A 47686-nucleotide genomic window follows, 5' to 3' on the forward strand; every position below is an offset into this window, starting at 1 on the left:
CATACCTCAAACTAATAAGAAGTTGTTTGTTTATACGAACCCAGATATATGAACCTGCACCAGTTTCGCTTCGTGCGTGAGGCCGTCCGGCAGAACTACAATCTGACTGAGGCCGCCAAAGCGCTCTACACGTCACAACCCGGCGTGTCCAAGGCCATCATCGAACTGGAAGAAGAGCTGGGCGTGGACATCTTTACCCGCCACGGCAAGCGCATCCGCAGCCTGACCGAGCCGGGCCGCCGCATCCTGAGCTCAGTCGAGAAGATCCTGCAGGAGGTGGAAAGCCTGAAGCGCGTCGGCATGGACTATGCGGCACAGGATCAGGGCAACTTCACCATCGCCACCACCCACACCCAGGCGCGCTACGCGCTGCCGCGGGTGATCAGCGAGTTCACCAAGCGCTACCCCAAGGTGCGGCTGTCGATCCAGCAGGGCAACCCGGTACAGATCACCGACATGCTGCTGCACGACCAGGCCGATATCGGCATCGCCACGGAGGGCATCTCCAGCGACAAGAACCTGGTGTCGCTGCCAGGCTACCAGTGGACCCATATGGTGATTACGCCACCCGAGCATCCGCTGCTCGACAAGAAGCACCTGGCGCTGGAAGACCTGATGGGCTACCCGCTGATCACCTACGATGCCAACTTTGCCGGCCGGACCAAGATCGACAAGGCCTTCGCGCTGCGCCACCTGGAGCCGGACATCGTGCTGGAGGCCATCGACGCGGACGTGATCAAGACGTATGTGGAGATCGGGCTGGGCGTGGGCATCGTCGCCGGCGTCGCCTATGATGCCGAGCGCGACCGCAACCTGCGCGGCATCCCGGCCGGCCACCTGTTCGGCAGCAACGTGACGCACCTGGCCGTCAAGCAGGGGGCCTACCTGCGCAGCTTTGTCTACACCTTCATCGAGCTGTTCTCGCCGACGCTCAACCGCAAGCTGGTTGAGCAGGCCATGTCCGGCGAACACGAAGCCTACGAACTCTGAGGACGGCCCGCCGCCGCCTCTCTATATAAGAAGCAAACCCAACCATGCATCTGCTGCCCATCACGCCCTGCCGGCCGGAGGCCCTGTGAGCGACCTGCCCCGCATTCACTGGACTGAGGACGGCGTCGAGCGCAGCGCCGCCTGGCGCTCTGAAGCCGGCCTGCCGCCGCCGCGCCGCGTGGTCATTGCCGACGACACCACCAGCGCCGACACCGCCTACCGCCTGGCCTGCGAGGGCACCGCGCTGCTGTGGCGCGGCGACTTCCAGAACGCGCGCCAGCTGCTGCACGCGCTGGCCCGCCGCACCGAGCGCAAGCCCAAGAAGGCCAGCCGCCCCGGCCAGAAGGCCAAGGACAAGGGCAAGGGCGGGGCCGCGTCGCCAACCGAGGCCTTCAACCTGCACCGGCTGGCCCAATCGCAGCGCGCCCGCACGCTGGGCATGCTGCTGCTGCCGTTCGAGGCCGGCCACGAGGTGCCGCTGCGCCGCGCGCCGGATGTGCGCGACGCCTGCGAGCAGGTCTACGGCCCGGCCAGCGAGCCCTATGTGGCGTCGATGCGCGAGCTGCTGGGCATGATCGGCGCCTATGAATGGCGCAAGAAGGGCGTGGAGATCCCGGCGCTGGAAGACCGCATCCACCCCTGGTATGGCGTGTTCTCGCCGGTGCGCGGCGAGTATGTCGACCTGGTCGCGGCCGAGCCGCTGCCGGCCAAGACCCTCGCCTTCGATATCGGCACCGGCACTGGCGTGCTGGCCGCGGTGCTGGCCCGCCGCGGCGTGCAGCGCGTGGTCGCCACCGACCAGGACCCGCGCGCGCTGGCCTGCGCGCGCGAGAACATCGCGCAGCTTGGCTACGCCGCGGAGGTCGAGATCATCCAGACCGACCTGTTCCCCGAAGGCCGGGCACCGCTGGTGGTGTGCAACCCGCCCTGGGTGCCGGCCCGCCCCAGCTCGCCGGTCGAGCGCGCGGTCTACGACCCCGACAGCGCCATGCTGCGCGGCTTCCTGCAGGGTCTGGCCGACCATCTGGCGCCGGGCGGCGAAGGCTGGCTGCTGCTGTCGGACCTGGCCGAGCATCTCGGCCTGCGCCCGCGCGAGGAACTGACGGGCTGGATCGACGCCGCCGGGCTGAAGGTGCTCGGCCGCTCCGATATCCGCCCGCGCCACCCGCGCGCGACGGATGCCGCCGACCCGCTGCATGCGGCGCGTTCCGCCGAGGTGACCACGCTCTGGCGCCTGGGCATACGCTGACCAGCACGGCCGCGGCGGGGCGCAGGCGTGCCCCGCCGGCCGAGTTCGGCTATCCTTCCCGTCACATATAAGAACGGAGGAGACGATGCTGACACTACCCCTGCGCCCCCTGCTGCTGGCCGGCGCCCTGCTCTTCACCGGCGCCGCCGCGCATGCCGACATCCGCGTCGGCATCGATGTGTCCACCACCGGTCCGGCGGCCTCGATCGGCATCCCCTCCAAGAACACCGTGCTGATGTGGCCGCAGACGCTGGGCGGCCAGAAGGCGCACTACGTGATCCTGGACGACGGCACCGACCCGGCCGCGGCGGTGCGCAACGTGCGCAAGCTGATCTCCGAGGAAAAGGTCGACGTGATCGTCGGCCCCAACATCACCCCCACCGCCATCGCCGCGCTCGACGCCGTGGCCGAGGGCGAGACCCCGATGGTGGCACTGGCAGCCTCGGCCTCCATTGTCGAGCCGCAGACCGACGCCAAGCGCCGCTGGGCCTTCAAGATGCCGCAGAACGACTCGCACATGGCGACCGTGCTGACCGAGTACATGAGCAACCACGGCGTCAGGACCGTCGGCTTTATCGGCTTTGCCGACGCTTACGGCGAAAGCTGGTGGCGCGAGTTCTCGAAGCTGGCCGAGGTGCGCAAGATCAAGGTGGTCGCCAACGAGCGCTTCTCGCGCAACGATACCTCGGTGACCGGGCAGGTGCTCAAGCTGATGGCGGCCAACCCGGACGCGATCCTGATCGCCGGCGCCGGCACGCCGTCGGTGCTGCCGCAGAAGACGCTGGGCGAGCGCGGCTACAAGGGCAAGGTCTACCAGACCCACGGCATCGCCACCTGGGACTTCCTGCGCATGGGCGGCAAGGATGTGGAAGGCACGCTGTTCCCGACCGGGCCGGTGGTGGTCGCGCGCCAGCTGCCCGAGAACCACCCGGTGCGCAAGGTGGCGCTGGACTTCGTCAACCGCTACGAAAGCAAGTACGGCGCCGACAGCGTCACGCAGTTTGCCGGCGACGCCTGGGGCGCGTGGATGCTGCTGGACGACGCCACCCGCCGCGCGCTGAAAACCGGCGCGCAGCCCGGCACGCGCGAATTCCGCGCCGCCATGCGTGACGCGCTGGAAGCCACCACCAATCTCACCATCCCCAACGGCGTGATGAACCTGAACCCGAAGGACCACCAGGGCTTCGACCAGCGTTCGCGCGTGATGGGGGTGATCCGCAACGGCAAGTTCGCCTACGCGGGCGAAAAGTAAGCCCGCCGCAATACGAAAGGAAGCATCGACATGAGCGTCAGCCACACCCCCATCACCGTCGCTTTCATCGGCCTGGGCGCCATGGGCTCGCACATGGTCCGCCACCTGCTGGCCGCCAGCCACACCGTGCGCGCCTTGGTGCGCCGCCCGGAAGCGGCCGAGGCCGCGCGCGCGCTGGGAGCGGAGCCCTTCTTCACCCCGGCTGAAGCGGCGCGCGGCGCCACCATTGTCTTCACCAACGTGACCTCGTCCGAAGACGTGCGCGAAGTGCTGCTGGGCGAGCAGGGCGCGGTCCACGGCGCTGCGCCGGGCACCATCTGCGTGGACCACAGCACCATCTCGCCGATCGTCACGCGCGAGATTGCCGCGGCGCTGGCCGCGCGCGGCATCGAGGCGCTGGACTGCCCGGTTTCGGGCGGCACCATGGGCGCCGAGGCCGGCACGCTGACCATCATGGCCGGCGGCAAGCCCGAGATGCTGGAGCGCGTGCGCCCGCTGCTGCAACTGCTGGGCAAGACCATCACCCATATCGGCGACCACGGCGCGGGCCAGGTTGCCAAGCTGTGCAACCAGATCGCCCAGGTGGTCAATATCGAAGGCATTGCCGAGGCCATGCGTTTTGCCGCCGCGCAGAATGTCGACACCGGCCGCGTGTTCGAAGCCATGGCGACCGGCATGGCCGGCAGCCGCATGCTGGATCTGATGGGCCCCAAGATGGTGGCACGCAACTTCGCAGCCGGCATCGAGGCGCGGCTGCACGACAAGGACTTCGGGCTGGCGCGCGATATCGCCGAAGAAATCGGCCTGGACCTGCCCGCGATGCAGGCCACCTCGGCGCAACTGCGCACGTTGATGGCCAATGGCTGGGGCAAGGACGACACCTCGTCGCTGCTGCGCGTGCTGGAGGGCTGACGCCCTTGCGCCCGGGCGCGCTCAGCGCTCCATCAGCCGCAGCACCGCGCGCGTCAGGGCACCGTCGGGGCTGGCAAAGCTGTCCAGCACATTGAAGTGATGGCAGTCCGGCAGCACCAGGTCGCTCGCGGCCGGATGCGCCACCTTGGCCGGCCACGCCGCGCGGATCAGCGCGTGCTGGCGGTGGTATTCGGCGGCCTCGAGCTCCCCCACCGCGATCGCCAGCGGGGCATCGCTGGCCGGCGGCATATACGCGGGCGACAGCCGCGCGACATCGTCTTCCGAGAACTGCAGGTCGCGCTGCAGGAAGGCCGCACGCCGCAGCGGCTCCATGTCGTACAGCCCGCTGACCGACAGCCCGCCCTTGACCAGGTCTGCCGGCAGGTCCGCACCCAGTTGCGGCCAGCGTGCGGCCATCAGCATCGCCACCAGGTGGCCGCCGACGGAATGCCCCGCCAGGAAGAGCTTGTCCGGATCATGGCCCAGCCCGTCCGCCTGCCGGTACAGCCAGGCGACGCTGCGCAACACCTGCCGCACGATCTCCGGCACCGTCACCGCAGGCACCAGCGTGTAGTTCACCACCGCCACCGACACCCCCAGCGCCGGCAGCGCGCTGGCGGCAAAGCTGTGGTCATGCTTGTCCAGCGCCCGGTAGTAGCCGCCGTGCACGAACACCAGCAGTGGCGGCAGCGCCCCGTTGGCCCGCTGCGCGGGGAAGTAGTCCAGAGTCTCGCCCTGCGCGTGGCGCGAGTCCTTGCCGGCATAGCTCAGGTCCGCCAGATAAGGGCTGCGTGCGCGCACCCCGGCGGACCACTGCGCCCAGCGCGCCATATGCACTGCGTTGTCCGGCACATTGGCGCGGTTGTTGTATTCCCGGTCATAAAAGCCGGGGTCCTGCGAAGGCAGGCTGGCGAGGCGCGCCAGCGAAGCTTGGTCGGTCATGGCGGTCAGGGGTGGTCGGGACGATGGGCATGTGAGAGGCTGGGCGCCATGCTACCGGATTTGCGCGGCCGCTGATGTGCCCGGCGCCGGTTGTCCGACGACGGGATTTCCGGCATAATTCCCGGCTCAGCACGGCACCGGTTCCGGCGCCATACACCCTGCCCGGGTGGTGAAACAGGTAGACGCAGGGGACTCAAAATCCCCCGCCGCAAGGCGTGTCGGTTCGAGTCCGACCCCGGGCACCATCAGCTTAGGCGCAAAGCCTTATCCCATAAGCCTTTCCGGGCGGTTCGGTCGTGTTTCTGTGGCAACTTCCGTGGTAAGTTGCCCATGTGAATCAAACGCGGCGTCATTTCCATCACCTTGAAATGCTGCTAAGACCAATCTCTGCACTTCCGACCCCGCAACCGTCGCCCGGGCAATCGAGCGGATGAATAGACGGCTTGAAGAGGACTGGGCAATGCTCCGCGCTGACTCGAACGCCTCCCTTAAGGCCACCAAATACCTCCTCCGCAGGAGCGCTGGTCGAGACCGCAGAGGCGGCGCTGTCGCTTCTGTATGACCGGCGACGCCCTCTGCTTCTAAAGCGCGCTGCGCTCAACCCTCTGCCAACTCATTGCCCACCCATACAAGGCAATACACCCAAACACCAGCATCGTAGGCCCGAACACAAACGACAGCAGCGGCATCATCAACAGCGAACAGCTCACCATCAGATAAACGTGCAGCGCCAGCTGCATCGGCACCGCGATCATGACAAACACAAGCGTGAGCAGCGTCAGGAAGATCTTCTTCGGCCATGAGAAGTCAAAGATGTAGTAGACCAGCGCATGCGCCCACGGCAACAGAAACAAAAGGCTGGCGCAGGTCTTCACGCCGTTGTCCACATATCTGCTGGCCGTGTACGGAAAACTCTGCGGCGCCACCGCGAAGAACAGCAATGCCGTGACCTCAATGAACACGGCGAACAGCAGGAAGTACCGCAGCGGCAGGTACAGGTCCCGTATCCGCAACGCCATCAGGCAGACGGCGAGCGTCGCGATCAGCGTCACGAACCAGGTCAGTACGTCTGGCACCGGAGCAACGACGTTGGTGTAGGGCAGGTTGAAGTCGAACCATGCCACCCGCGTCAATTGTTCAATGACGACGCCATCGATGCCGAGCTTGTCGATCCAGAAGCGCAGCACTCCCACCCATATCCCGCTGATATGGTCGCGCAGCATCCATTCGGCCACATTGAACGCCACGGGCACCAGCAGGACCCCCGCGAGTGCGGGGGCGGACAGGGTCAGGTGGTCCAGCGAACGATGCCTGGCCAGGCACAGGATGGTCAGGCCAAGAGCGTCGCTCTGGTCGTGTGTGGCTGCGGTGTGCCCGGCAGGGTGCGTCATGGCTAGAACTCCGCGAAGACCCCCACTTCTGCTTGCTTGCGCGTGTAGGAGGGGTTGTCGTAGTAAATGGCGCGCAGGTTTATCCCATAGCGTTTGGTGAACCATTTGCGCCAGGTCAGCGAGACCTCATGGCTGTTGAAGTCGCTCAGCAGGGCCTGCGCGCCGGTGAGCTGGTAGGCTTCGCTGCCGCCGTCGTATTTCAGGGTAATGTACTGGTCCTTGTCACGGCCGTAGGTGACGGCGACGATGCCGCGATTGGAGCGGATACTGCCGGGATCGCTGCGGTTCAGCCGCGCACCCAGCTGGACGATCCAGGGGGCGTCGAAATAGTAGGTCAGGCCGAGCAGCAAGGTCTTGTCGGTATAGACCTCCTTGGCACGGTAATAAGTGAAGCCGGCGCTCACGACCAGGTTCTTCTTCTCGAGCAGTTTGCGGAACAGCATGCCGTCGGTTCGGAACTGGGGCAGGAAGAAGCCGCCCGCGCTGGTGCCGGCGCTCAGAAAGCCGTACCAGTTCTCGTCAAAGGTGCGCGTGTAGCCCAGGCCGAAGAACGTGCCCTGATCCCCGAAGTGGTTCTGGTGGCTGATTTCGCCGGTCACGTAGTCCTTCGGGGTGAAGTTGACCCCGCCTCGCAGGTACTGGTCGTTCCAGCTGGCATTGTCGCCGGTGAGGTTGGCGTGGCCGAGGCCGCCTTCAATGAAACCGGTGAGCAAGGGAGCGAACGTCCTGGGCGCGGTGGCTTCTGCCTGGGCGCGGACATCGGTGGCGGCAAGCAGTGCCAGCATGCCCAGAAGGGGCAGGGCCCGAGCGCCGTGGGTTCTGGTATCCGAGAGCTTCGCCATGCGTATCCTGTCGATCGTGTCGATGTCGCACGGAGGGTCCCGCGAGGATCCTCCGGCCCGCAAGCTGTTGTTGAACCATACACTGCTTCGAAGTGAGCAGTCGATAATGCTTCGCTCGGTATTGGCGCGTTTCGCATGGACGTGAGGCAAATCAGCGACACCGCATGCCCGGGGAAGGTGGCGCCAGCGCCTGCTCCGGGCTCAGGCGTGCCTCGAACGCCAGGTACAGTGCCTCCTCCAAGACATTCCAGTGCTTGCCATGGCGGAACTGGATGGATCGTATGCGCCAGCACGCGATCGCGTCCTTGTCTCCCATCTTGTCGGCGACCAGGGCCACCAGCCCCCAGGGGAAATCGACTTCGGACATCTGCAGCCAGGCCATGCGGTTCTCCTTCATCCACAAGTCGTAGGCCGCGGCATGGGGCCGGCTGGCGGGCTTGATATCGGCCAGGATGGGGAAGATCTGCGCTACGGCGTCGGGATAGAACGCCGCCTGGTCGCGTGGCTGGGTGCTGACCAGGTAGCCCTGGTTGGGACGCCAGAACACGCGCAGGATGTCCTTGTCGAGCTGTTCGGCCTTGCGCATCCAGCCGGCGGCACCTACGGCATCTCCGTGGCGCTGGCGATAGTCGCTGGCGGCCTTGAAGGCGCTTGAGACTTCCACGTTGTCCATCAGCAGGGCCACCGGTAGCTTGGCCGAGATCAGGTAGACGCCGGAACCGGGGTCGCGCAGTGTGTCCAGGTGCCGGCTGGCCTTGTCGAAACTGGCCTGCCACGCCGGGGGCATGCCCTTGGGCGGCGCGGAGCGGACCAGCAGTTCCATCCAGGCCGCCATCAACGCGTCGTCGGCGTCAGCCTCCTGGCAGGAGACGAAGCGCTGGCCCTTCATGCAGTAGCGGTCGAAGCGGCCGTCGGCGAGCTGGCGCGGAAGCAGCCATGCGATCCAGCGGGTTGCGGCGGTTCTGGTGGTCATGCCGGCGTCCTGTGCGGCCAGCAGTGCCTTGGCCGCAAAGTAAGGATCGATCGAGTCGCCAGCAAAATAGGTCGTGATCGCCCCGTCGGGACGCTGGTAGTCGGTCAGCACAAGCTCGGCAGCGCCGGCCGGCTGGTGGACGTAGGTGGCAATCACGAGAAGCAGCGCGATCAATGATTTCATGGTGTGTAGGGCTGTGCGTCATGGGCTGGCCACATGGCCATCGGACACCACCCTTCCTTCCTCCGGGGCGCATGCCGCGCCATGAACCACGGTACCGGCGCAAACGTGAAGCACCGGCGCCACCAGGGTAGTGCGCTTGTCCGCCGCGCCGATCGTGCAGCGCGCCCCGACATCGATCTCGCGCTCGGCAGCCACCGGGCCGGCGATGACGCATTCACGGGCCACGGAAATGGTGCCCGCCGCAATCAGTGCGCCGTCGATGCGCACCCGCGCGCCCAGCCAGATGCTGCCACTTGCCTTGACGCTGCCGATAATGCGCGCGCCGGTGCCGAGCCACAGGTCGCCACGCACGACAAGGTCGCCGCGATACAGGGTGTTGGCGGGAAACGTCAGATCGTGCGTTACCAGCCAGCGGCCGTCAGCGGCTTCGTCGGGAGCCATGACGGCATATGCCCAGTCTCCCCCTGCCGGGGCGGTGGCGTCCATGTCGGGTGGCGCGGCAAGGTGACGCGGCCCGAACCCGATCACCGCGGCGCTGACCGAGGTGAACTCGCATTCATCTTCGAGGCGGATGGAATACAGGGCTGAAACCGGTCCGAGCAAGCGGCACTGGGGCTCGACGTGGATGCTGCGCGCGTGTGCCCAGCGCTGCAGCTCGCTGGCGCCGCGCATCAGGATCTCGCCTTCGGACAGCAGCACCTGCATGCGATTGAGCCGGCCTGTGGAGATCCCGCGCCGGCCGTAGATGTCGCGGGAGAACGTATAGTTGTCCGGTAGCACCAGCGATCCGCTGGTGACGATGGTGCGCGCGCAGACGCCGATGAACGCCTCCGCCGCCGTCGGCATGAATGTGCCGGTCACGTGAACGACAGGCCGCAAGGCGCTGACCGGGTGCGCCAGGCCATGCAGACCTGACGTCTCGTCCTGCCGCTCGACCATCGCGCGAAAGACCGCGGCCACGGCCGCAACATCCAACGTGTGTTCGCCATCGATCGCCAGCGGACGGATGTCGCGCCGGTGCCGCCATTCAAGCACCGCCGGCAGCAGCGGCAATGCGAAGACCAGCATGGTGAGAGTGCCTAGCAGCAAGGGCCACACGCTCAGCTCCTCTGTCGATAACGCGCTGTCTTGTCCCACCGCAGTTCGCGGCGGAGCAGGTAATCGAAAACGATCTGGCCGATGATGGCGCGCGACACGGTCAGCATGCTGACCAGGAAGCCGAAATAATTCAGCGGCAGCAGGCGGATGCGTTCGCGGGTGCCATCCAGGTGCACGGCGGCAGCGATCTCGAAGAAGGCGGCGAAGTTGCCCAGCGTCCCGTACGACATCAGCGCGAACAGGATCACGGCTTCACCGAACAACGGCAGGCCGCCGGCATAGAAGAGCAGGATCGCCAGCAGCCAGCCGAACAGCATCAGCGGCGCCATCATGTAGATGCCGAGCAGCGCCACGCCGTCGATCTTCTCGAACAGCCCGTGGTGCCGGCACGCTGCCATCTTCCAGCCGTGCCGATAGAGCGCCTGGTTGTGGCCCTTGGTCCAGCGCATGATCTGCCGCACCCGCACGGGCCAGGTCTCGGGCACCTCTTCATAGCACTCCGACCAGTTCTGGTAGACCGTCTTCCAGTTGGCCAGCAGCAGCCGGTAGGTCAGGTCGGTGTCTTCGGCCAGCACATCGTCGTGCCAGCCGCCGGCGCTGCGCAGCGCCCGCATCCTGACGCCGCCGACGGTGCCGCCATACTGGGGCACCAGGTCCAGGTTCATGCGGGCCTGCTGATCCACCTGGTAGCCGCCGGAGCGCTCCAGGTCGAGCAGCCGCGTCAGCAGGTTGCTGCCGAGGTTCATCGGCACCACGCGGCCCATGGTCGCACCGACTTCGGGGTCGAAGAACGGTGCCACCAGTTGCTTGAGCAGGCCCACCGGCGGCAGGTAGTCGGCATCGAACACGACAATGATGTCGCTGGCGACAGCGTCGCTCGCGTCCTTGAGCGCGGCGGCCTTGCCGGGCTTGCCGCCGGTGCGGTGAAACGGGGTGATGCGTCCGGGGTACTGCTGCACGAAGTCGTCGATGATCTCGCGCGTGCGGTCGCAGGAGCGGTCGTTGACCGGCATGATGGTGAGCCGGTCGACGGGATAGTCCGCGTGCAGCAGGCACGTCAGCGAACCGGCGATCACGGCCTCTTCGTTGTGCGCCGCGACCAGCACGGTCAGGGTGGGCCAGTCCGCGATATCGATGTCCAGGTACGGGTGGCGTTGCCTGCCGAACAGCCGGTTCAGCGTGAACAGGTAGTGGCGCACGGCATAGAAGATCACCAGGCCGACGATCAGCAACAGCATGGCCGTCAGCGGCGGCACGATCGCCTGCGCGTCCTCGTGCAACGGCGCTTTCGGCGGCGCGGGCTTGGGCCAGGGGCGCGGGCGCAGCGCCGGCTCCCGCCGGCCATCGTCTTCCAGCGTGTCTGGCCTTGCCATCGCAACTTCCATCGCAGTGCTGCCGGGGTCGGCGTCAGCAAGCTTCATGGATTTTCTTGGCAGTGGTTTGAGGGCGGCTTCGGGGGCTCCGGATCCGCGGGCGAAGGCCTCTCCCCTCACGGGAATTTCCGTGGCCTTCGCGTCGGGCGCGGGCATGGTGAAGACCAGCAACCCGCTCAGTGAGAGGAACAGGCGATACGCCAGGCGCATGCTCAATGACCTCCATCCATGCTTTCATCTTGGAGGCTGGCCGTACTCCCCAGCCAGCCCCTGCGCATTACAGCTTGCCGGCGACGAATGCCAGCGAGGTGCCTCCTTGCGATGTCACGATCCAGTTGGCCGAATCCCATGTCACCGTGGCGAGTCCCTGCGTCACCACCGGCTGGGCATAGCCGGTGCGCGGCAGCACCCACGCCATGTCGGTCAGATCGGTCGGATGGCTGGCCTGGAACGACCATGCGTTGCCGGTATCAGTGGCCTGCCAGGTGGTCTGCTGGCGCCGCTGGCTGAACTGCGCCAGCGTATCCATCGTGTACCAGCTGAACAGTCCGCTTGCCTTCACGTTGTCCGCCTTGTTGAAGATGACGTTGAGCGTCTTCGGGTATTGGATAGCGCCCACCGGGTGCATGTAGATCAGCCGGCTGGTGCGGTTCTTCGCCACGAAATCGATCAGCTGCTTGTACCAGGTGTTGATGTCGGCCACGGGCACGTTGAATTCCTCGAACTCTTCGAACGTCGCGTACTTGCCGAACGGCATCACCGGGAAGGCGCGGATGGTGTTGTTCGTCAGCACGCCATTGCGATAGCTGCGCGTCGGCGCCATCCCGGTATGGCCCAGGAAGTAGTAGCCGGTGTTGCCGTTGGCTTCGAGCCAGTTGAGCGACCACTGCGGCGTATTGCCTTCCGGCGCGGCGTACTCGACCGCGGCGCGTCCGGTCACGCCTTCCACGCTCTGCTTGTTCATCACCAGGTACTGTTCGAAGGTGGACTGGTTGGTCTCGCTGGCGTTGGCACCCCAGTAGTCGTGGATCCATCCGCCATGACTGCCGATCTTGTGCCCCTTCGATTGCAGGGACAGCATCAAATTCTTTGCCGCGGTGTTCTGCGACAGGTTGATGCCCTTGGCGTCGCCGAAGTTGATCTGGTCAGGGCCCGCAGTCACGGCAATGGAGAACGGGCTATTGCTACTGTCGAAGGTGCCCCAGGTATTCATTTCCACCGCGGGCGCGATCTGGTCGCCGGCGCAGAAGTGCCAGTTCAGCACCAGCCCGCCGCGCGCCTTGGGCTGCGCCGAAAGCCGCGCCGTCTTCATCAGGTTGCCGCCGAAGTAGCGCAGGAAGCCGTGCATCAGCATGCCGTCGGTCTGTCCCTTCAGGTAGGCGAGCGGCAGGTTGACGAACAGCACGCTGCCTGAGCCGAAGTTGCGCAGCCCTGCCACCAGCCCGAAGTTGGGCGACGTGATCAGCGCGGAGCCGGTATAGGTGCCCTGCGTGACGAAGCTCGGATAGATCAGGAAGCCATAGACGTAGCCCGAGATGCCTTCGATGGGAGGCGTCGCGCTCGCGTCCCACAACATCGACTTGCCCGGCGGCACCTGCAGCGTCCTGAGCGTGGTGCCCAGCGCGGTGATTGGCCCGACGCCGATCATGTTGCCGAGCAACTGGTCATAGAGCACGTAGTCGACGCCGGCAAGGTTGCTGAGCCGGCTCTTCTGCGGTGCGTAGAAGCCGGTAGAGGTCAGCGCGCCGAAGTCGTAGACCAGCATCAGCTTGCCGCCCTGGTTGGTGTAGGTCTCCAGCGCCGCGATCAGCGCATCGCTGGCCTTCACGTGCACCTGGTCCGGCAGGATCACGCCCGAGAACTGCGCCGGGGTCGTGCCTTGCTGGAACTGGGTGTCCGTGATGACGGTCATCTTCAGGCCTTCTTCCTGGGCCCCGTCGAGCCAGGCCGACACGCGCGGATCGGGAAGGGAGAAGCCGTCCGGCAGCAGCAGTGCGATCTGATTGGTGGCGGCGTGCGAGATTGCCGGCAAAGCGAGCACCAGTGCCAGGCATAGCTGGAGCACCAGGACGCTGCTTCGCCGCAGCAGTGAATAGGATTGGTAGAGCACGGTCTTCTCCCAGCGCGATGACTACAAGTTGCCTCGGCGTGCAAGACGCTGCGGCGCATCGACGTACGCGAGCATGCAGAGTCCGTCAGTCCGGCTCGGCTCCAGGCGCCGGCGCGAGCGTGTATGTGCCCGCCATCACCTTGGCTCCGGCCTTTAGCTTCTTGGGCTTCTTCGCCTTCAGCTCATCCTTGAGGGCCTTGAGGGTTGCCTTGCTCTTGCCCTTCTCCGCCTCGTACACAAAGTCGATCTGGAAGCTGTGGTCATAGCCCAGCAACCCGCCGGGATCCGCCGGACTCGCCGGGAGATAGAGCGGAGTCTCGGCCGCGGCCGCAGCGGCGTCCTCGGTCAGGGCGGCATGAGCGGGTGCCGGTGCCAGGACACCCGCGACAGCAAGCGCGGTTGCCGCTGCTGCAATACGTGAGAGCCTCATTGCCTTTGCTCCTGCTTATAGAGCGGCCAGACAGAAGTTAAACTTTTGCGCTGAACCGCTGGTTAGCTTGCTGCTGCGCTACAGGCTGACGACGCCGGCATCGACCGACGCATCGCCGCACTCCCCATACGTGTCCGGGCGTTCCGCCAGCAAGGCAACGACAATGCGTTCGCTGGCGTGGCCGTCGCCGAACGGGTTGTGGGCGCGCGACATGCATGCGTATTCCTCGGGGTCATTCAGCAACCGCTCCGCGGCGGCGATGAGGCGTCCCGGGTCCGTGCCCACCAGGCGCGCGGTGCCGGCGGCCACCGCTTCGGGCCGCTCGGTGGTTTCCCGCGTCACCAGGACCGGCTTGCCCAGGGCCGGCGCCTCTTCCTGAATGCCGCCGGAATCGGTGACGATCAGGTAGGCGCGCGACATCAGGAACACGAAAGGCAGGTAATCCTGGGGCTCGATCAGGTGGATGTTCGGGTGCCCGCTCAGGATCGCGTGCACGGGCTCCTGCACGTGGGGGTTGAGGTGCACCGGATAGATGATCTGGATATCCGCATTGCGGTCAGCCAGCATGCGCAGCGCCGTGAACAGGCGCTCGAACGGCGGGCCGAAGTTCTCGCGCCGGTGTCCGGTCACCAGCACCAGCCGCCGCGACTCGTCGAGGAAGGGGTACTGGCCGGCCAGCCGGCACCGCATGTCCGCATCGGCGTCCAGCCAGCCCTTGACCTGGAGCAGGGCATCGATGCCGGTATTGCCGGTCAGGCTGATGCGGACCGGATCGACGCCTTCGCGCAGCAGGGTTTCCTGTGCCTGCTGCGTTGGCGCGAAATGCCAGGACGCCATCACGTCGGTCACGCGCCGGTTCATTTCTTCCGGCCAGGGGGCACTGAGATTGCCGGTGCGTAGTCCCGCTTCGACGTGTCCGATGGCCACATTGCGATAGAACGCGGCGAGCGTGGCGGCGAGCGTGGTGGTGGTGTCGCCATGGACCAGCATGGCATCGGGCAGGAAGCGATCCAGCACCGAGTGAACGCCCGAAAGCACGCGCGTCGTAATGTCGGACAGGCTCTGGCCCTGGCTGATGACGTTGAGGTCGAAGTCCGGCGCGATCTCGAAGAGCCGCAGTACCTGGTCTAGCATCTGCCGGTGCTGGCCGGTGACGCAGACCCGCAGGTCGAAACTGCCCGACTCCCTGAGCCGATGAATAAGCGGTGCCATTTTGATGGCCTCAGGGCGGGTCCCGAATACAGCCAGAACTTTCTTCGGCATGTGGGTCTCTCTCGGCTCGCAAGGATCCTTGCCGGTGCGTTGGCTGGCGACTGCTTGCGATCGCCTGGTCCTCACGTTCCCGCAGGAATCGCGCCGTGGCTTGCGTCAGCCAACCTGATCGGCGCTTCGTGATGTCCCGGACGCGCACACCACGACGTAGGAGAGCGATGCCTGTGCCATCGAGCTGTAGCCCATTGAATTCATTGGGAATTCTTCGATGTCGACAAAAGCAAGCGCCGACCTCGGACGCTCTTGCGGTTGCAGAGTTGTTACTTATTGCGCCACGCCCATCGGGATATCGATCTCAATGCGTGGCCAATGCTGCACCGCTCAGGACTTCACCTCCGCGATAAGTGGCATTGGAGGCGGCGGACGCCTTGGACGCTTCGCCATGTCGGGTATGGGGTGCCGCGGCTGGGAGTGCACCACGCTTGTTGCGACCTTGCCGGTGGGATAAATGGGGCAGGATAAGAGCGGTGGGAAGGGGGGGCGACAAATGGAGCGGGTTAATCCGGCGGCCTAGGGCAAAGGGTTGATTGACGCGGGGAAGGCCTTATGCAGTGATGATGAAACTCATTCATTTGGCTGAGCCTGGTAGGAATGAGGCTGGCCGGCTAAGAGGTTTCAAGAATGAAACATCGTGCAGATCAGTATTAAATTAAATTAAATTAATAACAACGATAACAATGTTCATTTGTGCTCTTTTATGCGCATGAGATGTTACTGTCATTTCTGTCAGAAATTAGTGAAATGAAAAAGGGCTGACAGCCCGACGCCCGACGGCCCGGCAGGCCGGCATCAGAGCCGGCGCCGGTCGCGGCCTTGCGGCTTCTCCGCGCAATCCAGCTTGGCCGCTTTGGTGTCAAATCTCACTTGGTCAGCGTCCGGCGTAAGCATCCTGCCGGCTTGGCAGGCCCGGTCTTCATCAGGTGTCATACGCACCACTTTCATGCAACACCTGTCGGACGGCGCCCACTGGCGCGCCCTCGCCCGGCTTCCTATCCTATGGCATTGCCACCCCCGTTCCCGGAGCGACCCATGAAGCGACTCGCCCTTTCCGCCCTCGCCTGTTCCGCGCTGCTGGCCGGCTGTGCCGGCGCCGATATGGAAAGCCTGACGCAGGCCGGCGGCAGCCTCTTTACCGCCGCCACGCTGTCGGACAGCAACGTCAAGACGCTGTCCGACCAGTCCTGCGCGGAAATGGACCAGAAGAACACCATCGCGCCGGCGGACAGCACCTACGCCAGGCGCCTGGCCAATGTGATGAGCGGGCTGGGCAACACCGGGCTGCCACTCAATGCCAAGGTGTATGTGACCAAGGACGTCAATGCCTGGGCCATGGCCAACGGTTGCGTGCGGGTCTACAGCGGCCTGATGGACCTGCTGAGCGACGATGAAGTGCGTGGCGTGGTGGGCCATGAGATCGGCCATGTGGCGCTGGGCCATACCAAGGCCGCGATGCAGGTGGCCTACACTACGGCGGCGGCGCGCGGGCTGCTGGGGTCGACTGGCATGGCTTCGCTGACGGCGCTGTCGTCGTCGCAGATCGGCGCGCTCGCCGAGCAGTTCGTCAATGCGCAGTTCTCGCAACGGCAGGAATCCGCTGCCGACGACTATTCGTTCGACCTGCTGACGAAGAACGGCGCCAACCGCCAGGCCCTGGCATCAGCCTTTCGCAAGATGTCGACCCTCGATGGCGGGCAGTCGAGCATGCTCAGCTCGCACCCGGGATCGCTGGAGCGCGCCAAGCATATCGAAGCCCGCCTGGCCGGCGGGCGCTGACAGCGACGCATTTGCCCTTGCCGCCGCACCCGTTCGGGTGAGGCGGCGCCTCCCTCCCGACTGCCCCGCCTCACTTCCCTCGCGCATCGCTCCCGACACCATTTCCACACTCGCGCCGCCATAGGCGGCGGTGTGTTGACTGCGTTTAATTCGCCGACAAAAGCTTTCACTACGCTGGCCGGAAACCGGCGCGGATAAAACCTCCGCAAGGAGATGATCGGCAACCATCCGTTCATCGGCGATTTCGACCTGTTCGCGGTTGGGGGCGGCACCGCGGCGATGACCTCTGCCGGGCCGCGGCTTCGGCACGCGCCACCCGTCGGGACGGGTGTCGCTGGCCAACCTGAATGAAGCCGACTACGCCAAGATCGGGCGCTCGATCCGCAAGTTGTTCGAAACGTATGTGGAGAAGTCCAACGCGGCGACGGGGAGCAAGGCCGACAAGAATGTCGTGAAGAAATAAGCCTTCGCTGGCGTGCCTCGGGCCCGGCATTGCGCCGGGCCTTTTTTCGCTCTGCCGGTCCTCAGCGGGACTCGACGAACGCCAGCACGGTCGCCAGCATGCCGCGCAGCGCCGGCTGCAGCGCCGTGGCAAGCGCCTCGTCATAGGCGAACGGATACACCTCGCTCATATACGCGCACTGCGACAGCTCCAGCTGCACTGCATGCACGCCGTCGGCCGGATTGCCATATTGCCGGGTGATGTACCCGCCCTTGAAGCGCCCGTTCAGCACCGCGGTATGGCCCGGAACCGCACTGGCCTGCTCCAGCAGCTGGCTGGCCAGCGCGGCATCGCAGCTGTCGCCATTGGCCGTGCCAAGGTTGAAGTCCGGCAGCCTGCCTTCGAAGAAGCGCGGCAGCACCGAGCGGATCGAATGCGCATCCCACAGCGCGACCGTGCCATGCCCGGCCTTCAGGCGCGCCAGCTCGGCAGCCAGCGCTTCATGGTACGGACGCCAGATGGCATCGCGCCGCGCGGCGATCTCTGCCTCATCCGGCCCGTTGCTGCCATCCGCGTACACCGCAGTCTTGTCGAAAGTGTCGACCGGGCACAGGCCGGTGGTGTCCTGGCCGGGATACAGGTTGGCGTTGTCGGGCGGGCGGTTCAGGTCGACCACGTAGCGCGAATGCGTGGCCACCAGCACCGACGCGCCCAGCTCGCGGGCGAAGCTGTAGAGGCGTTCCAGGTGCCAGTCGGTGTCGGGCACGGTGCGCGCTTCGGCCGTCAGGCGCTGCGCGACCGAAGCCGGCAGGTGCATGCCGACGTGCGGCATCGATACCAGCAACGGGCGCGTGCCGCGATGCAGGGTGACGGCGGGGGTATCGGTGGAGAAGGACATTGTCTTTGCGATGCAGTGGGCGTGCGCCCGGTTTCAGTCGGCCAGCAGGCTGGCGCGCGCCGCGATGAACAGGCGTCCCGCGTCCGCCTGCAGCGGATGCGCGCCATGCTGCACGCGGCTGCGTCCGGCGGTACGGACATCCGCTAGTGTCTCATGACCGTGGCAGGCAAACACATGCGTGGCCAGCGCCTGCGGCCCGTCGAGGCCCGCCAGCGTCGGATGCGCGCCATCCAATACCACGAAATCGGCCTGCTGGCCTGGCACCAGCCCCGCCACGGCGCGGCCGCTGGCACGCGTGCCGCCAGCCACGGCTTCGAGATACAGCCGGTCAGCCACCTGTGCATGCGTGTCGGACGCCAGCACGTTGCGCCGCTGCAGGCCGAGCCGCTGGCCGTATTCGAACAAGCGCAGCTCTTCAGCCACGCTGACGCTGGCATGGCTGTCGGAGCCGATGCCCCATGCGCCCTGCTGCGCCAGGTAGGGCGCGGCCTCGAACACGCCGTCGCCCAGGTTGGCCTCGGTGGTCGGGCAGATCCCGGCCACGGCGCCGCTGTGGGCCAGGCGCCGGCGCTCGTCCCAGTCCATATGGGTGGCGTGCACCAGGCACCAGCGCGCGTCGACCTGTACATGGTCGAACAGCCACGTCACCGGGCGCGTGCCCGACCACGCGATGCAGTCGTCGACCTCTTTCTGCTGCTCGGCGATATGGATATGGATGGGTGCCTGCGGGTCGATCGCCTGCAGTCCGGCCAGTGCGTGGGCGAGGCTTGCCTCCGGCACCGCGCGCAGCGAGTGCGGTGCCAGCCCCAGCCGCGCGCCGGACTGTGCGCACGCGGGGGCCAGCCGCTCCAGCAGCCGCAGCATGGCATCGGTGTCGTGCAGGAAGCGGCGCTGCTCGGCCAGCGGCGGCTTGCCGCCAAAGCCGGCGGTCTGGTACAGCACCGGCAGCAGCGTCATGCCGATGCCGGTGCGCTGGGCCGCGCGCAGCAGCCGCAGCGACATCTCGGCGGCATCGGCATAGGGCTTGCCGCCGGCATCGTGATGGACGTAGTGGAACTCGCACACGCTGGTGTAGCCCGCACGCAGCATCTCGATATAAAGCTGGGTGGCAATGGCCTCCAGCGTGTCGGGCGAGAGCCGCTGCGCGAAGCGGTACATCAGCGTGCGCCAGCTCCAGAACGAATCGGCACCGGCCGGATCGTCGCCCTGCGGGCGGCTGCGGAATTCCGTCAGGCCGGCAAAGCCGCGCTGGAACGCATGCGAATGCAGGTTGGGCATGCCCGGCAGCACCGGGCCGGCCGCACGCGGCACGCCTGCGGCCGGCCCGGTGCCGGGCTGCACGGCGGTGAAGCGGCCCTGCTCATCCCAGGCCAGCAGCACATCGCGCGCCCAGCCGGTTGGCAGCAGCGCAAAGGGAGCGAAGAGTTGCGTGCCATTCATGCCGGGGCTCCTTCGGGCGCATGCACACGCCCTTGCCGTACCACCGCCGCGACCGGGTTGCGGCCGAACCAGTACGCCAGCTCTGCGGGCGAATCGATGCGCCACAGCGCGAAGTCGGCCACGCGCCCGGCTTCCAGCCGCCCGTGGCGATCCGATGCGCCCAGCGCACGCGCGGCGTGCACGGTCACGCCGGCGAGCGCTTCCGGCACGGTCAGGCGGAACAGCGTGCAGGCCATATTCATCATCAGCAGCAGCGAAGTGACCGGCGACGTACCCGGATTGTGATCGGTCGAGATTGCCATCGGCACGCCGTACTGGCGCAGCAGCGCGATCGGCGGCAGGTTGGTGTCGCGCAGGAAGTAGTAAGCGCCGGGCAGCAGCACCGCCACCGTGCCGGCCTCTGCCATCGCCGCGACGCCGGCCTCGTCGAGATGCTCGAGGTGATCGGCGGACAAGGCGCGGTGGCGAGCGGCGAGCGCGGCGCCGCCGAGGTTGCTCAGTTGCTCGGCATGCAGCTTGACGCGCACGCCATGGCGCGCCGCCGCCTCGAACACGCGCTCGGTCTGTGCAATTGAAAAACCGATCGATTCGCAGAAGGCATCGACGGCGTCGACCAGTCCTTCGCCGGCCAGTGCCGGCAGCATGGTGTTGCAGACCAGGTCGATATAGTCATCAGCACGGCCCGCGTATTCGGGCGGCAACGCGTGCGCGCCCAGGAAGGTCGTGTAGACCGAAATCCCGAAGTGCTCGCCAAGCCGGCGCGCCACGCGCAGCTGCTTGCGCTCGGTTTCAAGGTTCAGCCCGTAGCCCGACTTGATCTCGATGGCGGTGACGCCCTCGGCCAGCAGCGGCTGCAGGCGCGCGGCGGCCTGGGCAAACAGCGTGTCTTCATCTGCGGCACGCGTGGCGCGCACGGTCGACACGATGCCGCCGCCGGCGCGCGCAATCTCTTCATAGCCGGCGCCGGCCAGCCGCATCGCGAACTCGTCGGCGCGCTGGCCGCCGTAGACCAGGTGCGTATGGCAGTCGACCAGCCCGGGCGTGATCCATGCCCCGTGGGCATCATGGCGCGCCGCGCCGCGATAGGCATCGGGCAGGCCGGCGGCGGCGCCCAGCCAGGCAATGCGCCCATGCTCCACCACCAGCGCGGCGTCGCGGATCGCATGCGCCGGATCGGCATCGGGCAGCAGGTGGCAGTTGTACCAGACGCCGTCCGCGCTGCGCGCGGACGATACAGAGGGCAGCGTCATTGGCCGGGCTCCGTCTCAAGGGTGACGCACAGGCACAGGGCCGCGTCACCCACAGGTTCAAACGATGGCGTGGATGCAGGTTCTGCAGCGCCGTAGAGCGCTCCTTCACCCGCTTGCAGCAGCAGGCCGGCATCCTGCGCCTGCCATGCGCCGCTGACGGCCAGCAGGCAGACGGCATGAGCGCCGGTGCCAGGCGCAAACCCCTGCCGGAACACCTCGACGCGCGCGCGGCAGTGGCCGCGCCGCGTCATCACGTTGAAGTCGCGCGTGACGCCGTCAATCAGCGTCGCCTGCAGGCTGGTATCGCCGGAGAAGGCGAACGGCTCGCCGATATGTTCAAGGCGGTGGCTGAAGCTGGCGTCGTCCGCACGCAGCGTGACGCCGGCGCCGTCCAGCAGCACGATCTGGCGATCGATGCCGGGAAACGCCGAGAACGGCCCGTCCTGCCCGATATCGGCCACGCTCAGGCGCCAGCTGAAGTCATCCATGCCGGCGCCCGGCGGCCACACCGCGATCTCGCGCGTGTTGCCGCCGCCGTTCTTCCAGCGCGTGGGCGCGATGTCGGCCAGCGCGAACCGTTGGAATAGCGTCAGGCTCATGCGCCCTTCACCATCGGCAGGTTCAGGCCCTTCTCGTGCGCGCATTCGATGGCGATATCATAGCCCGCGTCCGCATGGCGCATCACGCCGGTGGCCGGGTCGTTCCACAGCACGCGCTCGATGCGCCTGGCCGCGGCATCGGTGCCGTCGCACACGATCACCACGCCCGAATGCTGCGAGAAGCCCATGCCCACGCCGCCGCCGTGGTGCAGGCTGACCCAGGTGGCGCCGCCCGCGGTGTTCAGCAGCGCGTTGAGCAGCGGCCAGTCCGACACCGCATCCGAGCCGTCGCGCATGGCCTCGGTCTCGCGGTTGGGCGAGGCCACCGAGCCGCAATCCAGGTGATCGCGTCCGATCACCACCGGCGCCTTCAGCTCGCCCGACCTGACCATCTCGTTGAAGGCCAGGCCGGCGCGGTGGCGCTCGTCCAGCCCCACCCAGCAGATACGCGCGGGCAGGCCCTGGAAGGCGATGCGGTCGTGCGCCATGTCGAGCCAGCGGTGCAGGTGCTTGTCCTCGGGGAACAGCTCCTTCATCTTGGCATCGGTCTTGTAGATATCTTCCGGATCGCCCGACAGCGCGACCCAGCGGAACGGGCCCTTGCCGCGGCAGAACAGCGGGCGGATATAGGCCGGCACGAAGCCCGGGAAATCAAAGGCGTTCTTTACGCCCTCGTCGAACGCGACCTGGCGGATATTGTTGCCATAGTCGACTGTCGGCACGCCCATCTTCTGGAAGTCGAGCATGGCCTGCACGTGCTTCACGATGGACGGGCGCGCGGCGGCTTCCACCGACTTGGGATCCTGCGTGCGCGCCGCTTCCCATTGATCGACGGTCCAGCCGGCCGGCAGGTAGCCGTTGACCAGGTCGTGCGCCGAGGTCTGGTCGGTGACGATGTCCGGGCGCATGCCGCCGGCCTGCGCGCGCTTGACCAGTTCCGGCAGGATCTCGGCGGCGTTGCCGAGCAGGCCGACCGAGATCGCCTGCTTCTTCTGCGTGGCCTCGGCGATCATCGCCAGCGCCTCATCGAGCGTGGTGGCCTTCTTGTCGACATAGCGCGTGCGCAGGCGGAAATCGATGCGCGACTCCTGGCACTCGATCGCCAGCACGCAGGCACCGGCCAGCACGCCCGCCAGCGGCTGCGCGCCGCCCATGCCGCCCAGGCCCGCGGTCAGGATCCACTTGCCCGACAGGTCGCCGTTGTAGTGCTGGCGGCCGGCCTCGACAAAGGTCTCATAGGTGCCCTGCACGATGCCCTGCGTGCCGATATAGATCCACGAACCCGCCGTCATCTGGCCGTACATCATCAGGCCCGCGCGGTCCAGCTCGTTGAACTTGTCCCAGTTGGCCCAGTGCGGCACCAGGTTGGAGTTGGCGATCAGCACGCGCGGCGCATCGGCATGGGTGCGGAACACGCCCACCGGCTTGCCCGACTGCACCAGCAGCGACTCGTCCTCACCCAGGCGGCGCAGGCTGTCGAGGATGGCGTCGAAGCACTCCCAGTTGCGCGCCGCCTTGCCAATGCCGCCGTAGACCACCAGGTCCTGCGGGCGCTCGGCCACGTCCGGGTCGAGGTTGTTCTGGATCATGCGGTAGGCGGCTTCGATCAGCCAGTTCTTGCAGTGCAGCTGGCTGCCGCGCGGTGCGCGGATTTCGCGCTGGCCGCGCGGGATGAATTGGTTTTCGTTGGCGTTCATGTCTTGTTCTCCTGCTGCGGGTCTGGTCGGGCAGTGTCGGTGCGGGGCGCGTTACGACAGGTTGGTCGGCAGGGTCGCGCGCACGGCGTCGGGCCAGCCCGCGCCGGCATCGCCCTGCACCACCCATTGCTTCATCGCTTCGATATCCGGCGCCAGGTAGCGATCCTCTTCGACAAAGGCCACGCGCGCACGGATGCGGGCCAGCTCCTGCTCCACCAGCGGCGACGACTTCAGCGGGCGGTGGAACTCGATGCCCTGCGCCGCGGCCATGGCCTCGATGCCGACCACCACCGCGGTGTTGGCGGCCATCTCGCCCAGGCGGCGCGCGCCGTAGGTGGCCATCGACACATGGTCTTCCTGGTTGGCCGAGGTCGGCAGGCTGTCGACGCTGGACGGATGCGCCAGCGACTTGTTCTCAGAGGCCAGCGCGGCGGCGGTCACCTGCGCGATCATGAAGCCCGAATTCAGGCCGCCGTCGCGCACCAGGAACGGCGGCAGGCCCGACAGCCCGGTATCGAGCAGCAGCGCCAGGCGGCGTTCGGAAATCGCGCCGATCTCGGAAATCGCCAGCGCGATGATGTCGGCGGCAAAGGCTACCGGCTCGGCGTGGAAGTTGCCGCCCGAGACCACGTCGCCCTGCGCCGAGAACACCAGCGGGTTGTCCGAAGCGGCATTGGACTCGATCTGCAGGATGCGCGCGGCGTGCTGCAGGTTGTCCAGGCACGCGCCCATCACCTGCGGCTGGCAGCGGATCGAGTACGGGTCCTGCACGCGGCCGCAGGCCTTGTGCGAATCGACGATCTCGCTGCCGTCCAGCATCGCGCGCACGGCGCCGGCCACGGCGATCTGGCCGGCCTGGCCGCGCGCCGCATGGATGCGGGCGTCGAACGGCTTGACCGAGCCCTTGATCGCTTCCAGCGACAGCGCGCCCGCCACCAGCCCGGCGGCAAAGGTGTCTTCAGCGGCGAACAGGCCGGCCAGCGCCAGGGCGGTCGACACCTGGGTGCCGTTGAGCAGCGCCAGGCCTTCCTTGGGGCCCAGCTCGAAGGCCTGCAGGCTGGCGTGCGCCAGGCCCTCGGCGGCAGGCATGCGCTTGCCGCCGACCAGCACGTCGCCCACGCCGATCAGCGTGCACGACATATGCGCCAGCGGCGCCAGGTCGCCCGACGCGCCCACCGACCCCTTGGCCGGGATGCACGGCGTCACGCCGTGGTTGGCCAGCGCCAGCAGCGCCTCGATCAGTTCCGGGCGCACGCCCGAATGGCCGCGCGCCAGGCTGACCGCCTTGATTGCCAGGATCAGGCGCACGGTGTCTTCGGCCAGGTCCGGGCCGGTGCCCACGCTGTGCGACAGCACCAGGTTGCGCTGCAGCTGGGCCAGCTTGTCATGCGGGATGCGGCTTTGCGCCAGCTTGCCGAAGCCGGTGTTGATGCCGTAGACCACGGCGTCGGCGTCGATGATGTCCTGCACCGTGGCCTGCGCGGCGCGCACGCCGGCCCAGGCCGATTCAGCCATGGCCAGGCGCACTTCGCCCCGGTAGATGCGGCGCAGGTCGGCCAGGGTGACTTGGCCCGGCTGCAGGGTCAGCAGCGGGCGGGAAGCTTGGTCGTCGTGTTGGCTGGCGCTCATTTGTATGTTCCTGTCTATACAGCTTAGAGTAAAAGTTGGACCGGGGGGCCGGATCTTGTGGATTCAGCCGAAAGCGGGGTTGCCGTCGGCGCGGAAACGGCTGCCGAGGCGATAGCGGTTGCCCGGATGCAGGCAGCGCACGAACGTCACCGGCACGCCGTTGGTCCAGGTACGGCGCGTCAGCATCAGGCAAGGTTGCGTGGGCGGCATTTCCAGCTGCGCGGCCTGCTCCGGCGTGGCGGCGATGGCATCGACCACGTGCTCTACCTGATCGTAGGGCACATGGCGCAACAGGTACTCACCGGGCTGGGTCTCGCTGAAATCCTGGCTGATGAAATCCGGCGCCACGCGCGGGTTGACATAGCGGTCTTCCAGTTGCACCGGCACGCCGTCCTCGCGATGCACGCACACCGAGTGGAACACCGACTCGCCGGTGCGCAGCTCCAGCGCGGCGGCCACCTCGATCGATGCCGACACGCGCTCCACCAGGATCACGTCGCAGGCATAGTCATGCCCGCGCATGCGGATCTCGTCCTGCAGGTTGACCACGGACAGCAGCGTCGACTGCGGCTTGTGCTCCGCCACGAAGGTGCCCACGCCGGCCACCCGCACCACCCGGCCCTGCTCCTGCAGCTCGCGCAGCGCCCGGTTGACGGTCATGCGCGAGACGCCGAAGCGGTTCACCAGTTCCTGCTCCGACGGCACCCGGTCGCCCGGCTGCCACGCGCCGCTCTGGATCTGGCGGGCGATGTACTCCTTCACCTGCTGGTAGAGCGCGGTGGGAGAGGCAGAAGCGGAAGGTGCGGTGCCGGCGGCGTGGTTCATGGCGTTCGTTGGATGCCTAGTGCTCGGCCGAGGCCATGGCCTCGGCGCGGATCTCCTCGGTCAGCCGCGCCTTGAGCGCGGAGAACTCCGGAGTGGTCTTGACGGTGTAATGGCGCGGATGCGGGAAATCCACCGCGATCTCGCTCTTGATCCGACCCGGCCTGGCAGAAAACACCGCCACCCGGTTGGCCATGAATATGGCCTCGTCGATATCATGGGTCACGAATAATACCGTCTTGCGCGACGCCTCCCATATACCCAGCAGCAACTCCTGCATCAGCACGCGGGTCTGGTTGTCGAGCGCGCCGAAGGGCTCGTCGAGCAGCAGGATCTTGGGATCGTTGGCCAGCGCACGCGCAATCGCGGTGCGCTGCTGCATGCCACCCGAGAGCTGCTTGGGGTAATGGTGCTCGAAGCCGCGCAGCCCCACGCGCTGGATAAAGAAGTCGCTGCGCTCCTTTTGCTCGGCGGCGCTCATGCCGCGCTCACGCAAGCCGAAGCGTACGTTCTGCTCGATCGTCAGCCACGGGAACAGCGTGTATGACTGGAACACCATGCCGCGGTCCGCGCCGGGGGCGGAGACCGGCTGGCCGTCCAGCAGCACGCGGCCGCTGGTGGGCGTATCCAGCCCTGCGACGATGCGCAGCAGCGTGGACTTGCCGCAGCCCGAAGGCCCGAGGATGGTGACGAAGTCATTGTCGCGGACCTCGAAGTCGACCGGCTGCAGCGCCAGGGTCTGGCCGCCGCGCGGGTTGGTGAAGGTGCGCGAGACCTGCTGGATGGACAGTGCGCTCATTGGATCGAACTCCACGGGAACAGGCGCTGGTTGGCGCGCTTGAAGACAAGGTCCGAGACCAGGCCGATGCAGCCGATCACGATGATGCCGAAAATGATCTGCCCGGTGTTGAGCAGCGCCTGGCTGTCGGTGATCATGTGGCCAATGCCCGACGACGAGCCGATCAGCTCGGCCACGATCACGTAGGTCCAGGCCCAGCCCAGCACCAGCCGCAGGATCTCTGCGATCTCCGGCGCGGCGCCGGGGATCAGCACGCGCCGCACGATGCCGGCGCTGTTGGCGCCCAGCGTGTAGGCCGCCTCCACCAGGTCCTTGCGCGCGCCGCCGACGGCCACCGCCACCATCAGCACGATCTGGAAGAACGAGCCGATGAAGATCACCAGCAGCTTCTGCGTCTCGCCGATGCCGGCCCACAGGATCAGCAGCGGGATAAAGGCCGACGCGGGCAGGTAGCGGCAGAACGACACGAAGGGTTCGAAGAACGCCTCGGCCGCCTTGTAGGCGCCCATGAAGATGCCCAGCGGCACCGCGAGCACCGCAGCCAGCACGAAGCCGCCGACTACGCGCCACACGGTCATGCCGATGTCGCCGATGAAGTTGTACTCGGTGAACAGCAGCACGCCTTCCTTGGCCATCGTCATCGGATCGGCCAGGAACGTGCGCGGCACGAAGCCGCCCAGCGTCACCACCGCCCAGATGCCGAAGAACAGCACGAAGAAGGACAGGCCCAGCATCCAGCGCGTGTTGGGCGCCACCGGCACCAGCGGGGCCAGCCACGGATGGCGCCGGCGCACCGGCGCTGCCGCGGCAGAGGCCGCCGCGGCAGCGGCCGGGGCGGGTGTTCCAAGTCTGGCTTGCGTCATGACGTCACGCCTCCTGAAGACTGTCGGTTACTTGAGGAAACGCGCGTCATACAGCGCCGTCACGTCCGGGACCTGGCGGATCACGCCGATGTCCAGCAGTACCGCAGCCGCTTCCTTGCTGAAGCTGGCGAGCTCGCCGGCAAAGAACTTGCGGTTGGCCTCGCGGTCCTGCCAGCGCAGGTAGGCGGAGGACTTGGCGAACTGCTCGCCGGTCTGCTTGACCGCCGCACCCATGATGTCGTTGGCCTTGGCCGGCTCCTTCTGGATCATCTCCAGGGCCTCGAAGTAGCTGTCGACCAGCGCCTGCGCGGCCTTGGGGTTGTCCTTGAGCCACTTGGGCGCGCAGCCCAGCGTATCGGTCACCATCGGGTAGTCGAGCGTGGTCGCCAGGATCTTGCCCTTGTCCGGGTTCTGGCGCACCGTCGACAGGTACGGCTCATAGGTCATGGCGCCGTCGTTCTGGCCGGCCACGAAGGCCTGCGCGGCCGCCTGCGGCGACAGCGTGGTGGTCTTGACGTCCTTGAGCGACATGCCGTTCTTCTTCAGCATCCAGGCCAGGCCGAAGTACGGCGCGGTGCCCGGCGCATCGACGCCAATGGTCTTGCCCTTCAGGTCGGCAAAGCCCTTGACGTCGCTGCGCACGGCCAGGCCGTCGGCGCCATAGGACTTGTCGAGCTGCACGATCTGGGTGATGGGCACGCCGTTGGCGTTCCAGGCCACATGGGTCTCGACCGTGGTGGCCGCGCACTGGATCGCGCCCGAGGCCAGCGCCAGGTGGCGGTCCTTCTGCGGGATCATCTTGATGTCGACGTCCACGCCATGCTTCTTGAAGATGCCGGCCTTGTCGGCCAGCGTCAGCGGCGCGAAACCGGTCCAGCCGCTCATGCCCAGCGTGACCTGGGTGTTCTGCGCCTGGGCCGCACCAGCCCCCAATGCCGCAACCAGCACCGCGGCCTGCACTGCCATCCGACCGCGAATGCTGCTGTGATTCCTCATCATCTGTACGCTCCTTTGGTATATCCGTCGACGGCAGGCCATGCGTGCGGCCGCGCTCGTTTTCGGGCATTAAACAATACCTGTATATACAAGTCAATGTACGGGTTCCACCAAGCAACCAGGCGAACAACCGCCTTGCAAGGCGCTTTATGACGGAGATTCGTTGACCGGTGCGGCACCACGCCGGTTCACAAAGCGCATGTCAGGCACCGCGCCGGGGCAATGGAGGTGATGCTGTATAGACAGGGAACAAACGACGCACTCAGGCAGCAAGCTCCGTGCCAGCGGCACGGGCCCCATCTTGGCCAGGCGGTCAGGTGTCGAAGAAGGAGGTGACGGTTGGATAACGCAGCCGCAGGCGCAGCTCGCGCTTCAGGCGGCGGTTGTCGAGGCGGCGCGATTCGCTCATGAAGCTCAATAGCGTCTTGTCGATCACTTCATGGGCCTGGCCGCGCGTGATGCGCGGCGGGCGCGGCAGGCCGCGACGGTCGGCGACCAGGTCGAAGTAGTCGGCCATGCGCAGCTCGGTGTCGTCGCTGGCATGGACCACGCGCTGCGCGCGGCCGCGGAACAGCGCCGCGACCATGGTGCGCGCCAGGTCGTCGGCGTGGATATGGCTGGTGTAGACATCGTCCTGCGGCACCAGCGCGGGCGTGCCGCGGTGCAGGCGCGCCAGCGGCAGGCGGTCTTCGGCATAAATGCCGGGGATACGCACGATGCTGGCACGCCAGCCGGCACCGCGGCCGAAGGCGCGCACTGCCTGCTCGGCGGCAACGCGGCGGCGTGCGCGTGCGGTCTGGGGCCGCACGGCGTGGAATTCCGAGACCCGCGCGCCCTGCCGGTCGCCATATACACCCGACGTGCTGGCATAGACAAACGCAGCGCGGGGCCTGCCCCGGTCGGGTAGAATGGCGGGCTCGCCGGGAAACATGCCGGCCGACGTCCTGGCCTTGCGCCAGGCCGCCCGGCGCAAGGCGGCGAGCAAGGCACGCGTGCGCGGATCGCCTTCGCCCTGCCCGGGCGGCGGCGCCAGGTCCAGCACCTGCGTGGCCAGCCCGTGCAGCCGTGCCAGCGTGGCCGGCCGGTCCAGGTCCGCCACCAGCGGCACCGCGCCGGCGGCGCGCAGTTCAGCGCGGCGGGCCGGCTGTGAAGTCACGGCAAAGACACGCATGCGCGACGACAGGATTCGCAGGCAGCGCGTCCCCACATCCCCGCAGCCGACGATCAAGAGGCGCGGGCGGCCCAGCCGGCGCGAAGGTGCCGGCAGCCGCGGGACTTGTGGGAGGCGCGAGGGCTGCAGCTTCGACAGAATTTGGCTCATAGACCGATTATGGCTTATCAAGTAACCGTCATGCCCAGCGGCCACAAGTTTGAAGTGGCCGCGGACGAAACCATCCTCGGCGCGGCCCTGCGCCACAGCATCGGGCTGCCCTACGGCTGCAAGAACGGCGCCTGCGGCTCGTGCAAGGGCCGCGTGCTCGAAGGCACCATCGTGCAGGGCGACCACGCCCCGGCGGCACTGACCGCGCAGGAGAAGACCGAGGGCCGCGCCCTGTTCTGCTGCGCCAACGCCGCCTCGGACGTCACCATCGAATGCCGCGAAGTCCACGGCGCCGGTGACATCCCGATCAAGAAGGTGCCGTGCCGCGTGACCGCGATCGAGCGCCTGGCCGACGACGTGATCGCCATCAAGCTGCAGCTGCCGGCGACCGAGCGCATGCAGTACCTGGCCGGTCAGTACGTGGAATTCCTGCTGCGCGACGGCAAGCGCCGCAGCTATTCGATCGCCACGCCGCCGCATGAAGACGGCCCGATCGAGCTGCATATCCGCCACATGCCGGGCGGCGCCTTCACCGACTACGTGTTCGGCGCCAGGGAAGGCCAGCCAGCCATGAAGGAGCGCGACATCCTGCGCTTCGAGGGCCCGCTGGGCAGCTTCTTCCTGCGCGAGGAATCCGAGGCCCCGATGATCCTGCTGGCTTCGGGCACGGGCTTCGCGCCGATCAAGGCCATCGTCGAGCACGCCGCTTACACCGGCATCCAGCGCCCGATGACGCTGTACTGGGGTGGCCGCCGCCCGAAGGACCTGTACATGCACGCGCTGTGCGAGCAGTGGGCGCGCGACCTGCCCAACTTCAAGTACGTGCCGGTCATTTCCGACGCGCTGCCTGAAGACAACTGGCAGGGCCGCACCGGCTTTGTCCACCAGGCCGTGATCGCCGACCATCCCGACCTGTCGGGCCACGAGGTCTATGCCTGCGGCGCCCCGGTGATGATCAATGCCGCGCGCGGCGACTTCACCCGCCAGTGCAAGCTGCACGACGACGCGTTCTTCGCCGACTCGTTCACCTCTGAGGCCGACATGCACCCGGCCGGCTCGGCCCCGGCGGCCTGAGGCGCGAGCCGCCGTCAGCCGTTCCGTCAGCGCAACAATGCCCGGGCCTGCCAAAATTCGTTTTGACACCCGGGCGCATGCGCCTTATATTTGCCCGCATGCACATGACCTTCAACCGACGCCGCAGCTTCCGTACGTCGCTCCCCGCTGGGGTGCCGCGCGGCTGACCGTCGACTGCGTCTGTTCATGTCAACGAGCCACGGGCAACCCCCGTGGCTTTTTGTTTTTGTCCCCGTTGTTACGCCCGTCCGTCCATCGTTTAAAGCCGACCCCTGGAGTCCGCCATGGCATTTGCTGAGTATCCCGTCCAATCCCTGATGTACATCACCAACCGGCCCGAGCTCGTGTTCACCGAGGGCAAGGGCTCCTGGCTGACGGATCACAACGGCAAGCGATACCTGGACTTCGTGCAGGGCTGGGCAGTGAATTGCCTGGGCCATTCCAACCAGGGCATGATCGACGCGCTGGTGGCCCAGTCGCACCGGCTGATCAACCCGAGCCCGGCCTTCTACAACGAGCCGATGCTCAAGCTGGCCCGGCAGCTGACCGACCACAGCTGCTTCGACAAGGTCTTCTTCGCCAACAGCGGCGCCGAGGCCAACGAAGGCGCGATCAAGCTGGCGCGCAAATGGGGCCGCAAGCACAAGGACGGCGCCTTCGAGATCATCACCATGGACCACAGCTTCCATGGCCGCACGCTCGCCACCATGAGCGCGTCGGGCAAGGCCGGCTGGGACACCATCTTCGCGCCGCAGGTGCCGGGCTTCCCGCGCGCCGAGCTCAACGACCTGGACTCGGTGGAGAAGCTGATCACCGACAAGACCGTCGGCATCATGCTGGAACCGGTGCAGGGCGAAGGCGGCGTGATCCCCGCCACGCGCGAGTTCATGCAGGGCCTGCGCGCGCTGGCCGACAAGCACAGGCTGCTGCTGATCGTCGATGAAGTGCAGACCGGCTGCGGGCGCTGCGGCACCCTGTTCGCCTACGAGCTGGCGGGCGTGGAGCCGGACATCATGACGCTGGGCAAGGGCATCGGCGGCGGCGTGCCGCTGTCGGCGCTGCTGTGCAAGGCCGAGGTCGCCAGCTTCGAGGCCGGCGACCAGGGCGGCACCTACAACGGCAACCCGCTGATGACCGCGGTGGGCAGCGCCGTGATCGCGCAGCTGACCGCGCCGGGCTTCCTCGACGACGTCAAGGCCAAGGGCGAATACCTGAGGGAACAGCTGCTGGCGCTGTCCGCCGAGTTCGGCCTGGGCGGCGAACGCGGCGACGGCCTGCTGCGCGCGCTGATACTGGGCAAGGACATCGGCCCGCAACTGGTGGAAGAAGCCCGCGACATGGCGCCGCAAGGCCTGCTGCTGAACGCACCGCGCGCCAACCTGCTGCGCTTCATGCCGGCGCTGAACGTGACGCGCGAAGAGATCGACCAGATGATCGGCATGCTGCGCACGCTGCTGAAGAAGCTGGCCTGAGCCTGGTCTTCGCCAGACGGAAAAAAAGCCTCGCTCGCGCGAGGCTTTTTTCCATTGCGGTGCCGCAGAGGAGTGAGGGAGAGAGCCAGCGCCGCAGAACCCGCGCACGCCAGCCTGAGCAGGCGTTGCGCGGGGCCCCGCGGCAAGGCAGAAGGCCTTGCGCCTGCGTGCGCCTGCCCTCTGCCTCACCCCTCTCGCGGCGGGGCGGGAGAGGCGGCAGCGCGCGCCTTACTCGCCCAGGTAGGCGGCGCGCACCTTGGGATCGTCCAGCATCTGCTTGGCGTCCCCGCTCATGGTGATCAGGCCGGACTCCATCACGTAGCCGCGGTGCGCGGCCTGCAGCGCCAGGCGCGCGTTCTGCTCCACCAGCAGCACGGTCACGCCCTGCGCCGAGATGTCGCGCACGACCTCGAAGATCTTCTCGACCATGATTGGCGACAGCCCCATCGAGGGCTCGTCCAGCAGCAGCACCTTGGGCTGGCTCATCAGCGCGCGCGCCATTGCCAGCATCTGCTGCTCGCCGCCGGACATGGTGCCCGCCAGCTGGTTGGCACGCTCCTTCAGGCGCGGGAAGATGCCGAACATGCGCTCGACGTCGGCCTTGATGCCGGCCTCATCGTTGCGCGTGTAGGCGCCCATCTGCAGGTTCTCGGTGATGGTCATGCGCGCGAACACGCCGCGGCCTTCCGGCACCATCGCCAGGCCCTGCTTGAGCAGCGCGTAGCTGGGCACGCCCTTGATGGACTTGCCCATGTATTCCACGTCGCCGCTGGCCCAGCCCTGCAGGCCGGTGATGGCCTTCATGGTGGTGGTCTTGCCGGCGCCGTTGGCGCCGATCAGCGTCACCAGCTCGCCGTCCTGGATGTCCAGGTCGATGCCCTTGACCGCCTGGATGCCGCCGTATGCGACCTTGAGGCCGGAGATCTTCAGTACTGTCTGTGTCATTGCTTGTCCTCCCGCCATCAGTGCGCCGAAGTGCCGAGGTAGGCCTCGATCACCGCGGGGTTGTTCTGCACCTCGTGCGGCAGGCCCTGGGCAATCACCTTGCCGTAGTCCAGCACCGTCAGGCGGCTGCACAGCCCCATCACCAGCTTCACATCGTGCTCGATCAGCAGGATGGTCCTGCCGTCGTTCTTGATTTTATCGAGCAGCCCGCGCAGCTCGACCTTCTCGGTCGCGTTCATGCCCGCGGCCGGTTCGTCAAGCGCCAGCAGCTTGGGCTCGGTCGCCAGCGCCCGCGCGATCTCGAGCCGGCGCTGGTGGCCGTACGAGAGGTTGCGCGCGGTGAAGTTGGCGTACTTGCCGATGCCGACATAGTCGAGCAGGTCATGCGCCATGTCCTCGACGCCCTCTTCCTCGCGGCGTATCGAAGGGGGGCGGAAGATCGCGCCGAACAGGCCGGCCTTGGTACGCGCGTGGCGCCCGACCATGACGTTCTCGAGCGCGGTCATCTCGCCAAACAGGCGGATGTTCTGGAACGTGCGCGCGATGCCGGCCTTCGCCACTTCGTGCACGGCGGTCGGCTGGTAGGCCTTGCCGCCCAGCACGAACTCGCCCGAATCCGGCGTGTACAGCCCGGTGATCACGTTGAAGAAAGTGGTCTTGCCGGCGCCGTTGGGGCCGATCAGGCCATAGATCTCGCCCGGCTTGATCTGCAGGCCCACCTCGGACAGCGCTTGCAGGCCGCCGAAACGCTTGTTCACCCCCTGTACCGACAGGAGGAAATCGTTGTTGCTCATATTGTCCTCCTGGTCAGAAACGGCCCACGCTGCCCGCACGGCGCACCACCGGGCGGTCTTCCTTGCGCGGCGATGGCCAGATGCCGGCCGGGCGATACAGCATGACGCCAACCAGGGCCAGGCCGAACAGCAGCTGGCGCAGCACTTCGGCATCGACGATCACGTGGCCGAACAGGCCGGTCTGCATCGGCTCGGCGACCACGCGCAGCAGCTCCTGGAAGCCCACCAGCAGAATGCCGCCCAGGATCACGCCCGGGATATGGCCCATGCCGCCGAGCACCACGATGGCCAGCACATAGATCGATTCCCACAGCGTGAACGATTCCGGCGACACGAAGCCCTGGAAGGCGCCGAACGTCGCGCCCGAGGCCCCGCCGAACGACGCGCCCATGGCAAAGGCCAGCAGCTTGATGTTGCGGGTGTTGATGCCCATCGCCTTGGCGGCGATCTCGTCTTCGCGGATGGCCACGAAAGCGCGCCCGATGCGCGAGTTCTGCAGCCGCAGGCTCACGAACACGATCACGATGACCAGGAACACCAGCAGGTAGTAGTACATGAACACCGGCGAGAACTTCAGCCCGAGGATCTCGTGCGTCTTCGAGAAGTCGAAGCCGAAGATATGGACCGGGTCCACCGCGGTGATGCCCTTGGGCCCGTTGGTGATGTTGAGCGGGCGATCCAGGTTGTTCATGAAGATGCGGACGATTTCGCCGAAGCCCAGCGTCACGATGGCGAGGTAGTCACCGCGCAGCTTCAGCGTCGGCGCGCCCAGCAGCACGCCGAACGTGGCCGCCACCAGGATCGCGATTGGCAGCACGAACCACATCGACAGGTGCAGGCCGTTGGGCAGCAGCTGGTGGATCCACTCGAACTGGTTCGCCAGGTGGGGCGAGCCCAGCAGCGCCATCAGGTAGGCGCCCACCGCGTAGAACGCGATATAGCCCAGGTCAAGCAGGCCGGCAAAGCCCACCACGATGTTCAGGCCCAGCGCCAGCATGATGTACAGCAGCGCGAAGTCCAGCACGCGGACCCAGTAGTTGCCGCCCAGGGTCTGGACGAAGAACGGTGCGCACAGGGCGATCACCAGGAAGCCAAGCAGTGCGGCCAGGGTCTTGGCCGGCACCTTGGTGGGCGCCGCAACGGCTGCCGTGGATGGAATCGGAGTATTCATGGATTCGCTCTCCTCAGGCGCGGTCCGCCACGCGTTCGCCCATGATGCCGGACGGACGGAAGACGAGCACGGTGATCAGCACGATAAAGGCAAAGACGTCCTGGTAGTTCGAACCGAAGATGCCGTTGGTCAGGTCGCCGATATAGCCGGCGCCGAGCGCTTCGATCAGGCCCAGCAGCATGCCGCCGACCATGGCGCCCGCCAGGTTGCCGATGCCGCCCAGCACTGCCGCGGTAAACGCTTTCAGGCCGGGGATGAAGCCCATGTAAAAGTGGGCATTGCCGTAGTTGGTGGCCATCATCACGCCGGCCAGGGCGGCCAGCGTGGCGCCGATCATGAAGGTGGCGGAAATGACGAAATTGGGGTTCACGCCCATCAGGCCGGCCACTTTCTGGTTCTCGGCGGTGGCGCGCATGGCGCGGCCGAGCTTGGTGCGGTTGACCAGGGCCAGCAGGCCGGACATGACCATCACGGCCATGCCGATGATGACCATTTCCTTGCCGGTGATGGTGGCGCCGGTCGAGCCGATGTCGATCGGCTCCGAGGGCAGCAGCTGCGGGAAGGTCAGCGGGTTGCGCGACCAGATCAGCATGCCCATCGTCTGGAGGATGATGGAGACGCCGATGGCCGTAATCAGCGGGGCCAGCCGTGGCGCATTGCGCAAGGGCCGGTAGGCCACGCGTTCAATGGTGTAGGCCAGTACTGCGCAGACTGGCATTGCGATCAGCGTGGCAATCACCAGCGTCAGCCATTCGGGCAAGCCGGGGGCAAACTTCTGAAGTCCAAGAATCGCTGACAGGGCGGTCAGCGCGCCGATCATCAGGACATCGCCGTGGGCGAAGTTGATGATCCCCAGAATGCCGTAGACCATGGTGTAGCCCAGTGCGATCAGCGCATAGATGCTGCCGAGCACCAGACCGTTCACGATCTGCTGGATAAAGATATCCATGAAAACTCCTGCTTCAGTCCCGGACCTTGCGGCATGGTGTGGATGCCGGGGGGACCATGGTGTGAAATGGGTAACGTTGCTTTGGTTGCTTTGCTGGTAAGCGGCCTGCCATGCTCCATCCATGGTAAGGATGCTTCTACATTAGGCGAGGCTAAAAAGAACGGCACCGCAAAATACTCACGGTGCCGTTCGGATGGGCCGGTAAGCCCTGATTACATCTTCACGACGTCGAGGACGGACTTCTTCTTGTCCTTGTACTCGTACAGCGTGATGGTGCCTTCCTTCATGTCGCCCTTCTCGTCGAAGGCGATATTGCCGATCACGCCCTTGTAGTTGGTCTTGGGCATTTCGGCCAGGATGGCAGCCGGTTCGGTCGAACCGGCACGCTTCATGGCGTCGACGACGACCATCACGGCGTCATACGTGAACGGTGCATAGATCTGCACCGGGGCGTTGAAGCGAGCCTGGTAGCGCTTGTTGAACTCGGCACCGGTCTCCATCTTCGACAGGGCCAGGCCTGCCTCCGAGCAGATGATGTTCGACACGGCATCGCCGGCCAGTTCAGCCACCTTGTCGGTACAGACGCCGTCGCCGCCGACGATCTTGGCGCCGATGCCAAGTTCCTTGGCCTGCTTGGCGAACGGGCCGCCGGTGGCGTCCATGCCGCCGTACATGATGACGTCAGGCTTCTTGCCCTTGATCTTGGTCAGAATGGCCTTGAAGTCGGTGGCCTTGTCGTTGGTGGCTTCATGCGCCACCACGTTCACGCCAGACGCCTTCGCAGTCTTCTCGAACTCGTCTGCCAGGCCCTTGCCGTAGGCAGTGGCGTCGTCGACGATCGCCACGGTCTTGGCGTGCAGGGTCTTGACGGCATAGTTGGCCAGGGCCGGGCCTTGCTGGGCGTCGGTGGCAACCACGCGGTAGGTGGTCTTGAAGCCCTGCTTGGTGTAGTCCGGGTTGGTCGACGACGGCGAGATCTGCACGATGCCGGCATCGCTGTAGATCTTGGAAGCCGGGATCGACACGCCCGAGTTCAGGTGGCCAACCACGGCCACGACCTTGGCGTCGACCAGCTTCTGCGCCACGGAGGTGCCGGTCTTGGGATCGCCCGCATCGTCTTCGCCGACCAGTTCCAGCTTGACCTTCTTGCCACCGATCTCCAGGCCGGTCTTGTTGACTTCTTCCACGGCCAGGCGGGCGCCGTTTTCGTTGTCCTTGCCAAGGTGCGCGATGCCGCCGGTCAGCGGGGCCGCGTGGCCGATCTTGACGACGACTTCACCGCCGCCCGCTGCAGGAGCGGCTGCCGCCGGCGCCGAAGACGGCGCAGCAGCCGGCTTCTCTTCCTTCTTGCCGCAAGCTGCTACGAGCGCCACCGCGGCCGCGATCGGCAGAATCTTGGCAAACGTGATTTGCATGAGTGATCTCCTAGGATTCACGAAAACAGGGATTTTCAACGCCTCCCGGACGTTTCCCTGGACCGCCTTTGTTTAATTTCAATTTGAAACGCGCGCATTGTATCCCCTTTCTTAGTCGATGCAATACGCGACGCAACATCCTTAACCATTTACCGGTCAAATGAGCTAGGGAATTTCCCCAATGCACAGATTGCGGCAATTCCCGCTCACATGACGCGGTCGCCTCACCTACTTACAAGAATCATGCCTGCGCCGCCCGATGAGGCGAATAAGCATCGCCAGCGCCCCTATAATGCGCCTTTATTAATTAGGTGTTTCATTTAAATTCAGTTGCACCAATCTCTAATGTGCAGAATGTAGCGCCGCACCATAATAGGGAAAACCCCAGACCCGGGGATTACCCTGATTTGTCTGGTCAAGAGGACAGCCATGTATTACCCGCACCATCGCCGTGCATTATTCGCGCCGGCCGGCCGCAAATCGGGCGCACCAAAGACAAAGGGCGCCGTATCAAGCGGCGCCCTCATACAAGGCAAGGCTGGCAGGCGGGCGCGGCCCGCGCAGGTCAGGCGGCAGCGCTGGCCGGCAGCAGCCCGCGCGGCAGCGGGAAGGCCATGTTCTCTTCGATGCCGTCAAGCGGGCGCACCTGGCGCGCGCCAAGCTCACGCAGACGATCGACGATAGACTGGGCCAGCGCCTCGGGTGCCGAAGCGCCGGCGGTCAGGCCGATGCGGCGCTTGCCGGCGATCCATTCGGGACGCACCTGCTCGGGGGCGTCCACCATAAAGGCCGGCACACCCAGGCGCTCGGCCAGTTCGCGCAGGCGGTTGGAATTGGAGCTGTTGGGGCTGCCCACCACGATCACCACCTCCACCTGCGGCGCCATGAACTTCACCGCGTCCTGGCGGTTCTGCGTGGCATAGCAGATGTCCTGCTTCTTGGGCTCGCGGATCTGCGCGAAGCGCGCCTTGAGCGCGGCTACGATCTCGCGGGTCTCATCCACCGACAACGTGGTCTGGGTCACGTAGGCCAGCCGCGACGGGTCGGCAACCTGCAGCGTGGCGACGTCGGCCACCGACTCCACCAGCAGCATGCCGCCGCTGGCCTGGCCCATGGTGCCCTCCACTTCCGGATGGCCGCGATGCCCGATCATCACGATCTCGCAGCCCTCGGCGCGCATCTTGCCCACCTCGACATGCACCTTGGTCACCAGCGGGCAGGTGGCATCGAACACGTGCAGCCCGCGCGCGGCAGCGTCAGCGCGCACTTCGCGCGACACGCCGTGGGCGCTGAAGATAACGGTGGCGCCCGCGGGCACCTCGTCAAGCTCGCGCACGAACACCGCGCCCTTGCGGCGCAGGTCGGCCACCACATAGGCGTTGTGGACGATCTCGTGGCGCACGTAGATGGGCGCGCCGAAGCGCTCGAGCGCACGCTCGACGATCTCGATGGCACGGTCCACGCCGGCACAGAAGCCGCGCGGCTGCGCCATCAGGATTTCTGCGTTGGGTGCGGGGGTCAGGTCAGGCATGCTGCGGTATCAGGATGGTTCGGCACACGGGCGGCGCGCTCAGAGAATGCCGATCAGCTGCACGTCGAACAGGATGGTCTGCCCGGCCAGCGGATGGTTGAAGTCAAAGAGTGCGGCGGTCTCGCCGATCTCCTTGAGCACACCCGCGTACTTGCCGCCGCCGGGCGCGTTGAACTCCACCAGGTCGCCCGCGCTGTAGTCCTCTTCGAACGAACTGTTCTCGCGCAGCGTGGCCAGCGATACCCACTGTAGCAGCTCGGGGTTGCGCGGGCCAAAGGCCTGCTCCGGCGCCAGCCGGTAGGTCATGCGCTCGCCTTCGGGCATGCCAAGCAGCGCCTGCTCCAGCGTCGGCGCGAACTGGCCCTGGCCGAGCAGCAGCGTGGCGGGCTTCTCCTCGAACGTGCTGACAACCTCGGTGCCGTTCTCGAGCGCGATGCTGTAGTGCAGGGTCAGGAAGGAGTCGGCCTGGACAGTCTTGCGGCCAGCCGTGCCGCCGTCGGCTTCCGACGCGAAAGTTTGCAAATTCATGGGTGATCAACCGGGGAACAACCCGTATTGTATTCGACTGGCCCCTCGCCCGCCGCGCCGGGCTCGCAGCACCTTGATCACGGCGTGACTACCCTGGAGTGCTCATGACCATTGCCAACTGGCCCGCATGCGAGCGGCCCCGCGAGAAACTGCTGGAAAGCGGCGCCGCCGCCCTGTCCGACGCCGAGCTGCTGGCCATCTTGCTGCGCGTGGGCACGGCCGGCAAAAGTGCCGTGGACCTCGCACGCGAGCTGCTGCACCGCTTCGGCTCGCTGACAGCCCTGTTCGCTGCCGATGGGCGCGCGCTGACCAACGTCCGCGGCATGGGCGAAACCAAGTATGCCCAGCTGCAAGCCATTCCGGAGCTGGCACGGCGCGCGCTGGCCGAATCGCTGCGGCTGCCCACCGGCTTCGACTCCCCCGCGGCCGTGCGCAACTACCTGCGCCTGACGCTGGCACCGCTGCCGCACGAGGTCTTCCTGTGCCTGTTCCTGGATCCGCGCAACCGCATGGTGGCCAGCGAGGAGCTGTTCCGCGGCACCCTGACGCGCACCGCGGTCTACCCGCGCGAGGTGGCGCGCCAGGCGCTGGTGCATAACGCGGCCGGCATCATCGTGGCGCACAACCACCCGCGTGGCACCACCGCGCCCAGCCAGAGCGACATCCACCTGACCCACGAGCTGGCGCGCATCCTCAACCTGATCGACGTGCGGCTGCTCGACCATTTCATCGTGGCCGGGCAGGAAATCTGCTCGCTGGCCGACTGCTGTGACCGCCTGCCCGGGCTGTGACGCCAACGCCACGACACAGGCAGCGCAGCAACACCGGATAACGTCAAAGCACAGAAGGCATTGATTCGCCGGCGGAATCCGGTCTATAATGCCCGTTTGCTGAAGTCTCAACCGCTGCAGTCCGGGCCCGCGCGCCTTTTGTTGATCTGTTGCGAACATTGTCCACGAATAGAAGATTTAGGAGTGCTTCATGGCACGCGTCTGTCAAGTGACCGGGAAAGCGCCGATGGTCGGCAACAACGTTTCCCACGCAAACAACAAGACCAAGCGCCGTTTTCTGCCCAACCTGCAGAATCGTCGTTTCTTCGTTGAATCCGAAAACCGCTGGGTGAGCCTGCGCGTCTCGAACGCCGGCCTGCGCCTGATCGACAAGAAAGGCATCGACTCCGTGCTCGCCGACCTGCGCGCACGCGGCGAAGTCTAATTAGGAGCACATCATGGCAAGCAAGGGCGGCCGCGACAAGATCAAGCTGGAATCGACCGCAGGTACGGGTCATTTCTACACGACCACCAAGAACAAGCGCACCATGCCGGAAAAGATGGAGATCATGAAGTTCGATCCCGTCGCCCGCAAGCACGTCGCTTACAAGGAAACCAAGATCAAGTAATTGATCCGGTTCCCGCCAGAAAGCCCCGCCATGCCGCGGGGCTTTTTGTTTTGTCCACGCGGTGCTGGTGCGGCAGAGCGGCAGGCGACCACCCCACCCGCGGCACTGATGCACGGCATGGCGCGCAGGTGTAGACTTTGCCGTTTCCCCCATCTGCCAAGCGCCCCCCGGCGCATCTCCGCATCATGAATTTCGACGTCGCCATCGTCGGCAGCGGCCTGGCCGGCCTTACGGTCGCGCTGCAGCTGGCCGACACCCACCGGGTGGCCATCCTCAGCAAGCGCGCCATGACCCAGGGCGCCAGCGACTGGGCGCAAGGCGGAATTGCCGCCGTGCTGGATTCCGGCGACAGCCATGACGAGCATACGCAGGACACGCTTGTGGCCGGCGCGGGGCTGTGCGACGAAGAGGCCACGCGCTTCATCGTGGAGCATGGGCGCGAGGCCATCCAGTGGCTGATCGACCGCGGCGTGCCATTCACGCGCGACGAGCAGGCCGAACTGGGCTTCCACCTGACGCGCGAAGGCGGCCACAGCCGTCGCCGCATCATCCATGCCGCCGATGCCACCGGCCATGCCGTGGTCAGCACGCTGCTGCAGCAGGCCACCCGGCATCCGAACATCACCATCCTGGAAGACCACTTCGCGATCGACCTGATCACCTCGCGCAAGATGGGGCTGCCGGGCAACCGCTGCTACGGCCTGTACGTGCTGGACGACAGCACCGGCGCGGTGCACACCCTCACCGCCACGCACACCGTGCTGGCCGCGGGCGGTGCCGGCAAGGTCTACCTGTACACCACCAACCCGGATACGGCCACCGGCGACGGCATCGCCATGGCCTGGCGCGCGGGCTGCCGGGTGTCGAACATGGAGTTCATCCAGTTCCACCCGACCTGCCTGTACCACCCCTACGCCAAGTCCTTCCTGATCTCTGAAGCGGTGCGCGGCGAAGGCGGCCTGCTCAAGCTGCCCGACGGCACCCGCTTCATGCCCGAACACGATGCGCGCGCCGAACTGGCACCGCGCGACGTGGTGGCGCGCGCGATCGACTTCGAGATGAAGAAGCGCGGCCTGGACTGCGTCTACCTGGACATCAGCCACCAGCCCGAGTCCTTCCTGAAGGAACACTTCCCGACGATCCATGCGCGCTGCCTGGAACTCGGCATCGACATCACGCGCGAGCCGATTCCCGTGGTGCCGGCCGCCCACTACACCTGTGGCGGCGTGGTCACCGACACCTCCGGGCGCACCGATATCGGCAACCTGTACGCCGTGGGCGAAACCGCCTGCACCGGCCTGCACGGCGCCAACCGGCTGGCCTCCAACTCGCTGCTCGAATGCATGGTGATCGGCCGCGCCGCGGCTGACGACATTTCTTCCAAGGACAAGGCCGGCCTGCCGGACATCACGCTGCCGGCCTGGGATGAAAGCCGCGTCTCCGATGCCGACGAGGAAGTCGTGGTGTCGCACAACTGGGACGAACTGCGCCGCATGATGTGGAACTACGTCGGCATCGTGCGCACCAGCAAGCGGCTGGAGCGCGCCCAGCACCGCATTGTCCTGCTGCGCGAAGAGATCGCCGAGTACTACGCCAATTTCCGCGTCACCAGCGACCTGCTGGAGCTGCGCAACCTGGTCGAGGTGGCCTCGCTGATCGTGGACAGCGCCTACTCGCGCCATGAAAGCCGGGGCCTGCACTTCAGCCGGGACTATCCGGATGCACTGCCCAAGGCGCTGCCGACGGTGATGCAGCCGCCAGCCGCAAGGAAGCGCTGAGCGCTGGCCGGACAAAGAAAAACGGGGTGGCGCCGCAAGGCCCCACCCCGTTTTTCTGGTCCCGCGCAATGCGTCAGCCGATGATCCGCAGCGAATAGTCCGTCGCCCGCACATCCTTGGTCAGCGCGCCGACCGAAATCCGGTCCACGCCGGTTTCGGCAAAGGTGCGGATGGTATCGGCATTGACGCCGCCCGACACCTCCAGCAGCGCCCTGCCCCGGTTGAGCCTGACCGCATCCTGCATCATCGGCACGGTGAAGTTGTCGATCAGCACCGACTTCGCGCCGGCCGCAAGCGCTTCTTCCAGCTCGGCCAGCGTTTCCACCTCGATCTGCACCGACGCCCTGGTATCCAGCGCCAGCGCCGCTTGCATGGCCGCGCTGATGCTGCCAGCCGCGGCGATATGGTTTTCCTTGATCAGGATGCCGTCGTACAGCGCCAGCCGCTGGTTCTCGCCGCCGCCGATGCGGACCGCGTACTTCTGTGCCAGGCGCAGGCCCGGCAGCGTCTTGCGCGTATCCAGCACGCGCGCACGGGTGCCGGCGATCAAATCGGCATAGCGGCGCGTGGCAGTGGCCACGCCCGACAGCAGCTGCAGGAAATTCAGCGACGGACGCTCCGCCGTCAGCAGCGAGCGCGCCGGGCCCGTGATCTCGCAGACCACCGAATCGGGCGCCATGCGGGCACCTTCCTGCTGCAGCCAGTGCACTCCCAGCGCCGGGTCGACCGCGCGCATGCAGGCATCGAACCACGGCTGGCCGCACAGCACCGCGGACTCGCGCACGATCACGCGCGCGCGCGCCGCCTTGGCCGCAGGCACCAGCAGGCCGGTCAGGTCGCCGCTGCCGACATCCTCGGCGATGGCGGCCTGCACATTGGTTTGCAGCGCGGCCTGCAGCGCCGGGCCATAGCTGTCGAAAATCGGGTTCACGCTCATGCCGGGCCGATCCCCTGGAACAGCGCCTGTTCCTTGGCCAGGTCGGCCGACGGACGCACATTGCGCTTCTGCGCGGCGGCGAAGTCCAGCATGCGGTTGATGCAGGTCACCGCCTGGCGCCCGGTCACCGGGTCGACATGGATCTCGTTGCGGCCGGTTTCGAGCACCTCGGCCAGGTTGGTGAGCGCGTTCATTGCCATCCACGGGCAGTGCGCGCAGCTCTTGCAGGTGGCGCTGTTGCCGGCCGTGGGTGCTTCAATGAAGTGCTTGCCAGGCGCCGCCATGCGCATCTTGTGCAGGATGCCGTTGTCGGTGGCGACGATGAACTCGGTCGCGTCCAGCTTCTGCGCGGCCTCGATCAGCTGCGAGGTGGAGCCGACCACGTCGGCCTGCGCCACCACGTTTTCCGGCGATTCCGGGTGCACCAGGATCTTGGCGTTGGGGAATTCGCGGCGCAGCAGGTCCAGCTCGATGCCCTTGAACTCATCGTGCACCAGGCACGAGCCCTGCCACAGCAGCATGTCGGCGCCGGTTTGCTTCTGGATATAGCTGCCCAGGTGCTTGTCCGGCGCCCACAGGATCTTCTTGCCCTGCGCATGCAGGTGCTCGACGATCTTCAGGCCGATGCTGGAGGTCACCATCCAGTCCGCGCGCGCCTTCACGGCGGCGCTGGTGTTGGCGTAGACCACCACGGTGCGGTCCGGGTGCGCATCGCAGAAGGCGGCGAACTCGTCGGCCGGGCAACCCAGGTCGAGCGAGCAGGTCGCGTCCAGGTCCGGCATCAGCACGGTCTTCTCGGGGCTCAGGATCTTGGCGGTCTCGCCCATGAAGCGCACGCCCGCCACCACCAGGGTCTGGGCCTCGTGGTCGCGGCCGAAGCGGGCCATCTCCAGGGAATCGGAGACGCAGCCGCCGGTTTCCTCGGCCAGGTCCTGCAGGTCGGCGTCGACGTAATAGTGCGCCACCAGCACCGCATTGCGCTCCTTGAGCAGGCGGCGAATACGCGCCTTCAGGGACTGGCGCTCGTCGGGCGTCAGCACCGGTGGCACCTTGGCCCAGGCATGGGCCACGCAGCTACCGCCAGTGGCGTTTTCGGCATCCGCCAGGTTCGGCTTTTCGAACTCGACGGTCTTGATCGATTGTGGGGTCATCTCCGGTACTCCTCTAGACCTCCGCCAGCAAAGGTGCGGCCCGGCCAGAATATTGGGGAGTTTATCTAAAACAAAAGCCCCGCCATGGGCGGGGCTTTGTCAAACCATACGGCGCGGCCGGATTGTATCAGGCGTAGCGGCGCAGGCGCAGCGAGAAATCTTGCAGCGCCTGGATGCCACTGGCCTCGGCACGATGGCACCAGGCCTGCAGCTGCTGCAGCAGCTGCTCGCGCGTCAGGTTGGAACGGCCCCAGATGGCGGCCAGTTCACGGCGCATTTCGACGAAAGTCTGCAGCGCCTTGTTCTGTTCCACGATGCTGGCCAGCTGTTCGCGCTGCGGCGCGGCCAGCTTGGTTTCCTCGCGGTGGAACCACTTGCTGGCGGGCTTGAAGCTGCGGTACTCGGCCACGCGGCCTTCCTTGAGCTTTTCCAGCTCCTGGCGGAACGCGCCCTTGACGGCCTTGGCGTAGCGCGCCATCACGTCATAGCGGTTGGCGATGATCGCTTCCAGCGTGTTGTGGTCGACCGGGCGGGCTTCCACCAGGCGCGCCTTGGGCGGGGTCTTCTTGACCTTGGCCAGGCCGACTGCCTGCATCGCGCGGATATAGCCCCAGCCCACATCGAACTCATACCACTTGATCGAGAACTTGGCCGAGGTCGGATAGGTGTGGTGGTTGTTGTGCAGCTCTTCGCCGCCAATGATCAGGCCCCACGGCGACACGTTGGTCGAGGCGTCCTCGCAATCGTAGTTGCGATAGCCCCACCAGTGACCCAGGCCATTGATGATGCCGGCGGCATGGATCGGGATCCACAGCATCTGCACGGCCCACACGGTCATGCCGATCACGCCGAACAGCGCCAGGTCGATGATCAGCATCAGGCCGACACCCTGCCAGCCGAAACGCGAGTACACATTGCGTTCGACCCAGTCATTGGGGCAGCCATGGCCAAACTTGGCGATGGTTTCCTTGTTCTTGGATTCGGCCCGGTACAACTCCGCGCCCTCCAGCAGCACCTTGCGGATGCCGCGGGTCTGCGGGCTGTGCGGATCTTCTTCGGTTTCGCACTTGGCGTGGTGCTTGCGGTGGATGGCGGTCCACTCGCGCGTGACCATGCCGGTGGTCAGCCACAGCCAGAAGCGGAAAAAGTGCTGTGCAATGGGGTGCAGATCCAGCGACCGGTGCGCCATGCAGCGGTGCAGGAAGATGGTGACGCCGGCGATCGTGATATGCGTCATCACGAGCGTGTAGATGACGATCTCCCACCAGGTCCAGTTGGCAAGGCCGTTGGCGGCCCAGTCAAGAATAGTGTCGAACAAACTGTTCTCCGTCGGTTAAACAGGGACTTTCCCGTGCAGCCCGGCGGGGCCGGTGCACGCAACGCGCAGAAAAAAGGCTGCGAATCCAAGTGATTGCGATAGCTTTCTGGCGCCTGCCACGGGACCCGAAGTCATTCCGGGCTCCCAGGCACACGAGTCTCGCGCCGGCACTGGGATGACCCTCGGCTGGCGGGACAAGGTACGAGCCGCTGCAATCTGGCGGCTGTCTGATGTGGGAGCGTGCGCTGCAACCTTAGCTGCAACCCGCGACAACCCGGCATTCTACCGGATCGCGGGACGCGCAAGCATAGGCTATTTCCCGGATTTTGATGGGGTGCAACGGTTTTCGTTCCGTGGGTGGCGCATGCTGCGCCCGTCTGGCGGCCTATGCGGCACTTGCCGCATTCGCTGTATCCGCTACGGTCTTAGATGGGGGCGGATCAGTGGCGGACAAGGGTGCTTCCCCCAGCACGCGGAGTTCGCGCTGCGGATAGGGGATGGAAATCCCATGCGCGCGCAGCGTGCGCCAGATCGCGCGGTTCATCGCGGACTGCACGCCCAGCTTGCCGTTCTGCGGATCGGCCACGAAGACCGCAACCTCGTACTCGATGCCGCTGTCGGCAAACAGCACCAGGAAAGCAGCGGGCTCCGGGTCGGACAGCACGCGCGGCAGGTCGCGCACGCACGCGGTCAGCAGCGCGATCACCGTTTCCGGATCGGCGCTGTAGTCTGCCTGCACCCGGGTTGCCACGCGCACATTGGTGTTGGAAAACGAATGGTTCTGCACCGGCTGCGCCACCAGCTGCTCGTTCGGCACCAGGGTTTCGCCATCGCCGTTGCGCACCACCGTGTAGCGGGTGCGGATCTGCGACACGATGCCGGTGTACTTGTCCACGGTGATCTGGTCGCCCAGCTTGACCGAGCGGTCCAGCAGGATGATGAAGCCGGAGATGTAGTTGCTGGCGATCTTCTGCAAACCCAGCCCCAGGCCAACGCCCAGCGCGCCGCCGAACACCGACAGCACGGTCAGGTCGATCCCCACCAGCGACAGGCTCAGCAGCAGCGACACCAGCAGCAGCAAGGCCTTGGAGATGCGCGTCAGCACCACCTTGAGGTTGCCGTCGAGGTTGGCCGAGCGCATCAGCCGCTCTTCCAGCCAGGAACCGAACCAAAGCGCCACCAGCACCGTCAGCAGGATCCAGACCACCGCCATCAGGGTGTCGGCCAGGTTGATCTTCTCTTTGCCGCCGATCGAGAAGCGCACGCCCTCCATCCACGCCACCACGTCCGCCAGCACGCCCAGCACGTACAGCGCCATGCCGGCCCACACCAGCGTGGTCAGCACCTTCTCCACCAGCAGCAGCATGCCGTGCAGCTGCCCGCTGCCCGACATCACCCGGCGCAGCACATAGAAGGTGAAGTTCAGGAAGGTAATGCCGAACAGCGGCACCAGCGCCAGGCGCAGCACGCTGACTGGGATTAGGAACGAGTGAGAAATAACTTCCCGAAGTGGACCTGGCGTGCGCAAAGCGACGCGGGTAAGATGTGATGCCTCTGGAGGACAAACGATGCAGGCTGGTTACCGGGCTGAGGTTGAAACGCGGATGAAGCGGCTGTACGCGCGCTTGTCGGAGAAGGACCGACGGCGGTATGCGGCTGTGGAGGCGGACAAGCTGGG

41 protein-coding genes, 1 tRNA gene and 2 pseudogenes are annotated in these 47686 nt (G+C 66.2%); 13 read left to right on the forward strand and 31 right to left on the reverse strand.

What is annotated here, in order from left to right:
• The first annotated feature begins 48 nt into the window (after window positions 1-48).
• From A3A5_RS0114805 to A3A5_RS0114820, 4 genes are all read left to right on the forward strand, one after another.
• The gene (locus tag A3A5_RS0114805; RefSeq protein ID WP_018311345.1) at window positions 49-990 is read left to right on the forward strand and encodes a CysB family HTH-type transcriptional regulator; all 942 of its coding nucleotides are present in this window, start codon (window positions 49-51) and stop codon (window positions 988-990) included.
• An 85-nt stretch (window positions 991-1075) separates the two neighbouring features.
• On the forward strand, window positions 1076-2239 hold the full coding sequence (locus tag A3A5_RS0114810) for a class I SAM-dependent methyltransferase (protein WP_018311346.1): 1164 nt from the start codon (window positions 1076-1078) through the stop codon (window positions 2237-2239).
• A gap of 85 nt (window positions 2240-2324) precedes the next feature.
• The gene (locus A3A5_RS0114815) at window positions 2325-3491 is read left to right on the forward strand and encodes an ABC transporter substrate-binding protein (RefSeq protein ID WP_018311347.1); all 1167 of its coding nucleotides are present in this window, start codon (window positions 2325-2327) and stop codon (window positions 3489-3491) included.
• 30 nt (window positions 3492-3521) lie between these two features.
• Window positions 3522-4403 (forward strand): NAD(P)-dependent oxidoreductase, encoded by an 882-nt coding sequence (locus A3A5_RS0114820; protein ID WP_018311348.1) that lies wholly within the window; start codon window positions 3522-3524, stop codon window positions 4401-4403.
• Between the two features lie 21 nt (window positions 4404-4424).
• On the opposite strand, the gene A3A5_RS0114825 is transcribed toward A3A5_RS0114820, so the two are convergent.
• Entirely contained in the window at window positions 4425-5345 is a 921-nt protein-coding gene (locus A3A5_RS0114825) for an alpha/beta hydrolase (RefSeq protein WP_018311349.1), read from the reverse strand.
• A gap of 160 nt (window positions 5346-5505) precedes the next feature.
• On the opposite strand from A3A5_RS0114825, the gene A3A5_RS0114830 reads away from it, so the two are divergent.
• Window positions 5506-5590, forward strand: a tRNA-Leu gene (locus tag A3A5_RS0114830).
• Between the two features lie 336 nt (window positions 5591-5926).
• Here A3A5_RS0114830 and A3A5_RS0114835 read toward each other — a convergent pair.
• The 8 genes from A3A5_RS0114835 to wecB all read right to left on the reverse strand — a co-directional run bounded on the left by A3A5_RS0114835 (window position 5927) and on the right by wecB (window position 15008).
• Complete coding sequence (locus A3A5_RS0114835; RefSeq protein ID WP_018311350.1) at window positions 5927-6736, reverse strand: hypothetical protein; 810 nt, start codon at window positions 6734-6736, stop codon at window positions 5927-5929.
• Between the two features lie 2 nt (window positions 6737-6738).
• Window positions 6739-7578, reverse strand: coding sequence for a YaiO family outer membrane beta-barrel protein (locus A3A5_RS0114840; protein WP_035812610.1), 840 nt, complete (start codon window positions 7576-7578; stop codon window positions 6739-6741).
• Window positions 7579-7729: 151 nt separating this feature from the next.
• Window positions 7730-8734, reverse strand: a complete 1005-nt coding sequence (locus tag A3A5_RS0114845; RefSeq protein WP_063829962.1) for a hypothetical protein — start codon at window positions 8732-8734, stop codon at window positions 7730-7732.
• An 18-nt stretch (window positions 8735-8752) separates the two neighbouring features.
• Window positions 8753-9787: a hypothetical protein gene (locus A3A5_RS0114850; protein WP_232431351.1), complete on the reverse strand. Its 1035-nt coding sequence runs from the start codon at window positions 9785-9787 to the stop codon at window positions 8753-8755.
• A 47-nt stretch (window positions 9788-9834) separates the two neighbouring features.
• On the reverse strand, window positions 9835-11361 hold the full coding sequence (locus A3A5_RS0114855; RefSeq protein WP_369797779.1) for a glycosyltransferase family 2 protein: 1527 nt from the start codon (window positions 11359-11361) through the stop codon (window positions 9835-9837).
• A gap of 121 nt (window positions 11362-11482) precedes the next feature.
• Window positions 11483-13270, reverse strand: coding sequence for a hypothetical protein (locus tag A3A5_RS0114860; RefSeq protein WP_369797780.1), 1788 nt, complete (start codon window positions 13268-13270; stop codon window positions 11483-11485).
• A 130-nt stretch (window positions 13271-13400) separates the two neighbouring features.
• Window positions 13401-13745 (reverse strand): hypothetical protein, encoded by a 345-nt coding sequence (locus tag A3A5_RS0114865; RefSeq protein ID WP_018311356.1) that lies wholly within the window; start codon window positions 13743-13745, stop codon window positions 13401-13403.
• Window positions 13746-13823: 78 nt separating this feature from the next.
• Window positions 13824-15008, reverse strand: coding sequence for a non-hydrolyzing UDP-N-acetylglucosamine 2-epimerase (gene wecB / locus A3A5_RS0114870; RefSeq protein WP_026200793.1), 1185 nt, complete (start codon window positions 15006-15008; stop codon window positions 13824-13826).
• A 1038-nt stretch (window positions 15009-16046) separates the two neighbouring features.
• Here wecB and A3A5_RS0114880 point away from each other — a divergent pair.
• Window positions 16047-16790 carry a M48 family metallopeptidase gene (locus A3A5_RS0114880; RefSeq protein WP_018311359.1) on the forward strand — a complete coding sequence of 248 codons (744 nt, stop codon included), beginning with the start codon at window positions 16047-16049 and terminating at the stop codon, window positions 16788-16790.
• 286 nt (window positions 16791-17076) lie between these two features.
• Window positions 17077-17253 (forward strand): annotated as a pseudogene (locus A3A5_RS45395) (bifunctional aspartate transaminase/aspartate 4-decarboxylase); the annotation flags it as partial.
• 61 nt (window positions 17254-17314) lie between these two features.
• Here A3A5_RS45395 and hutG read toward each other — a convergent pair.
• The 11 genes from hutG to A3A5_RS0114940 all read right to left on the reverse strand — a co-directional run bounded on the left by hutG (window position 17315) and on the right by A3A5_RS0114940 (window position 29546).
• The gene (gene hutG, locus A3A5_RS0114890; RefSeq protein ID WP_018311361.1) at window positions 17315-18130 is read right to left on the reverse strand and encodes an N-formylglutamate deformylase; all 816 of its coding nucleotides are present in this window, start codon (window positions 18128-18130) and stop codon (window positions 17315-17317) included.
• 33 nt (window positions 18131-18163) lie between these two features.
• Entirely contained in the window at window positions 18164-19570 is a 1407-nt protein-coding gene (locus tag A3A5_RS0114895; protein ID WP_018311362.1) for a formimidoylglutamate deiminase, read from the reverse strand.
• Window positions 19567-20820 carry an imidazolonepropionase gene (gene hutI, locus A3A5_RS0114900; protein WP_018311363.1) on the reverse strand — a complete coding sequence of 418 codons (1254 nt, stop codon included), beginning with the start codon at window positions 20818-20820 and terminating at the stop codon, window positions 19567-19569. Before hutI ends, A3A5_RS0114895 begins: the two co-directional genes overlap by 4 nt.
• Entirely contained in the window at window positions 20817-21419 is a 603-nt protein-coding gene (locus A3A5_RS0114905) for a HutD family protein (protein WP_018311364.1), read from the reverse strand. Before A3A5_RS0114905 ends, hutI begins: the two co-directional genes overlap by 4 nt.
• On the reverse strand, window positions 21416-23116 hold the full coding sequence (gene hutU, locus A3A5_RS0114910) for a urocanate hydratase (protein WP_018311365.1): 1701 nt from the start codon (window positions 23114-23116) through the stop codon (window positions 21416-21418). Before hutU ends, A3A5_RS0114905 begins: the two co-directional genes overlap by 4 nt.
• Before the next feature lie 51 nt (window positions 23117-23167).
• Window positions 23168-24745 (reverse strand): histidine ammonia-lyase, encoded by a 1578-nt coding sequence (hutH, locus tag A3A5_RS0114915; protein ID WP_018311366.1) that lies wholly within the window; start codon window positions 24743-24745, stop codon window positions 23168-23170.
• Between the two features lie 63 nt (window positions 24746-24808).
• Entirely contained in the window at window positions 24809-25570 is a 762-nt protein-coding gene (gene hutC, locus A3A5_RS0114920; protein WP_018311367.1) for a histidine utilization repressor, read from the reverse strand.
• A 16-nt stretch (window positions 25571-25586) separates the two neighbouring features.
• On the reverse strand, window positions 25587-26366 hold the full coding sequence (locus A3A5_RS0114925; protein ID WP_018311368.1) for an ABC transporter ATP-binding protein: 780 nt from the start codon (window positions 26364-26366) through the stop codon (window positions 25587-25589).
• Complete coding sequence (locus A3A5_RS0114930; RefSeq protein WP_018311369.1) at window positions 26363-27229, reverse strand: ABC transporter permease; 867 nt, start codon at window positions 27227-27229, stop codon at window positions 26363-26365. Before A3A5_RS0114930 ends, A3A5_RS0114925 begins: the two co-directional genes overlap by 4 nt.
• A gap of 27 nt (window positions 27230-27256) precedes the next feature.
• On the reverse strand, window positions 27257-28225 hold the full coding sequence (locus A3A5_RS0114935; protein WP_026200794.1) for an ABC transporter substrate-binding protein: 969 nt from the start codon (window positions 28223-28225) through the stop codon (window positions 27257-27259).
• 313 nt (window positions 28226-28538) lie between these two features.
• Entirely contained in the window at window positions 28539-29546 is a 1008-nt protein-coding gene (locus A3A5_RS0114940; RefSeq protein ID WP_018311371.1) for an NAD-dependent epimerase/dehydratase family protein, read from the reverse strand.
• Between the two features lie 9 nt (window positions 29547-29555).
• On the opposite strand from A3A5_RS0114940, the gene A3A5_RS0114945 reads away from it, so the two are divergent.
• Window positions 29556-30620: a CDP-6-deoxy-delta-3,4-glucoseen reductase gene (locus tag A3A5_RS0114945; protein WP_026200795.1), complete on the forward strand. Its 1065-nt coding sequence runs from the start codon at window positions 29556-29558 to the stop codon at window positions 30618-30620.
• Window positions 30621-30904: 284 nt separating this feature from the next.
• Window positions 30905-32092, forward strand: a complete 1188-nt coding sequence (locus A3A5_RS0114950) for an acetylornithine transaminase (RefSeq protein WP_018311373.1) — start codon at window positions 30905-30907, stop codon at window positions 32090-32092.
• Window positions 32093-32320: 228 nt separating this feature from the next.
• On the opposite strand, the gene A3A5_RS0114955 is transcribed toward A3A5_RS0114950, so the two are convergent.
• From A3A5_RS0114955 to A3A5_RS0114985, 7 genes are all read right to left on the reverse strand, one after another.
• Window positions 32321-33037, reverse strand: a complete 717-nt coding sequence (locus tag A3A5_RS0114955) for an ABC transporter ATP-binding protein (protein ID WP_018311374.1) — start codon at window positions 33035-33037, stop codon at window positions 32321-32323.
• A 17-nt stretch (window positions 33038-33054) separates the two neighbouring features.
• Window positions 33055-33831, reverse strand: coding sequence for an ABC transporter ATP-binding protein (locus A3A5_RS0114960; protein WP_018311375.1), 777 nt, complete (start codon window positions 33829-33831; stop codon window positions 33055-33057).
• Window positions 33832-33844: 13 nt separating this feature from the next.
• Window positions 33845-35002 carry an ABC transporter ATP-binding protein gene (locus tag A3A5_RS0114965; RefSeq protein ID WP_018311376.1) on the reverse strand — a complete coding sequence of 386 codons (1158 nt, stop codon included), beginning with the start codon at window positions 35000-35002 and terminating at the stop codon, window positions 33845-33847.
• 13 nt (window positions 35003-35015) lie between these two features.
• Complete coding sequence (locus A3A5_RS0114970) at window positions 35016-35951, reverse strand: branched-chain amino acid ABC transporter permease (protein ID WP_018311377.1); 936 nt, start codon at window positions 35949-35951, stop codon at window positions 35016-35018.
• Between the two features lie 212 nt (window positions 35952-36163).
• Entirely contained in the window at window positions 36164-37366 is a 1203-nt protein-coding gene (locus A3A5_RS0114975; protein ID WP_018311378.1) for a branched-chain amino acid ABC transporter substrate-binding protein, read from the reverse strand.
• A 565-nt stretch (window positions 37367-37931) separates the two neighbouring features.
• Window positions 37932-38897 (reverse strand): 4-hydroxy-3-methylbut-2-enyl diphosphate reductase, encoded by a 966-nt coding sequence (gene ispH, locus A3A5_RS0114980; RefSeq protein WP_018311379.1) that lies wholly within the window; start codon window positions 38895-38897, stop codon window positions 37932-37934.
• Window positions 38898-38936: 39 nt separating this feature from the next.
• On the reverse strand, window positions 38937-39425 hold the full coding sequence (locus A3A5_RS0114985; protein ID WP_018311380.1) for a peptidylprolyl isomerase: 489 nt from the start codon (window positions 39423-39425) through the stop codon (window positions 38937-38939).
• A gap of 104 nt (window positions 39426-39529) precedes the next feature.
• On the opposite strand from A3A5_RS0114985, the gene radC reads away from it, so the two are divergent.
• From radC to nadB, 4 genes are all read left to right on the forward strand, one after another.
• Window positions 39530-40216 (forward strand): DNA repair protein RadC, encoded by a 687-nt coding sequence (gene radC, locus A3A5_RS0114990; protein ID WP_018311381.1) that lies wholly within the window; start codon window positions 39530-39532, stop codon window positions 40214-40216.
• Window positions 40217-40406: 190 nt separating this feature from the next.
• Window positions 40407-40640, forward strand: a complete 234-nt coding sequence (gene rpmB / locus A3A5_RS0114995) for a 50S ribosomal protein L28 (protein WP_006575661.1) — start codon at window positions 40407-40409, stop codon at window positions 40638-40640.
• Between the two features lie 13 nt (window positions 40641-40653).
• The gene (gene rpmG, locus A3A5_RS0115000; RefSeq protein WP_010814980.1) at window positions 40654-40824 is read left to right on the forward strand and encodes a 50S ribosomal protein L33; all 171 of its coding nucleotides are present in this window, start codon (window positions 40654-40656) and stop codon (window positions 40822-40824) included.
• 185 nt (window positions 40825-41009) lie between these two features.
• Window positions 41010-42602, forward strand: a complete 1593-nt coding sequence (nadB, locus tag A3A5_RS0115005; protein WP_018311382.1) for an L-aspartate oxidase — start codon at window positions 41010-41012, stop codon at window positions 42600-42602.
• Window positions 42603-42675: 73 nt separating this feature from the next.
• Here nadB and nadC read toward each other — a convergent pair whose 3' ends face one another.
• The 4 genes and pseudogenes from nadC to A3A5_RS38560 form a co-directional block, all read right to left on the reverse strand.
• Window positions 42676-43539, reverse strand: a complete 864-nt coding sequence (nadC, locus tag A3A5_RS0115010) for a carboxylating nicotinate-nucleotide diphosphorylase (RefSeq protein WP_018311383.1) — start codon at window positions 43537-43539, stop codon at window positions 42676-42678.
• Entirely contained in the window at window positions 43536-44690 is a 1155-nt protein-coding gene (gene nadA, locus A3A5_RS0115015; RefSeq protein WP_018311384.1) for a quinolinate synthase NadA, read from the reverse strand. Before nadA ends, nadC begins: the two co-directional genes overlap by 4 nt.
• 127 nt (window positions 44691-44817) lie before the next feature.
• Complete coding sequence (locus A3A5_RS0115020; RefSeq protein WP_018311385.1) at window positions 44818-46008, reverse strand: acyl-CoA desaturase; 1191 nt, start codon at window positions 46006-46008, stop codon at window positions 44818-44820.
• Between the two features lie 385 nt (window positions 46009-46393).
• Window positions 46394-47491, reverse strand: a pseudogene (locus A3A5_RS38560) (mechanosensitive ion channel family protein); the annotation flags it as partial.
• Window positions 47492-47686: the final 195 nt, after the last annotated feature.

Source organism: Cupriavidus sp. UYPR2.512, assembly GCF_000379565.1.
Classification (GTDB): domain Bacteria; phylum Pseudomonadota; class Gammaproteobacteria; order Burkholderiales; family Burkholderiaceae; genus Cupriavidus.

Coding starts and splice junctions, on each gene's coding strand:
- hutI (WP_018311363.1), bottom strand. CDS start 20,820: ATGACGCTGCCCTCTGTATCGTCCGCGCGCAGCGCGGACGGCGTCTGG.
- A3A5_RS0114905 (WP_018311364.1), bottom strand. CDS start 21,419: ATGAGCCTGACGCTATTCCAACGGTTCGCGCTGGCCGACATCGCGCCC.
- A3A5_RS0114855 (WP_369797779.1), bottom strand. CDS start 11,361: ATGCCCGCGCCCGACGCGAAGGCCACGGAAATTCCCGTGAGGGGAGAG.
- A3A5_RS0114965 (WP_018311376.1), bottom strand. CDS start 35,002: ATGAATACTCCGATTCCATCCACGGCAGCCGTTGCGGCGCCCACCAAG.
- A3A5_RS0114950 (WP_018311373.1), top strand. CDS start 30,905: ATGGCATTTGCTGAGTATCCCGTCCAATCCCTGATGTACATCACCAAC.
- A3A5_RS0114970 (WP_018311377.1), bottom strand. CDS start 35,951: ATGGATATCTTTATCCAGCAGATCGTGAACGGTCTGGTGCTCGGCAGC.
- A3A5_RS0114975 (WP_018311378.1), bottom strand. CDS start 37,366: ATGCAAATCACGTTTGCCAAGATTCTGCCGATCGCGGCCGCGGTGGCG.
- wecB (WP_026200793.1), bottom strand. CDS start 15,008: ATGCCGAAGAAAGTTCTGGCTGTATTCGGGACCCGCCCTGAGGCCATC.
- A3A5_RS0114940 (WP_018311371.1), bottom strand. CDS start 29,546: ATGAGCCAAATTCTGTCGAAGCTGCAGCCCTCGCGCCTCCCACAAGTC.
- hutU (WP_018311365.1), bottom strand. CDS start 23,116: ATGAACGCCAACGAAAACCAATTCATCCCGCGCGGCCAGCGCGAAATC.
- rpmG (WP_010814980.1), top strand. CDS start 40,654: ATGGCAAGCAAGGGCGGCCGCGACAAGATCAAGCTGGAATCGACCGCA.
- A3A5_RS0114930 (WP_018311369.1), bottom strand. CDS start 27,229: ATGACGCAAGCCAGACTTGGAACACCCGCCCCGGCCGCTGCCGCGGCG.
- A3A5_RS0114815 (WP_018311347.1), top strand. CDS start 2,325: ATGCTGACACTACCCCTGCGCCCCCTGCTGCTGGCCGGCGCCCTGCTC.
- rpmB (WP_006575661.1), top strand. CDS start 40,407: ATGGCACGCGTCTGTCAAGTGACCGGGAAAGCGCCGATGGTCGGCAAC.
- A3A5_RS0114955 (WP_018311374.1), bottom strand. CDS start 33,037: ATGACACAGACAGTACTGAAGATCTCCGGCCTCAAGGTCGCATACGGC.
- hutH (WP_018311366.1), bottom strand. CDS start 24,745: ATGAGCGCCAGCCAACACGACGACCAAGCTTCCCGCCCGCTGCTGACC.
- A3A5_RS0114805 (WP_018311345.1), top strand. CDS start 49: ATGAACCTGCACCAGTTTCGCTTCGTGCGTGAGGCCGTCCGGCAGAAC.
- nadB (WP_018311382.1), top strand. CDS start 41,010: ATGAATTTCGACGTCGCCATCGTCGGCAGCGGCCTGGCCGGCCTTACG.
- A3A5_RS0114945 (WP_026200795.1), top strand. CDS start 29,556: ATGGCTTATCAAGTAACCGTCATGCCCAGCGGCCACAAGTTTGAAGTG.
- nadC (WP_018311383.1), bottom strand. CDS start 43,539: ATGAGCGTGAACCCGATTTTCGACAGCTATGGCCCGGCGCTGCAGGCC.
- hutG (WP_018311361.1), bottom strand. CDS start 18,130: ATGTCCTTCTCCACCGATACCCCCGCCGTCACCCTGCATCGCGGCACG.
- radC (WP_018311381.1), top strand. CDS start 39,530: ATGACCATTGCCAACTGGCCCGCATGCGAGCGGCCCCGCGAGAAACTG.
- A3A5_RS0114985 (WP_018311380.1), bottom strand. CDS start 39,425: ATGAATTTGCAAACTTTCGCGTCGGAAGCCGACGGCGGCACGGCTGGC.
- A3A5_RS0114895 (WP_018311362.1), bottom strand. CDS start 19,570: ATGAATGGCACGCAACTCTTCGCTCCCTTTGCGCTGCTGCCAACCGGC.
- A3A5_RS0114865 (WP_018311356.1), bottom strand. CDS start 13,745: ATGAGGCTCTCACGTATTGCAGCAGCGGCAACCGCGCTTGCTGTCGCG.
- ispH (WP_018311379.1), bottom strand. CDS start 38,897: ATGCCTGACCTGACCCCCGCACCCAACGCAGAAATCCTGATGGCGCAG.
- nadA (WP_018311384.1), bottom strand. CDS start 44,690: ATGACCCCACAATCGATCAAGACCGTCGAGTTCGAAAAGCCGAACCTG.
- A3A5_RS0114825 (WP_018311349.1), bottom strand. CDS start 5,345: ATGACCGACCAAGCTTCGCTGGCGCGCCTCGCCAGCCTGCCTTCGCAG.
- hutC (WP_018311367.1), bottom strand. CDS start 25,570: ATGAACCACGCCGCCGGCACCGCACCTTCCGCTTCTGCCTCTCCCACC.
- A3A5_RS0114880 (WP_018311359.1), top strand. CDS start 16,047: ATGAAGCGACTCGCCCTTTCCGCCCTCGCCTGTTCCGCGCTGCTGGCC.
- A3A5_RS0114925 (WP_018311368.1), bottom strand. CDS start 26,366: ATGAGCGCACTGTCCATCCAGCAGGTCTCGCGCACCTTCACCAACCCG.
- A3A5_RS0114820 (WP_018311348.1), top strand. CDS start 3,522: ATGAGCGTCAGCCACACCCCCATCACCGTCGCTTTCATCGGCCTGGGC.
- A3A5_RS0114840 (WP_035812610.1), bottom strand. CDS start 7,578: ATGGCGAAGCTCTCGGATACCAGAACCCACGGCGCTCGGGCCCTGCCC.
- A3A5_RS0114835 (WP_018311350.1), bottom strand. CDS start 6,736: ATGACGCACCCTGCCGGGCACACCGCAGCCACACACGACCAGAGCGAC.
- A3A5_RS0114935 (WP_026200794.1), bottom strand. CDS start 28,225: ATGAGGAATCACAGCAGCATTCGCGGTCGGATGGCAGTGCAGGCCGCG.
- A3A5_RS0114845 (WP_063829962.1), bottom strand. CDS start 8,734: ATGAAATCATTGATCGCGCTGCTTCTCGTGATTGCCACCTACGTCCAC.
- A3A5_RS0114960 (WP_018311375.1), bottom strand. CDS start 33,831: ATGAGCAACAACGATTTCCTCCTGTCGGTACAGGGGGTGAACAAGCGT.